The 56005-nt window shown below is 44.1% G+C and carries 66 protein-coding genes, 5 tRNA genes and 4 pseudogenes (2 of these 75 cut by a window edge); 15 read left to right on the top strand and 60 right to left on the bottom strand.

Annotated features, from left to right (window positions below; translation table 11 throughout):
* Positions 1-619 carry the 5' portion of an SDR family oxidoreductase gene (locus METLU_RS0120070; protein ID WP_027159797.1) on the bottom strand. It extends 77 nt beyond the left edge of the window, so only the first 619 of its 696 coding nucleotides appear in the window; its start codon is at positions 617-619; its stop codon lies beyond the left edge, outside the window.
* A gap of 65 nt (positions 620-684) precedes the next feature.
* Complete coding sequence (gene sodB / locus METLU_RS0120065; protein ID WP_027159796.1) at positions 685-1266, bottom strand: superoxide dismutase [Fe]; 582 nt, start codon at positions 1264-1266, stop codon at positions 685-687.
* Positions 1267-1515: 249 nt separating this feature from the next.
* Here sodB and METLU_RS27520 point away from each other — a divergent pair, with 249 nt between their 5' ends.
* From METLU_RS27520 to METLU_RS0120055, 3 genes are read left to right on the top strand one after another with little or no spacing between them, the layout of a single operon-like run.
* The gene (locus METLU_RS27520; RefSeq protein WP_081679148.1) at positions 1516-1752 is read left to right on the top strand and encodes a CDGSH iron-sulfur domain-containing protein; all 237 of its coding nucleotides are present in this window, start codon (positions 1516-1518) and stop codon (positions 1750-1752) included.
* Between the two features lie 10 nt (positions 1753-1762).
* Positions 1763-2239, top strand: coding sequence for a CYTH domain-containing protein (locus METLU_RS0120060; RefSeq protein ID WP_027159795.1), 477 nt, complete (start codon positions 1763-1765; stop codon positions 2237-2239).
* Between the two features lie 51 nt (positions 2240-2290).
* Positions 2291-2965 (top strand): tetratricopeptide repeat protein, encoded by a 675-nt coding sequence (locus tag METLU_RS0120055; RefSeq protein ID WP_027159794.1) that lies wholly within the window; start codon positions 2291-2293, stop codon positions 2963-2965.
* A 76-nt stretch (positions 2966-3041) separates the two neighbouring features.
* Here METLU_RS0120055 and METLU_RS0120050 read toward each other — a convergent pair.
* Together METLU_RS0120050 and METLU_RS25905 are read right to left on the bottom strand one after the other, a co-directional pair.
* Positions 3042-3305: pseudogene (locus METLU_RS0120050) on the bottom strand (IS1 family transposase); the annotation flags it as partial.
* A gap of 87 nt (positions 3306-3392) precedes the next feature.
* Positions 3393-4573 (bottom strand): annotated as a pseudogene (locus METLU_RS25905) (IS3 family transposase).
* Positions 4574-4662: 89 nt separating this feature from the next.
* On the opposite strand from METLU_RS25905, the pseudogene METLU_RS29225 reads away from it, so the two are divergent.
* Positions 4663-5820, top strand: a pseudogene (locus METLU_RS29225) (IS3 family transposase).
* On the opposite strand, the gene METLU_RS25895 reads toward METLU_RS29225, so the two are convergent.
* A complete protein-coding gene (locus METLU_RS25895) occupies positions 5817-6260 on the bottom strand; it encodes a hypothetical protein (protein ID WP_051300025.1) in 444 nt (147 codons plus the stop codon). The pseudogene METLU_RS29225 and the gene METLU_RS25895 sit on opposite strands and share 4 nt — an antisense overlap.
* 145 nt (positions 6261-6405) lie before the next feature.
* Here METLU_RS25895 and METLU_RS25890 point away from each other — a divergent pair.
* Positions 6406-7215, top strand: a pseudogene (locus METLU_RS25890) (IS256 family transposase); the annotation flags it as partial.
* A gap of 196 nt (positions 7216-7411) precedes the next feature.
* Positions 7412-7735, top strand: a complete 324-nt coding sequence (fdxA, locus tag METLU_RS27515; protein WP_081679146.1) for a ferredoxin FdxA — start codon at positions 7412-7414, stop codon at positions 7733-7735.
* A gap of 69 nt (positions 7736-7804) precedes the next feature.
* Here fdxA and rplQ read toward each other — a convergent pair whose 3' ends face one another.
* The 52 genes from rplQ to METLU_RS0119775 form a co-directional block, all read right to left on the bottom strand.
* Positions 7805-8185: a 50S ribosomal protein L17 gene (gene rplQ, locus METLU_RS0120015; protein ID WP_027159790.1), complete on the bottom strand. Its 381-nt coding sequence runs from the start codon at positions 8183-8185 to the stop codon at positions 7805-7807.
* Between the two features lie 22 nt (positions 8186-8207).
* On the bottom strand, positions 8208-9218 hold the full coding sequence (locus METLU_RS0120010) for a DNA-directed RNA polymerase subunit alpha (protein WP_027159789.1): 1011 nt from the start codon (positions 9216-9218) through the stop codon (positions 8208-8210).
* Positions 9219-9239: 21 nt separating this feature from the next.
* On the bottom strand, positions 9240-9860 hold the full coding sequence (rpsD, locus tag METLU_RS0120005; RefSeq protein ID WP_027159788.1) for a 30S ribosomal protein S4: 621 nt from the start codon (positions 9858-9860) through the stop codon (positions 9240-9242).
* Positions 9861-9879: 19 nt separating this feature from the next.
* The gene (gene rpsK / locus METLU_RS0120000) at positions 9880-10266 is read right to left on the bottom strand and encodes a 30S ribosomal protein S11 (RefSeq protein ID WP_027159787.1); all 387 of its coding nucleotides are present in this window, start codon (positions 10264-10266) and stop codon (positions 9880-9882) included.
* A 27-nt stretch (positions 10267-10293) separates the two neighbouring features.
* Positions 10294-10650, bottom strand: coding sequence for a 30S ribosomal protein S13 (gene rpsM, locus METLU_RS0119995; protein WP_027159786.1), 357 nt, complete (start codon positions 10648-10650; stop codon positions 10294-10296).
* A gap of 76 nt (positions 10651-10726) precedes the next feature.
* A complete protein-coding gene (rpmJ, locus tag METLU_RS27510; protein ID WP_081679145.1) occupies positions 10727-10840 on the bottom strand; it encodes a 50S ribosomal protein L36 in 114 nt (37 codons plus the stop codon).
* Between the two features lie 31 nt (positions 10841-10871).
* Positions 10872-12173, bottom strand: a complete 1302-nt coding sequence (gene secY, locus METLU_RS0119990; RefSeq protein ID WP_027159785.1) for a preprotein translocase subunit SecY — start codon at positions 12171-12173, stop codon at positions 10872-10874.
* Positions 12174-12194: 21 nt separating this feature from the next.
* Positions 12195-12629 carry a 50S ribosomal protein L15 gene (gene rplO, locus METLU_RS0119985; protein WP_027159784.1) on the bottom strand — a complete coding sequence of 145 codons (435 nt, stop codon included), beginning with the start codon at positions 12627-12629 and terminating at the stop codon, positions 12195-12197.
* Complete coding sequence (rpmD, locus tag METLU_RS27505) at positions 12629-12814, bottom strand: 50S ribosomal protein L30 (protein WP_027159783.1); 186 nt, start codon at positions 12812-12814, stop codon at positions 12629-12631. The genes rplO and rpmD overlap by 1 nt, the downstream gene beginning before the upstream one ends.
* Before the next feature lie 5 nt (positions 12815-12819).
* The gene (gene rpsE / locus METLU_RS0119975) at positions 12820-13326 is read right to left on the bottom strand and encodes a 30S ribosomal protein S5 (protein WP_036243323.1); all 507 of its coding nucleotides are present in this window, start codon (positions 13324-13326) and stop codon (positions 12820-12822) included.
* Between the two features lie 9 nt (positions 13327-13335).
* Positions 13336-13689: a 50S ribosomal protein L18 gene (gene rplR / locus METLU_RS0119970; protein WP_027159781.1), complete on the bottom strand. Its 354-nt coding sequence runs from the start codon at positions 13687-13689 to the stop codon at positions 13336-13338.
* A 9-nt stretch (positions 13690-13698) separates the two neighbouring features.
* On the bottom strand, positions 13699-14232 hold the full coding sequence (gene rplF / locus METLU_RS0119965; protein WP_027159780.1) for a 50S ribosomal protein L6: 534 nt from the start codon (positions 14230-14232) through the stop codon (positions 13699-13701).
* A gap of 14 nt (positions 14233-14246) precedes the next feature.
* Complete coding sequence (gene rpsH, locus METLU_RS0119960; RefSeq protein ID WP_027159779.1) at positions 14247-14642, bottom strand: 30S ribosomal protein S8; 396 nt, start codon at positions 14640-14642, stop codon at positions 14247-14249.
* Positions 14643-14672: 30 nt separating this feature from the next.
* Positions 14673-14978: a 30S ribosomal protein S14 gene (gene rpsN, locus METLU_RS27500; protein WP_081679144.1), complete on the bottom strand. Its 306-nt coding sequence runs from the start codon at positions 14976-14978 to the stop codon at positions 14673-14675.
* 14 nt (positions 14979-14992) lie between these two features.
* The gene (gene rplE / locus METLU_RS0119955) at positions 14993-15532 is read right to left on the bottom strand and encodes a 50S ribosomal protein L5 (protein ID WP_027159778.1); all 540 of its coding nucleotides are present in this window, start codon (positions 15530-15532) and stop codon (positions 14993-14995) included.
* A gap of 15 nt (positions 15533-15547) precedes the next feature.
* Positions 15548-15865: a 50S ribosomal protein L24 gene (rplX, locus tag METLU_RS0119950; RefSeq protein ID WP_027159777.1), complete on the bottom strand. Its 318-nt coding sequence runs from the start codon at positions 15863-15865 to the stop codon at positions 15548-15550.
* Between the two features lie 14 nt (positions 15866-15879).
* A complete protein-coding gene (gene rplN, locus METLU_RS0119945; RefSeq protein ID WP_020159215.1) occupies positions 15880-16248 on the bottom strand; it encodes a 50S ribosomal protein L14 in 369 nt (122 codons plus the stop codon).
* A gap of 40 nt (positions 16249-16288) precedes the next feature.
* On the bottom strand, positions 16289-16552 hold the full coding sequence (gene rpsQ, locus METLU_RS0119940) for a 30S ribosomal protein S17 (protein ID WP_027159776.1): 264 nt from the start codon (positions 16550-16552) through the stop codon (positions 16289-16291).
* Positions 16553-16554: 2 nt separating this feature from the next.
* On the bottom strand, positions 16555-16746 hold the full coding sequence (rpmC, locus tag METLU_RS0119935; protein WP_027159775.1) for a 50S ribosomal protein L29: 192 nt from the start codon (positions 16744-16746) through the stop codon (positions 16555-16557).
* Positions 16746-17159, bottom strand: coding sequence for a 50S ribosomal protein L16 (gene rplP / locus METLU_RS0119930; protein WP_027159774.1), 414 nt, complete (start codon positions 17157-17159; stop codon positions 16746-16748). The genes rpmC and rplP overlap by 1 nt, the downstream gene beginning before the upstream one ends.
* Before the next feature lie 16 nt (positions 17160-17175).
* On the bottom strand, positions 17176-17847 hold the full coding sequence (gene rpsC / locus METLU_RS0119925) for a 30S ribosomal protein S3 (protein WP_027159773.1): 672 nt from the start codon (positions 17845-17847) through the stop codon (positions 17176-17178).
* 9 nt (positions 17848-17856) lie between these two features.
* Positions 17857-18192 (bottom strand): 50S ribosomal protein L22, encoded by a 336-nt coding sequence (rplV, locus tag METLU_RS0119920; RefSeq protein ID WP_027159772.1) that lies wholly within the window; start codon positions 18190-18192, stop codon positions 17857-17859.
* Positions 18193-18198: 6 nt separating this feature from the next.
* Positions 18199-18471 (bottom strand): 30S ribosomal protein S19, encoded by a 273-nt coding sequence (gene rpsS, locus METLU_RS27495; protein WP_081679143.1) that lies wholly within the window; start codon positions 18469-18471, stop codon positions 18199-18201.
* A gap of 12 nt (positions 18472-18483) precedes the next feature.
* Positions 18484-19311: a 50S ribosomal protein L2 gene (gene rplB, locus METLU_RS0119915; protein ID WP_027159771.1), complete on the bottom strand. Its 828-nt coding sequence runs from the start codon at positions 19309-19311 to the stop codon at positions 18484-18486.
* 42 nt (positions 19312-19353) lie between these two features.
* The gene (rplW, locus tag METLU_RS0119910; RefSeq protein ID WP_027159770.1) at positions 19354-19653 is read right to left on the bottom strand and encodes a 50S ribosomal protein L23; all 300 of its coding nucleotides are present in this window, start codon (positions 19651-19653) and stop codon (positions 19354-19356) included.
* Positions 19650-20270 (bottom strand): 50S ribosomal protein L4, encoded by a 621-nt coding sequence (gene rplD / locus METLU_RS0119905; RefSeq protein WP_027159769.1) that lies wholly within the window; start codon positions 20268-20270, stop codon positions 19650-19652. The genes rplW and rplD overlap by 4 nt, the downstream gene beginning before the upstream one ends.
* 3 nt (positions 20271-20273) lie before the next feature.
* Positions 20274-20924 carry a 50S ribosomal protein L3 gene (gene rplC / locus METLU_RS0119900; RefSeq protein WP_027159768.1) on the bottom strand — a complete coding sequence of 217 codons (651 nt, stop codon included), beginning with the start codon at positions 20922-20924 and terminating at the stop codon, positions 20274-20276.
* 18 nt (positions 20925-20942) lie between these two features.
* Entirely contained in the window at positions 20943-21254 is a 312-nt protein-coding gene (gene rpsJ, locus METLU_RS0119895) for a 30S ribosomal protein S10 (RefSeq protein WP_027159767.1), read from the bottom strand.
* Between the two features lie 5 nt (positions 21255-21259).
* Positions 21260-22450, bottom strand: coding sequence for an elongation factor Tu (tuf, locus tag METLU_RS0119890; protein WP_027159766.1), 1191 nt, complete (start codon positions 22448-22450; stop codon positions 21260-21262).
* Between the two features lie 29 nt (positions 22451-22479).
* Entirely contained in the window at positions 22480-24576 is a 2097-nt protein-coding gene (gene fusA, locus METLU_RS0119885; RefSeq protein WP_027159765.1) for an elongation factor G, read from the bottom strand.
* Positions 24577-24604: 28 nt separating this feature from the next.
* The gene (gene rpsG, locus METLU_RS0119880) at positions 24605-25075 is read right to left on the bottom strand and encodes a 30S ribosomal protein S7 (RefSeq protein ID WP_027159764.1); all 471 of its coding nucleotides are present in this window, start codon (positions 25073-25075) and stop codon (positions 24605-24607) included.
* 19 nt (positions 25076-25094) lie between these two features.
* Positions 25095-25469, bottom strand: a complete 375-nt coding sequence (gene rpsL, locus METLU_RS0119875; RefSeq protein ID WP_027159763.1) for a 30S ribosomal protein S12 — start codon at positions 25467-25469, stop codon at positions 25095-25097.
* A gap of 184 nt (positions 25470-25653) precedes the next feature.
* Positions 25654-29847 (bottom strand): DNA-directed RNA polymerase subunit beta', encoded by a 4194-nt coding sequence (gene rpoC, locus METLU_RS0119870; protein WP_027159762.1) that lies wholly within the window; start codon positions 29845-29847, stop codon positions 25654-25656.
* 89 nt (positions 29848-29936) lie between these two features.
* Positions 29937-34013: a DNA-directed RNA polymerase subunit beta gene (rpoB, locus tag METLU_RS0119865; protein WP_027159761.1), complete on the bottom strand. Its 4077-nt coding sequence runs from the start codon at positions 34011-34013 to the stop codon at positions 29937-29939.
* 131 nt (positions 34014-34144) lie between these two features.
* Positions 34145-34513, bottom strand: a complete 369-nt coding sequence (rplL, locus tag METLU_RS0119860) for a 50S ribosomal protein L7/L12 (RefSeq protein WP_027159760.1) — start codon at positions 34511-34513, stop codon at positions 34145-34147.
* A 48-nt stretch (positions 34514-34561) separates the two neighbouring features.
* Positions 34562-35056: a 50S ribosomal protein L10 gene (gene rplJ, locus METLU_RS0119855; protein WP_027159759.1), complete on the bottom strand. Its 495-nt coding sequence runs from the start codon at positions 35054-35056 to the stop codon at positions 34562-34564.
* Between the two features lie 183 nt (positions 35057-35239).
* Positions 35240-35935 carry a 50S ribosomal protein L1 gene (rplA, locus tag METLU_RS0119850; protein WP_027159758.1) on the bottom strand — a complete coding sequence of 232 codons (696 nt, stop codon included), beginning with the start codon at positions 35933-35935 and terminating at the stop codon, positions 35240-35242.
* Positions 35935-36366 (bottom strand): 50S ribosomal protein L11, encoded by a 432-nt coding sequence (gene rplK, locus METLU_RS0119845; protein ID WP_027159757.1) that lies wholly within the window; start codon positions 36364-36366, stop codon positions 35935-35937. The genes rplA and rplK overlap by 1 nt, the downstream gene beginning before the upstream one ends.
* 104 nt (positions 36367-36470) lie before the next feature.
* A complete protein-coding gene (gene nusG, locus METLU_RS0119840; protein ID WP_027159756.1) occupies positions 36471-37004 on the bottom strand; it encodes a transcription termination/antitermination protein NusG in 534 nt (177 codons plus the stop codon).
* 2 nt (positions 37005-37006) lie between these two features.
* Entirely contained in the window at positions 37007-37384 is a 378-nt protein-coding gene (gene secE, locus METLU_RS0119835) for a preprotein translocase subunit SecE (RefSeq protein WP_027159755.1), read from the bottom strand.
* Positions 37385-37433: 49 nt separating this feature from the next.
* Positions 37434-37509: transfer RNA gene (locus METLU_RS0119830), tRNA-Trp, on the bottom strand.
* Positions 37510-37557: 48 nt separating this feature from the next.
* Positions 37558-38748, bottom strand: coding sequence for an elongation factor Tu (gene tuf, locus METLU_RS0119825; protein ID WP_027159754.1), 1191 nt, complete (start codon positions 38746-38748; stop codon positions 37558-37560).
* A 32-nt stretch (positions 38749-38780) separates the two neighbouring features.
* Positions 38781-38856 (bottom strand) — tRNA-Thr (locus METLU_RS0119820).
* 15 nt (positions 38857-38871) lie between these two features.
* Positions 38872-38945: transfer RNA gene (locus METLU_RS0119815), tRNA-Gly, on the bottom strand.
* 17 nt (positions 38946-38962) lie between these two features.
* Positions 38963-39047, bottom strand: a tRNA-Tyr gene (locus METLU_RS0119810).
* Between the two features lie 95 nt (positions 39048-39142).
* Entirely contained in the window at positions 39143-39709 is a 567-nt protein-coding gene (gene pth, locus METLU_RS0119805; protein ID WP_027159753.1) for an aminoacyl-tRNA hydrolase, read from the bottom strand.
* Between the two features lie 11 nt (positions 39710-39720).
* A complete protein-coding gene (locus tag METLU_RS0119800) occupies positions 39721-40332 on the bottom strand; it encodes a 50S ribosomal protein L25/general stress protein Ctc (RefSeq protein WP_027159752.1) in 612 nt (203 codons plus the stop codon).
* A gap of 45 nt (positions 40333-40377) precedes the next feature.
* Positions 40378-41331, bottom strand: coding sequence for a ribose-phosphate diphosphokinase (locus METLU_RS0119795; RefSeq protein ID WP_027159751.1), 954 nt, complete (start codon positions 41329-41331; stop codon positions 40378-40380).
* 40 nt (positions 41332-41371) lie between these two features.
* Positions 41372-41446 (bottom strand) — tRNA-Gln (locus METLU_RS0119790).
* A gap of 4 nt (positions 41447-41450) precedes the next feature.
* Positions 41451-42332 (bottom strand): 4-(cytidine 5'-diphospho)-2-C-methyl-D-erythritol kinase, encoded by an 882-nt coding sequence (ispE, locus tag METLU_RS0119785; protein ID WP_027159750.1) that lies wholly within the window; start codon positions 42330-42332, stop codon positions 41451-41453.
* Positions 42313-42906 carry a lipoprotein insertase outer membrane protein LolB gene (gene lolB / locus METLU_RS0119780; RefSeq protein WP_027159749.1) on the bottom strand — a complete coding sequence of 198 codons (594 nt, stop codon included), beginning with the start codon at positions 42904-42906 and terminating at the stop codon, positions 42313-42315. The genes ispE and lolB overlap by 20 nt, the downstream gene beginning before the upstream one ends.
* Before the next feature lie 2 nt (positions 42907-42908).
* Positions 42909-44654 carry a tetratricopeptide repeat protein gene (locus tag METLU_RS0119775; protein ID WP_027159748.1) on the bottom strand — a complete coding sequence of 582 codons (1746 nt, stop codon included), beginning with the start codon at positions 44652-44654 and terminating at the stop codon, positions 42909-42911.
* A 296-nt stretch (positions 44655-44950) separates the two neighbouring features.
* Between METLU_RS0119775 and hemA the strand changes: the two genes are divergently transcribed.
* The 5 genes from hemA to METLU_RS0119750 are packed head-to-tail and all read left to right on the top strand — an operon-like array spanning position 44951 to position 49386.
* Positions 44951-46210 (top strand): glutamyl-tRNA reductase, encoded by a 1260-nt coding sequence (gene hemA, locus METLU_RS0119770; RefSeq protein ID WP_027159747.1) that lies wholly within the window; start codon positions 44951-44953, stop codon positions 46208-46210.
* Positions 46207-47292 carry a peptide chain release factor 1 gene (gene prfA / locus METLU_RS0119765; RefSeq protein ID WP_027159746.1) on the top strand — a complete coding sequence of 362 codons (1086 nt, stop codon included), beginning with the start codon at positions 46207-46209 and terminating at the stop codon, positions 47290-47292. Before hemA ends, prfA begins: the two co-directional genes overlap by 4 nt.
* A 5-nt stretch (positions 47293-47297) precedes the next feature.
* Complete coding sequence (prmC, locus tag METLU_RS0119760; RefSeq protein WP_027159745.1) at positions 47298-48143, top strand: peptide chain release factor N(5)-glutamine methyltransferase; 846 nt, start codon at positions 47298-47300, stop codon at positions 48141-48143.
* A gap of 40 nt (positions 48144-48183) precedes the next feature.
* Positions 48184-48603: a M67 family metallopeptidase gene (locus METLU_RS0119755; protein WP_027159744.1), complete on the top strand. Its 420-nt coding sequence runs from the start codon at positions 48184-48186 to the stop codon at positions 48601-48603.
* A gap of 3 nt (positions 48604-48606) precedes the next feature.
* On the top strand, positions 48607-49386 hold the full coding sequence (locus METLU_RS0119750; RefSeq protein ID WP_027159743.1) for a hypothetical protein: 780 nt from the start codon (positions 48607-48609) through the stop codon (positions 49384-49386).
* Positions 49387-49451: 65 nt separating this feature from the next.
* Here the strand turns inward: METLU_RS0119750 and gatB are convergent, their stop codons facing one another.
* Genes gatB through gatC form a run of 3 tightly spaced genes read right to left on the bottom strand, consistent with a single transcriptional unit; the run spans position 49452 to position 52643 of the window.
* Complete coding sequence (gene gatB / locus METLU_RS0119745; protein WP_027159742.1) at positions 49452-50882, bottom strand: Asp-tRNA(Asn)/Glu-tRNA(Gln) amidotransferase subunit GatB; 1431 nt, start codon at positions 50880-50882, stop codon at positions 49452-49454.
* A gap of 11 nt (positions 50883-50893) precedes the next feature.
* Positions 50894-52345 (bottom strand): Asp-tRNA(Asn)/Glu-tRNA(Gln) amidotransferase subunit GatA, encoded by a 1452-nt coding sequence (gatA, locus tag METLU_RS0119740; RefSeq protein WP_027159741.1) that lies wholly within the window; start codon positions 52343-52345, stop codon positions 50894-50896.
* Positions 52346-52355: 10 nt separating this feature from the next.
* Entirely contained in the window at positions 52356-52643 is a 288-nt protein-coding gene (gatC, locus tag METLU_RS0119735; protein ID WP_027159740.1) for an Asp-tRNA(Asn)/Glu-tRNA(Gln) amidotransferase subunit GatC, read from the bottom strand.
* A gap of 126 nt (positions 52644-52769) precedes the next feature.
* Between gatC and METLU_RS0119730 the strand changes: the two genes are divergently transcribed.
* The 4 genes from METLU_RS0119730 to mrdA all read left to right on the top strand — a co-directional run.
* A complete protein-coding gene (locus METLU_RS0119730) occupies positions 52770-53816 on the top strand; it encodes a rod shape-determining protein (protein ID WP_027159739.1) in 1047 nt (348 codons plus the stop codon).
* A gap of 123 nt (positions 53817-53939) precedes the next feature.
* Entirely contained in the window at positions 53940-54845 is a 906-nt protein-coding gene (gene mreC / locus METLU_RS0119725) for a rod shape-determining protein MreC (protein ID WP_036243316.1), read from the top strand.
* Positions 54838-55320, top strand: coding sequence for a rod shape-determining protein MreD (gene mreD, locus METLU_RS0119720; RefSeq protein ID WP_027159737.1), 483 nt, complete (start codon positions 54838-54840; stop codon positions 55318-55320). The genes mreC and mreD overlap by 8 nt, the downstream gene beginning before the upstream one ends.
* 17 nt (positions 55321-55337) lie before the next feature.
* On the top strand, positions 55338-56005 hold the 5' portion of the coding sequence (gene mrdA / locus METLU_RS0119715) for a penicillin-binding protein 2 (protein WP_027159736.1). Its footprint extends 1177 nt past the window's final position; only the first 668 of its 1845 coding nucleotides appear in the window; it begins with the start codon at positions 55338-55340; its stop codon lies beyond the right edge, outside the window.

The raw sequence follows: 56005 nt of genomic DNA, 5'->3' as shown, positions 1-56005 counted from the left end.
GCATGCCTGACACACTTTCATCAGCCTCAATCAATGCATTGATGCCGCCCATATCCGTTTTAACCCAACCCGGATGTAAAATAAGCACACCGACAGTTTGTTCATTAAGATCAAGCGCTAAAGATTTCATTGCGGCATTGAGCGCGGCTTTGCTTGAACGATATAAAATACTACCACCATTAGTATTATCAGCGATACTGCCCATTAAACTACTGATGCTGACGATTAGTTTCTTCTCGCTACGCTTAATTTGCGGCAGAAAAGCTTCTGCCATTTTAACCGGGGCCTGGGCATTAACAATAAATGATTTCGTCCATGCCTGATAATTCAACTGGCCGAAAGCATGTTCTCGATCATCGGCATAGATACCTGCGTTATTGATCAGCACATCAATCGGTAAATCGGCTAACTTATGCGCCAGCACTTCAATTTGCTCTAAATCAGAAACATCTAAAGCTTCTATCTGAACATTAGCGCGATCACTGGCGAGATTGTTTAATTCAAACGCGTCTTCTGGATTTCGGCAACAAGCAATCACTGTCCAACCGATTTGTGCATATTGACGACAAAACGCCAGACCTAATCCACGATTAGCACCGGTAATTAAAACTGTAGCCATTTTATTGCCCCATAAAAAAACCTTCTGCATTTTTAAGATACAGAAGGTTTCTTTCAGTTCAGAAATTAAGCTGTGAAGTTTTTAGCCACAAAATCCCAATTAACCAATGACCAGAAGTGTTCTAAATAAGCTGGACGGGCATTACGATAGTCGATGTAGTAAGCGTGTTCCCAGACATCACAGGTCATCAGAGGTGTTTGTCCTGTAGTTAATGGGCAACCTGCGTTACTGGTGCTAACGAGAGCTAAACTGCCATCAGCGTTTTTTGCTAGCCAGGCCCAACCCGAACCAAATGTAGTTACGGCGCATTTTGTAAATTCTTCCTTAAATTTTTCAAATGAGCCAAAAGCAGCATTAATAGCATCGGCTAAAGCACCGGTAGGCTGACCGCCACCATTAGGCGTCATGCAATTCCAATAAAATGTATGGTTCCAAACTTGTGCCGCATTGTTGAAGATACCGCCAGAAGATTTGACGATGATTTCTTCTAAAGATAAACCTTCGAATTCAGTTCCTGAAATAAGGTTATTCAGATTAGTTACATAGGTTTGATGATGTTTTCCATAATGATACTCTAGCGTTTCTTCTGAAATATGAGGAGCCAGCGCATCTTTAGCATAAGGTAAAACAGGAAGTTCGAAAGCCATTTTATTCTCCTAATAAAATACGTTAAGAATTGTTGCTAATTTAACAGATTGCAACAGAATATAAATACCAAGTAATTTAATAAACTATTACTTTAGCACTGCTAGCCAATTAAATAAAGCGAGACTTATTTAACTCTTCTTTACCCTTATCATAATCATAAAATACGACATCGCTTCCGTAATTTTTGGAATTATGGTTAGAGTATTAAAGTTATCTTATAATTCATGTTTTTTATAAGAGAACGTGTCATGCCAACTAAAACTAATTTGCCCCTTCCTGCTCAAGTTGAAGCAGGCAAAAGCTATTCATGGTGCAGTTGCGGATTAAGTCAAACCATGCCTTTATGCGATGGTGCGCATAAAGGAGCTTCAGATAAAAAACCTGTTAGTTTTTTAGCCGAAGAGACCAAAACGGTCTATTTATGCGCCTGTACAGCATCACAAACCCCTCCTCACTGTGACGGCAGTCATTGTCAAATAGACTGATCTTTTTATTATGGCCATAGAAATAGAACATAAATTTTTACTTGCGAATAATGATTGGCGCAAGCAAATTAAGCGCTCTATTAGATACCGACAAGGCTATTTAAGTTCGGCAGAGGCAAATTCGATCAGGGTCCGAATCAGTGATGAACAAGCTTGGTTGAATATAAAAAGCGCAACCATCGGCACACATAGGCACGAATACGAGTATGAAATTCCGTTATCTGATGCAAATGAAATCATGAACGATCTTTGCAAAAAACCTTTAATCGAAAAAACACGTCATTTCGTCATTAATGATACAAACACTTGGGAAATAGATGAGTTTGAAGGAGAAAATGAGGGATTGATTGTTGCTGAAATTGAGTTATCGGAAGAGGGACAGTCCTTTTCAAAACCCGATTGGTTGGGAGAGGAAGTTACGCATGATTTGCGTTATTACAACAATAATCTTGCGATTCATCCTTATTCAGAATGGTGTAAAAACTAAATACTTCATACACATATTGAAATAAACGGCAATTTACTCTATATTTGCCGTATGAAAAAAACAACTTTTGTTGCATTATTACTACTGCTATCGACTCAATGTTTTGCAGACAACTTAAAAGTTTCTTTGCAAAACATTGAGACTGAATGGGCATCCATTTATTACAGCACCCCAAAATCAAAACAAAGTCAGGCTTATCAGCAACTCCTTGGTAAGATCATGACTTTATCAGAGCGACATCCGAATGATTCTGATCTTATTTTCTGGAAAGCTGTTGTAAAAGTCACACATGCCGATCACCAGGATGCGCTTACCGCACTTAAAACAATTAAGGAGGCTCGCGCTCTATTAATCAAAGCTATACAGATAAATCCAGAAACCATGAATGGATCTGCTTATGTTACCTTAGGTACACTTTATTATATGGTGCCTAAATGGCCTATAGCATTTGGTGATGACAGAACTGCTCAAGAAATGTTAGAAACAGCTCTTCAGATCAATCCTAATGGCATTGATACCAATTATTTCTACGGTGATTTTCTCCTAGCGCACGATAAAGCCGATGAAGCTATAAAATATTTCGAAAAGGCAGCTACCTCTCCGGCACGCGATGAACAACTTTATGCAGACAATCAGCTCAAAGCAGAAGCAAGCCTTGCTCTGAAAAACGCTAAAGAGCGAAAAGTCAACGGCACAAAAGGCTTGTCTCTGTCATTATTTAATTAGCAAGCACGAAACCAATGATTAAATAATTGACTGACTATTGACTTGAATCAGGGTGTAAGAATTTTTGTGGGCATTGTTAATAAAGTATAGTATCCAGCTCTCCATTCCATTTGAACATCAGAAGCATTACGGAATAGTTCAGCATGATCGTCTTGCTTTTGCTATAGCATTTTGACTTTCTGCGTAGCCGGGCAAGAAAATGCCTGAATAAGCTGTTATAGCCTTCCACGGTATAGGTTTCAGCCATTAATTGCGTATGAAGCTCTTTCGGGACAAATTGTTCATAAGGGCGCCAATAATCACTTATGACGTTGGTTGTTTGTAAGCGCTCTTTTAACAGCGTCTGTAACAGCTGATCGAAAGAGGAGAAGATAGTTGAGGTGGTCTAATAGAATTGATCAGTCCAGTTAAGAGATAATTGTAGTGGTCAAGTTTTTTCGGACACCTGAATAGGTTGTTTTTCTGTCATTTTTCGCTCATAGTCGTTGGGCGACAGATAGCCCAGCTTGGAGTGCAATCGCCGGCTGTTGTAAAAATTGACGATATAGTCGGTAACATCGCGTATGGCTTCTTCATGATTGGCATAGTCCTGCTGCCAAACCCGTTCCATTTTCAGGTTCAGAAAGAAACGCTCCATGACACTGTTATCCCAGCAATTACCTCGACGGCTCATGCTGCCTTGCAAGTCGTATCGAGCCAATAAGTCCCGGTAATCCTGGCTGGCATACTGGCTGCCCCGGTCAGAATGGACAATCAGACCCGGTGGCGGCTGGCGCTGACAGAGTGCCATCTGCAAGGCCGAACACACCAGTTCCGCCGGCATGTTGGGCGCCATGGCCCAGCCCACGATTTTGCGCGCATACAAGTCCAGTACGGCCGCCAGGTACAGCCAGCCGCTCCGTGTGCGAATATACGTGATGTCCGCCACCTAGGCCCGATTCGGTGCGGCCGGTTCAAACTGGCGATTGAGCACATTGTCGAACACGGGCAAATTATGCCGACTGTCGGTGGTATGGACAAACTTGCGCTTCCACACCGGCTTGAGCTGATGATCCCGCATCAAGCGGCGCACCCGGCAGCGGCCAATCCGGATACCTTGGGTCTTTAATGCGCCTTGTAGACGTCGACTGCCATAACAACGCCCATTCGCTTCGAACACGCTTTGTAACTGTACCGTCGTAGCGCAGACCGCTGCCGGCCGCCGGGCACGATATTGAGCGGCATAATAGCCGGAACGGCTGACGTCCAGGACCCGGCAGCTGTGCTGAACCGGAACGGCCTTCTGTTGCAACTGATGAACCAGCCGGTAGCTCACTTCAGTTCCCGGGCGAAGAAGGCCGAGGCTTTTTTTAAGATATCGTTGTCCAGTTTCAGTTGTCGGTTCTCAGCTTCCAGTTGGCGAATGCGTTGCTGCTCGGCGGTTAATGGCTGGCCGATACCCGTCTTGCCAGCCAGTTCCGCATCCACCTGTCTTAGCCAGCGCCTGACGGCCGTCTCGCTCAGATTCATATCCTGGCAAACCTGGCTGACGCTCAGGCCTTGATCTTTGATCAATTGCACGACTTTAAGCTTGAAGCAGGCATCGAATTTTCTACGTTTTTGAGTCATCATTTTCTCCGTTTAGGTAGGGTATTTTCCTCCTATAACGGTGTCCATCAAAATTAAACCACTACAAATGACCTTAACTGGAGTAAAAAATGACCACAAGAAAAAAGTATTCAAAAGAATTCAAGCTAGACGCCATCAGTCTGGTTCTGGAACAAGGCTACAGTCAAACCGAAGCTGCCCGAAACCTGTCTATCAATGCCAATATGCTAGGGCGCTGGATCAAGGAACATGATAACGAGGAAGGGCAGGCTTTTCGAGGCAACGGCAAGCTGACTGAGGAGCAGCAAGAAATTCGCCGGTTGAGGGAAGAAAACCGGCGTCTGAAAATGGAGAAAGAAGTTTTAAAAAAAGCGACGTTCTTCTTTGCCAAAGAAATGAAATGAAATATTCGTTCATTGCCCAACAGAAGAAGACCTGGCCGATTGACCTGATGTGTCGAACTTTGGGCGTCAAACGCAATGGCTACTACCGCTTCCAGAAACACCGGCGGAATAAGTCGGAAGACCAGGCGCATCAAGCGCTGCTGCAATGTGTCAAGGACATCGATGTGGCCAGCGATCACAGTTATGGCAGCCGGCGCATGCAACAGGCCCTGGATGGCTGCGGTTATTCTTTCGGTAGAGGCAAGACCAGAAGCCTGATGAAAGATGCCGATGTACAGGTGCGCTACCGCAAGAAATATAAAGTGACGACCAATAGCCAGCACTCCCAACCGGTGTTCAATAACTTACTGAATCGACCGTTTGAGGTGGATCAGCCCAATCGGGTTTATGCTTCGGACGTAACCTATATCTGGACCCAGGAAGGCTGGTTATACCTGGCCGTGGTACTGGATCTGTATTCAAGAAAGGTGGTCGGCTGGAGCATGAGTTCCCGCATGAAGGCGGAACTGGTGTGCGATGCCTTGACGATGGCGATCTGGCAACGCCGTCCTGATTCACCATTCAGATCGCGGCGCTCAATATGCGAGCAAAGCGTTTCGACACTTACTGGAGACCCATGGCTTCCAAGGCAGCATGAGCCGGAAAGGCAATTGTTGGGACAACTCCGTGGTGGAAAGCTTCTTTGGCAGCTTGAAGCAGGAGCGCGTGCAATGGCGAAATTATCAAACCCGGTATGAAGCGCAGCAGGATATTTTGAATTATATCGCGATGTTTTATAACCCTTACCGGCTGCATTCGTACCTGGGGTACAAAAGTCCCAATCAGTATGAAGCTGAGATGAGCCAATTACAGAAAGTTGCTTAACTGGTTTGGTCGATTTTTCTTGACCACCTCACTTCGCCCTGGAGCGTGATGCCAGTAGCTGGATGGCTGAAGTCTGATAAACCTTGCTGACCCGCCGGTACCGATTGGCGAAAAATGACGACCTTATCCGGCCCTTGCGTGGCTTTCCAATGTTTGACCCGGCGCTGCAGGGTGCGCAAGACCCGGAAGGGGAATTGACCGGCGTGTTCATCTTCCAGATATTCCCAAAGCGTTAAGCCCGTTAATTGCGGTTCTCGCTCTAGCAAGGGCACCAGTTCCTTTTCCCAAATGACCTCTAACGGATCTTCGCGCGTCCGCCAATGGCGTTCTCCCGGAATCGATTGACGCTCACCTTTTTCTATCCGGCGGCCGGAACGCTCAGAAATAGCGGCACAAGCGGCGGCTGTTTCCTGGCTCTGTCCTTGTTGACGTTTGCTCATATATAAACTCTCTTGATGTTGAGTAATACGTTTTCCAGGCAAGAGGTGGACTCCACATTAAGTTGAAATCCAGCCTTGTCCTACGTATCGGTCAACCGGTCAAGATAATTGTCGCCGACCGGACAGGGTAATTGTCGCCGAACACGAGATGTACGGCACCGAGGTGTCTTCCTGCTTGATTTCCTCTGTGACCGATGCCGTCAGCGATGAAGTGAAGACCTGGCACGCGGCCGCTCGATCCCATGATTGCATCCACGTCAAAGTCCTCGATACCGGTGCCGTGCGGGTTAAAGCGGTGTATCTGGCTATTGACATCAATCTGACCGGCGAAAAAGAGGTGCTCGTGCTATGGATTGCCCAGACCGAAGGAGCCAAGCTTTGGCTGCAAGTGGTCACCGAACTCAAGAATCGCGGCGTTCAGGACATCTTCATTGCCTGTGTCGACGGTTTGAAAGGCTTCCCCGAAGCGATCGAAGCAGTCTATCCTCAAGCGGTGGTGCAATTGTGTATCGTACACCTGGTGCGTAATAGCCTGAACTTCGTGAACTGGAAACGGCGGGCCGAGGTCGCCGCTGATCTGAAGGCGATCTATCAGGCTACGACGGTCGACGAGGCCCAACAGCGCCTTGCCGAATTCGAGGCCAAGTGGCATGAAGTCTATCCGCCGATTGCCCAAAGCTGGCGACGCCACTGGGACCGCATTATTCCGCTCTTTGATTACCCACCGAAAATCCGCCGGATCATCTATACCACCAATGCGATTGAGTCGGTGAACATGAGCCTGCGCAAAATCACCAAGAACCGCGGCTCATTCCCCAACGACGAGGCCTTGCTGAAATTGTTTTATTTGGCGCTAATGAACATCAGTAAGAAATGACCCATGCCATTGCGCGATTGGAAAGCCGCTTTGAATCAGTTTACCATTCAATTCGAGGATCGGATGCTTAGGCGATAACCTAAACCCCGTTTACACAAAATTCAGGATACCATCTTGAATCAATAAGCTTAAGGCAAATAAAACTCTACACCCACAATTACATTAATTAATAATGCCTCTCACCTAACTCAGTGTTTTATCAGCTATCACTTTCTGCTAAGATGCAAATTAAATTAATTATTAATTTTTCCCTACAACTTTCTTGGTAATAATTATGACTTTTGTAGTCACTGAAAACTGTATTAAATGTAAATTTACTGACTGTGTTGATGTATGCCCTGTAGATTGCTTTCGTGAAGGCCCTAATTTCCTCGTAATAGATCCAGATGAGTGCATCGATTGCACATTATGCGAACCCGAATGCCCGGCCAACGCTATCTTTGCCGAGGATGAATTACCGGCAGGACAAGAAATTTTCCTCCAACTCAATGCTGAACTGTCCAAACAATGGCCTGTTATAACCGAAGTAAAATCACCTCTATCCGATGCTGAAGAATGGAACGGTAAACCAAGTAAAATTGATTTACTGGAAAGATAGAAAAGATATCTCTTATCTTAAGACATAAAAAAAGCCGGTTTAACCGGCTTTTTTTATGTCTATAAAAGACTAGTCTTCTATAGTATTTATTTCAGGCCTATCAACAAGCTCGACATATGCCATAGGTGCATTATCACCAGGTCTAAATCCGCATTTCATAATGCGTAAATAGCCGCCCGCTCTATTTTGATAGCGAGGACCAAGTTCATTAAATAGTTTAGTTACAACTTCACGATCGCGTAATCTAGAGAATGCGAGACGTCTTTTAGCCACATTATCTACTTTAGATAATGTGATCAAAGGCTCAGCAAAACTTCTTAATTCTTTAGCTTTTGGTAAAGTAGTTTTAATAAGCTCATGTTTAAATAATGAGCCAGCCATGTTGCTAAATAGCGCCTTACGGTGACTGCTATTTATGTTGAATTTTCTACCGGATTTACGATGTCTCATTGCAAGAATGACCTAAAGTTAGTTAATTTACTGCGTGGTTTTGATCTGCCAGGTTCTCAGGGGGCCAGTTTTCCAAGCGCATACCCAGAGACAAACCTTTTAAGGCAAGAATGTCTTTTATTTCTGTTAAAGATTTTTTGCCGAGATTTGGAGTTTTTAATAATTCAACTTCAGTGCGCTGAATTAAATCACCAATATAAAAAATATTCTCAGCTTTCAAACAATTAGCAGAACGCACTGTCAATTCAAGGTCATCAACAGGACGAAGAAGAACAGGGTCAAAAATTTCTTCGACTTCTACCGGCTCTTCTGTAAGCTGATCATTTACCTTTTCAAAATCAACAAATACAGATAACTGATCATGAAGAATAGTCGCAGCGAGTTTAATGGTCTCTTCTGGATCAACAGTTCCATTTGTTTCCAGTTCGATAATTAGTTTATCTAAATTAGTTCGCTGTTCTACACGTGTACTCTCAACCTGGTAAGCCACTTTAACAATTGGGCTATACGAAGCATCAAGCTGCAAGGCGCCAACAACAGATCCGTGATCAGAATTTGATTTACGAACACTAACAGGCTCGTAACCTCTTCCTCTTCGCACTCTGATCTTCATGTTTAATACGCCAGTTTGTGTTAAATTGGCGATTACTAATTCAGGATTTATAATTTCAACGTCGTGAGGAATGTTAATATCAGCCGCCGTAACGCAACCTGCACCAGTTTTAGTAAGAGTTAACTCAACTTCATCTTTTGAATGAAGCACAACTGCCAACTTCTTGAGGTTTAGCAGAATATCAATTACATCTTCTTGAACACCTTCTATAGTTGTATACTCATGAAGAACACCTTCAATTTCAACATCTGTAACTGCACAGCCTGGAATTGTAGATAACAGTACACGCCTTAAAGCATTTCCAAGAGAATGTCCAAAACCACGCTCTAGCGGCTCAATAACAATTCTTGAATGATTAGGTGTTTTACTTACAACCTCAACTAATCGAGGCTTCAATAAGCCAGAAATAGAATTCTGCATTTATATTCCTCAGAACTACAATTATTTAGAGTAAAGTTCCACAACTAGCTGTTCATTAATATCACTTCCTAAATCTACACGATCAGGCAATGAATTAAATGTGCCAGACATAGCTTTTGAATTAACTTCAACCCAAGAAGGAAAACCATACTGTTCAGATACAGTCAATGCATCAATGATTCTTTGCTGTTTTTTTGCTTTTTCTCTGATTGCTAACACGTCACCAGGATTTACCTGATAAGATGGCACATTTATCAGAACACCATTGACCTGGATAGATTTATGGCAAACCAACTGACGAGCCTCTGCTCTAGTAGAAGCAAAGCCCATACGATAGACAACATTATCAAGTCTGGATTCCAGAAGGTTCAACAGGTTCTCGCCGGTTGCGCCTTTCTTCATATCGGCAGATTTGTAATAATTACGAAATTGTTTTTCTAAAATTCCATAGATTCTGCGCAGGCGCTGTTTTGCTCTCAACTGAAGGGCATAATCAGAGCTTCTTGTACGCTTTGTACCATGTTGACCAGGCCGCTGATCCAACTTACATTTATTTTCCAGGGACTTTCCTCTGCTTTTCAAAAACAGATCAGTACCTTCTCTTCGACTTAATTTACAGGTAGGTCCAAGATATCTTGCCATAATAAACTACTCCAGATTCTTATACGCGGCGTTTCTTAGGAGGACGGCAACCATTATGTGGAATTGGCGTCACATCTACAATATTATTAATTTTAAATCCTAGATTATTCAATGAACGAACCGCAGACTCACGGCCAGGACCAGGACCTTTAATCATAACATCAAGATTTTTCATACCGAACTCCTGTGCGACTGCACCTGCTTTTTCAGCTGCTACCTGAGCTGCAAAAGGGGTACTTTTCCTTGAGCCACGGAATCCAGATCCACCTGAAGTTGCCCAAGATAGCGCGTTGCCTTTTCTATCAGTGATAGTTATGATTGTGTTATTGAAAGAAGCATGCACATGCGCAATACCATCTGCCACTTCTTTTTTTATACGTTTTCTAGAACGATTTGGACTAGCCATTACTTAGAACCTCTATAAAGGAATATCTTATTTTTTAATAGGTTTACGCGGTCCTTTTCGAGTACGAGCATTCGTTCTCGTTCTCTGCCCTCTTAAAGGCAAACCTCTACGATGTCTTATTCCGCGATAGCAACCTAGATCCATCAAACGTTTGATATTCATAGAAACTTCACGACGCAGATCACCTTCCACTGTCATCTTTGAAACCACATTACGAATAGCTTCTAATTGCTCTTCAGTCAGTTCTTTTATTTTTATGGAAGGCGTTATACCTACCTCAACGCAAATTTCACTTGCAGTTTGACGACCAATACCATAAATCGAAGTTAAAGCGATTACCGCATGTTTATGATCTGGTACATTTATCCCGGCAATACGTGCCATCTAGATACTCCCCTGAGTATTACTCTAAAGTTAAGCGCCGAATTATAGCATTGCAGTAATTATAGCGCAACAAATTTTAGCCTTGGCGCTGTTTGTGTCTACCATCTACACAGATAACCCTGACAACGCCATTTCTTTTTACCACTTTACATTTTCTACAAATTGTTTTTACAGAAGCTCTAACTTTCACCGCTAACTCCGAAGTTGTTTTTACACAAAAATTATTTTTTCAGGTTGGCTTTCTTCATCAAACCTTCATATTGCTGAGACATAATATGCGTTTGCATTTGTGAAATGAAATCCATTACGACCACAACAATAATTAATAAAGAAGTACCACCAAAATAGAACGGAACATTCCAATATACTATCAAAAATTCAGGCAATAAGCACACCAGAGTGATATAGAAAGCACCGATTAAAGTCAATCGTGTCATAACCTTATCGATATACGAACTGGTCTGTAAACCAGGTCTTATACCAGGCAGAAATGCTCCGGATTTTTTTAAGTTCTCAGCCGTTTCTTTTGAGTTAAATACTAGCGCAGTGTAAAAGAAACAGAAGAAAACAATAGCTGCCGCATAAAGCATAACATAAATAGGCTGCCCCGGTGACAACATGGTCGCAACATCTTGAAGCCAAGTAAATCCATCAGCATTACCAAACCATCCGGCTATAGTTGCTGGAAATAAGATGATGCTCGAAGCGAAGATGGGGGGTATAACACCAGCCATATTGAGCTTCAATGGCAAAAAACTACTTTGTCCACCATACATCTTACGCCCTTGTTGCCTTTTAGGATAATTAATGAGGATCCTTCTCTGCCCTCTTTCAACAAAAACAACAAGCGCTGTTACTGAAAGCGACAACAAGAATAATAAAATAATGAATCCCGCATTCATTTCCCCGGTTCTTGCCAATTCCAATGTCCCACCGATTGCTTTAGGCAGCCCAGAAACGATACCTGCAAAAATAATAAGAGAAATGCCATTACCAATTCCTCGCTCAGTTACCTGCTCACCCAGCCACATCAAGAAAATAGTCCCGGTAACCAACGTAATTGTTGTAATTACAATAAAACCAACACCAGGATTCAAAACGACCGAAAGCCCACCTGCAGATTGATTTTGCAACGCCAGCGATATACCTATCGCTTGAAAAGTTGCTAAAACAACTGTGCCATATCTTGTATATTGAGATATTTTACGCCTACCGGATTCGCCTTCTTTCTTTATCTGCTCCATAGCAGGTATGACAACAGTCATCAATTGCATAATGATTGATGCTGAAATATAAGGCATTATACCAAGAGCAAAAAGGCTTAGGCGCATCAATGCGCCACCAGAGAACATGTTAAACATATCCAAAATCGACCCACTTTGCTGTTCAAACATCACAGCAAGGGCCTTTGGATCTATCCCGGGAACTGGAATATGCGCTCCAACTCTGTAAACAAAAAAAGCCCCTAAAACAAAAAGAAGTCTTGCTTTCAGCTCTGAGAATCCACCAACTTTGCCAGCCATTTGAGCTCTTGAAGTACTCACTTAAACCTCTACTTTGCCGCCAGCAGCTTCGATAGATTCCTTAGCACCACCTGTTACCTTGAGACCTTTAACTGTAACTGCTTTATTTACTTCGCCAGATTTAATTATCTTTGCCTTTTTCGTAAACGCTGGCACGATATTCTCTTCAATCAATACCTTTAAATCAACTGTATCAGCATTTAAAGTACTCAATTCACTCAAACGAACTTCTGCTGAAAATTTATTGACTCTGGAAGTAAATCCAATTTTTGGTAAACGACGTTGAAGTGGCATCTGTCCACCTTCAAATCCTACTTTATGAAAGCCTCCACTGCGGGCTTTTTGCCCTTTATGACCTCTTCCACATGTTTTCCCGAGTGTACACCCAATTCCACGCCCCACTCGTTTAGATTTTTTACGCGATCCTTCACTTGCCTGGATGGTATTTAAAAACATTACACTTCCTCGACTTTTAACATGTACGATATCTTGTTTATCATACCTCGGTTTTCTGCTGTATTCAGCACTTCAACCGTTTGGTTAATTTTGCGCAAACCCAAGCCTTTTAGACAAGCTTGATGACGCGGTAACCGTCCAAATTTGCTTTTTATCATCGTTACACTTAACTTAGTACCAGCCATCGCAATTACCCAATAATTTGTTCAACTGATAAGCCGCGCTTTGCAGCTATTTGGTTGGCATTGTGCATTCCTGTAAGCCCATCAATAGTCGCTCTAACTACGTTAATAGGATTACTCGTACCAATACATTTAGCCAATACGTTATGTACGCCTACAACTTCAAATACAGCTCTCATAGCGCCACCAGCAATAATACCAGTACCTTCAGAGGCTGGCTGCATGTAAACTTTTGCCGCTCCAGTTGAAGACATAATAGGATACTGCAAAGTATCACCTTTTAACGAAACCTTACGCATGTTTTTTCGTGCTTGCTCAAGAGACTTTTGTATTGCTATAGGTACTTCACGCGCTTTACTGACGCCGTAACCTACACGCCCTTCACCATCACCAACAACAGTTAATGCAGTGAAACCAAAAACCCTACCGCCTTTTACCACTTTTGCAACACGTCTTACAGAAACCAATTTTTCTTGCAATCCGTCTGTACTACCTTGAGAAGGTGCTGTAGCCATTCTATACCCCTAAAATTTTAATCCGGCTTCACGTGCAGCATCAGCTAATGCTTTAACACGACCATGGTATTTAAATCCTGAACGATCAAAAGCAACTTCTGTGATTCCAGCAGCAATAGCTTTCTGAGCAATATATTTCCCTACTTCAGTAGCAGCTTCGATATTCCCTGTATTTTTTAGAGCTAATCTAATTTCTGACTGAGTAGTTGAAGCGCTAGCCAATGTAGTTGTTCCATCTCCACTTATAACTTGAGCATATATGTGCTGTGAAGTTTTATGAATGGACAAACGGGTTGTATTTAATTTCTTAATCTTGCTACGCAATTTTAATGCGCGCTTTAAACGAGACTGTTTCTTTTCCATCACGCTACCTTACTTCTTCTTAGCTTCTTTTCTAACAACATGCTCTTCAGTATATCTAACACCTTTGCCTTTATAAGGTTCAGGTGGGCGATATGCTCTGATTTTTGCCGCTACCTGACCAACTTGCTGTTTATCACTTCCCTTAACTACAATTTCAGTTTGAGTAGGTGTTTCAACCGTAATGCCTGCAGGTACTTCAAAGTCTACTGGATGAGAAAAACCAAGTGCTAGATTGAGGATATTCCCTTTTGCTTGTGCCCTGTAACCTACACCAATCAATGTAAGTTTCTTTTCGAATCCTGCAGATACACCTGTAACCATGTTGTTTACGATTGCCCTAGCAGTTCCAGCTTGAGCAGTAGCTAATTTATTATCTTTATCCCATTGCATTTGAATTACATTATCTGCAATATGTATGCTTATTGATGGGTTAAAATCGTATGATAATTGACCTTTACTTCCTTTTACGGTCATATTATTACCATCTAGTTTTATATCTACACCGCTAGGGATAGTAACTGGAGCTTTAGCAATTCTTGACATAAACTGGCCTACAATTAACAAACAGTGCAAATAACTTCGCCGCCATGTCCAATCGCACGAGCCGCTCTATCTGTCATAACACCGTTTGATGTTGAAACAATAGCAATACCTAACCCGCCGAGAACTTTCGGCAATTCGTCTTTAGATTTATAAATGCGTAAACCAGGCTTACTAATTCTTTTTAAGCTTTCAATTACTGGCGCACCTTTATAATATTTCAACTCGATAGTCATCTCTGTATGACTGCCGTTTGTTTCAGTGCTAAAGTCTGTAATATAACCTTCTTCTTTCAACACTTTTGCAATTGATACTTTTAATTTTGACGAAGGTTGTTTAATGGTTCTTTTACCAGCAGATTGCCCATTTCTAATGCGGGTCAACATATCTGCTACTGGGTCTGTCATACTCATTTTCTATTTCTCCAACTTAACTAACAGATATTACCAACTCGCCTTCACAACACCGGGAACATCACCCCGCATGGTTGCTTCTCTTAACTTATTTCGGCTAAGACCGAACTTGCGATAATACCCATGAGGACGTCCAGTTAAATTACAACGGTTACGTACTCTCGTTACGCTGGAATCTCTTGGTAATTTTTGAAGTTGCAAATGAGCAGACTCTTTATCTTCGTATGAAGCGTTTGGATCTCTGATAATTTCTTTCAAAGATTTACGTTTAGCATCATACTTTTGCACTAATTTCTTACGCTTGTCTTCACGCGCAATCATTGACTTTTTTGCCATGTTAAAATCGCCCTTTAGTTCTTAAATGGAAAATTAAAAAGCTTTAACAAAGCCAAACCTTCTTCATTAGTTTGAGCTGTTGTTGTGATAGTAATATCCATACCACGCAAAGCGTCTATCTTATCATAATCAATTTCAGGAAAAATGATCTGCTCTTTGACGCCCATTGAATAATTACCACGCCCATCAAAGCTTTTAGGGCTTAATCCACGAAAATCTCGAATTCGAGGAATAGATATAGTGATTAAACGATCTAAAAATTCGTACATTCTATCGCTACGTAAAGTCACTTTACAACCGATAGGCATATCATCACGAATTTTAAAACCAGCAATTGATTTTCTTGCCAAGGTAATAACCGGTTTTTGACCGGAGATCTTTTCCATATCGCTAACAGCAGATTGCAGGATCTTTTTATCCGCAACGGCACCGCCAACCCCCATATTGAGTGTTATTTTTGTCAGACGCGGAGCTTGCATTACGGATTTATAGCCGAACTGCTCTATTAGTGCCGGAAGGATTCTTTCTTTGTATTCGGTTTCTAGTCTAGCCATGATTTTATCTACACCTTACACATCAACAACTTCGTTTGTTGACTTAAAATATCTGACTTTCTTTCCATCTTCTAGAAACTTAAAGCCGACACGATCTGCTTTTTTAGTTTCAGGATTATATAGTCCGACATTGGAAATATTGATAGGCATATCCTTGACTATAATTCCACCTGAAATACCTGCATTTGGATTAGGTCTTTGGTTTTTTTTGACCTGATTGATTCCTTCAATCAAAACTTTATTGTCTTTTAAAACCTTTAAAACTCTACCGCTCTTACCTTTATCCTTACCAGTGCGAACGATAACTTCATCACCTTGTTTAATTTTTTGCATTTTTCAACCCTACCTTATAATACTTCAGGAGCAAGTGAGATAATTTTCATGAATTTCTCACCTCTTAGCTCACGTGTTACAGGGCCAAAAATACGTGTACCAAGTGGCTGTAAATTGTTATTCAGAATAACTGCCGCATTTCCATCGAATCTAATTACCGATCCATCTGGACGACGCACACCTTTACGGGTTCTAACGACTAAAGCATTATAAACTTCGCCTTTTTTTACTCTTCCACGAGGAATAGCATCTTTAATACTGACTTTGATAATGTCACCAATGCCAGCATAACGTCTATGCGAACCCCCTAATACTTTGATACACATGACCCTTTTTGCGCCACTGTTGTCGGCGACGTCAAGGTTAGTTTGCATCTGAATCATGATTTATTCCCAATTATCTGAATATTAAATAGCTTGCGTACTATTTGTTAGCACTTTCTAAGACTTCGACTAATCTAAAAGTTTTATTCTTAGACATAGGTCTGCATGATGTAATTGATACTACATCGCCTTCCTGACAAATATTTTGTTCATCGTGAGCCATCATTTTAGTTGATCGTTTAACATATTTACCATATACAGGATGCTTAACGATCCGCTCAACTAAAACCGTAATAGTTTTATCCATTTTATTACTAACAACCCGACCGGTGATTGTCCGTAACTTGGTTGCATTTTCGCTCATATTCATGCGCTCGCCATTTCATTTAATATAGTTTGAATACGTGCCACATCGCGTCTAACCTTTTTCACTTGATCAGGCTTTGACAACTGACCTGTTCCTTTTTGCATTCTAAGGTTAAATTGCTCACGCGACAGATCGAGCAACATAGCTCCTAACTCGTCTTTTGATTTTTGGCGTAGTTCACTTGCTTTCATTACATTATCGTCCGAACAGTAAAAGTTGTTTTTAAAGGTAACTTAGCTGCAGCTAAAGCAAAAGCTTCCCGAGCCAACTCTTCAGAAACACCCTGTATCTCGTACAACATTGTTCCTGGTCTGACTTGAGCAACCCAGTATTCTACACTACCTTTACCTTTTCCCATACGAACTTCTAAAGGTTTTTTAGTAATGGGCTTATCAGGAAAAATTCTTATCCAGATTTTACCACCACGTTTAACATGCCTTGTAATCGTTCTACGAGCTGATTCAATTTGCCGGGCTGTAAGTCTACCACGACTAATTGACTTAAGACCATATTCACCAAAACTTACCGACGATCCACGTACGGCAGTACCGTTATTTCTGCCTTTAAATTGTTTACGGAATTTTGTTCTTTTAGGTTGAAGCATTTCTTTATCCCTTCAACTATTTTTTAGATTCTGAATTAATAGAAGCAATATGCGCATCCATATCAAATACTTCACCTTTAAAAATCCACACTTTAATGCCGATAATTCCATAGGTAGTATTTGCTTCCGCAGTAGCATAATCAATATCTGCTCTTAAGGTATGCAAAGGTACTCGCCCCTCTCTATACCATTCGCTTCTGGCAATTTCAGCACCATTTAAACGACCACCAACATTAATTTTTATACCTTCAGCACCTAAACGCATAGTATTGGTTACCGCACGCTTCATTGCTCTACGATACATGATGCGTTTTTCTAATTGCTGAGCAATACTTTCTGCTACTAATTGCGCGTCTAATTCAGGTTTTCTAATCTCTTCAACATTAAGTTGAACAGGAATACCTATCATCTGAGATATCTCTTGTCTCAGAACATCAATATCCTCTCCCTTTTTACCAATAACAATGCCTGGACGTGCAGTGTGAACGGTAATATGAGCATTATTTGCGGGACGATTAATTTGAATTCGACTTACAGAAGCATGAGCTAGTTTTTTCTTGATAAAGTCCCGAACCGTTAGATCTTGATGCAGGAAAACAGAATAGTCCTGGCTATTTGCGTACCATCTTGAATTCCAATCTTTAACAATACCAAGGCGTATGCCTGTTGGATGTACTTTTTGACCCATTTTTAGCCTCTACTCGTTCTCTGCGACTTTAATCGTAATATGGCAGGTTCTTTTAAGGATATGATTTGCACGTCCTTTAGCTCTTGCCTTAAATCTTTTCATTGTCGGCCCTTCATTTACATAAACGGTAGACACTCTTAATTCATCAATATCTGCACTCTCATTATGCTCTGCATTAGCTATGGCAGACTCCAAAACTTTTTTGACAATCGCCGCACCTTTTTTTGAACTGAACTTTAAAGTATTCAGAGCTTTTTCAACCGGCATACCGCGAATTTGATCACCTACTAAGCGAGCTTTTTGCGCAGATAAAGGCGCATTACTTAATCTTGCTGAAATTTCCATCACAACCTACCTAGATTTCTTATCAGCCACATGGCCTTTGTAAGTACGAGTTGGCGCAAACTCACCTAATTTATGTCCGACCATATTCTCTGAAATGAGAACTGGAATGTGCAGCCGCCCATTATGGATTGCAATAGTTAAGCCCAGCATATCTGGAATAATCATTGATCTTCTTGACCATGTTTTAATCGGTTTCCGATTATTGCTACTTACAGCATCTTCAACTTTTTTAAGTAGATGATGATCAATAAAAGGACCTTTTTTAATTGAACGCGGCACGCTAATTCCTCTCTATTTCTGCTTACGTCGTCTGACAATCATATTATCAGTACGTTTGTTTTTTCTCGTTTTATATCCCTTGGTTGGCATACCCCAAGGAGATACCGGATGTCTACCACCAGAGGTACGACCTTCACCACCACCATGCGGATGGTCTACAGGGTTCATGGCAACACCACGAACAGTAGGACGAACTCCTCGCCATCTGGAAGCACCTGCTTTTCCAAGTGAAGCTAAGTTATGTTCGGAATTCGATACTTCACCAATTACAGCCCGACAATCAGCCATAACTTTACGCATTTCGCCTGAACGCAATCTAATTGTTGCATGAATGCCATCTCTAGCCACTAACTGGACTGATGTTCCGGCACTTCTAGCTATTTGAGCACCTTTACCAGGCTTTAATTCCACACAGTGGACTGTTGTACCCATTGGTATATTTCTCAATGGCATACAGTTTCCCGGCTTAACAGCAGCAGTCTCAGAAGAAAGTATTTCCTGCCCAACTTCAAGGCCTTTAGGCGCGATAATGTATCTACGCTCGCCATCCTTAAACAAAACTAGAGCAATATTTGCTGTTCTGTTTGGATCATACTCTAGACGCTCAACAACAGCAGGAATATCTGTTTTATTCCTTTTAAAATCAATAATACGGTAGTGTTGTTTATGACCACCACCTACATGACGTGTTGTTATACGCCCTTTATTATTACGACCGCCACTTTTGCTATTTTTACTCAGCAAAGGCGCAAATGGTTTGCCTTTATGTAATTCGTCGTTCTTAATACGCACTACAAACCGTGAACCCGGTGACGTCGGTTTTGACTTTACAATCGCCATGCTTTCTACCGTTTCCTATTGATCTTCATTACTTTAATTAAATTAAGCAGCAGAGAAATCTATATCATGACCTGGCTTAAGCTTAACATAAGCTTTTTTCCAATCAGACCTCTGTCCTAATGAACGGCCAAATCTTTTCTGTTTGCCTTTAACGTTTAAAACTTGAACTGAGTCAACTTCAACATTAAACATAATTTCTACTGCATCTTTGACTTGCTTTTTAGTTGCAACTTTTTGCACTTTAAAAACAAATCTTTTATTTTTTTCAGCGGCAATAGTGCTTTTCTCAGATATTACTGGAGCCTGAAGCACACTTGCCAGATGGTATTTATTTAAACTCATGCTAAGCGCTCCTCTATTTGTTTCAACGCAGCTGGCGTGGCAATAACCTTATCAGCCGAAACCAATAGAACGGGGCTCAAATTAATCGATTCGACCACTTCAACATAAGGAATGTTTCTAGATGCCAGCGCCAAATTTTCATCCACGCTATCAACAACAATCAAAATTCGTTTAGCGTCAACATTTTTCAGCTTTTCTGCCAACTCTTTGGTTTTTGTAGTTTTAGGTAAGATGTCATTACTAACAACCAAACGATCTTGTCTTAATAGTTCAGACAAAATAGATCGGATCCCAACTCTAAACATTTTCTTGTTGAGCTTCTGCTCGTAAGATCTAGGCCTTGCTGCAAAAGTAACACCACCTGTTCGCCAAATAGGGCTACGCATTGTACCAGATCTAGCACGACCTGTCCCTTTTTGTCGCCATGGTTTTGTACCACCACCACTGACATCGGAACGTGTTTTCTGTGCTTTAGTACCAGCACGGGCTCCCGCCAAATATCTGGTTACTAACTGATGAACCAATGTTTCATTAAAAGACTGTCCAAAAACCGCTTCCGCTACTTCTACTTTTCCGGCAGAGTCTTTTTCGTTTATAGCAGGTATTTGCATACTCATGGCTTAACCTTTATTTCGCATTTTCATTGCGGGTGTAATAACTACATCGCCACCCTTAGCACCAGGCACAGCGCCTTTTACCAAGATTAAATTTCTTGCTGTATCAATTGAATGAATAGTCAGGTTCTGAACTGTAACTTTTTCAGCTCCCATATGACCCTCCATTTTTTTACCTTTAAATACACGGCCAGGCGTTTGATTCATACCTATAGAACCCAACACCCTATGTGAGCGCGAGTTACCATGGGTAGCATCTTGCATACTAAAATTATGACGTTTTACGCCACCAGCAAAGCCTTTACCGATGCTTTTGCCCTGAACATCAACAATTTGACCTTCAGAAAATATATCCAACGATAATTCGGAACCGGCAGATAAGCCTTCGCCTTCACCATCTTCGAGTCTAAATTCCCAAAGACCTCGACCCGCTGTCACATTAGCCGCTGCATAATGACCAGCCATTGCTTTATTGACTCTTGAAGATTTTTTATCGCCCGCCGATACTTGAATCGACCGATAACCATCTACCTCAGGACTTTTAACCTGAGTGACTCTGTTTGAGTCAATCTGGATAACAGTAACAGGTACTGATGAACCATCTTCACAAAAAACTCTGGTCATACCACATTTACGACCTATAAGACCTATTGACATCTGCCAATTCCTCTACTTTTAATTCAACTTTATTTGAACGTCAACGCCAGCTGCAAGATCCAGTTTCATCAGTGCATCCACTGTTTTTTCAGTTGGCTCAACGATATCCAGTAATCTTTTGTATGTTCTTAATTCATACTGGTCTCTTGCATCTTTATTTACATGCGGAGAGATCAAAATCGTAAAACGCTCTTTTTTAGTAGGCAAAGGAATAGGACCCTTTATTTGGGCACCTGTTCTCTTTGCAGTTTCTACTATCTCACTAGCCGATTGATCTATCAATTTATGATCGAATGATTTCAAACGGATTCTGATAGTTTGGTTAGACATATATATTACTCAATAATTGATGAAACAACGCCTGCACCGACGGTACGACCGCCTTCGCGAATGGCAAAACGCAAGCCTTCTTCCATTGCGATCGGTGAAATCAGCTTGACTTCTACGGCAATATTATCGCCAGGCATGACCATTTCCACACCTTCCGGCAAAGTTACCGCACCAGTCACGTCGGTAGTTCTGAAATAAAACTGAGGACGGTAACCATTAAAGAATGGCGTATGACGACCACCTTCATCCTTCGACAAGACGTAGATTTCTGATTTAAAGTACGAATGTGGCTTGATAGTGCCTTTATGCGCCAATACTTGACCGCGCTCAACTTCGTCTCTTTTGGTACCTCTCAACAGCACGCCAACGTTATCACCCGCCTGCCCTTGATCCAGCAGTTTGCGGAACATCTCAACACCGGTACAAGTAGTGACTACAGTAGGCCGAATACCGACAATCTCAACTTCCTGGCCAACTTTGATAATACCGCGCTCAACACGACCGGTTACTACCGTACCACGGCCTGAGATTGAGAACACATCTTCGATTGGCATCAGGAATGCCCCATCAACTGCTCTTTCGGGCTCAGGAATGTAGCTATCCAACGCTTCTACCAGCCTGACCACAGACGGCACACCAATATCGCTGGTGTCACCCTCCAACGCTTTTAACGCTGAACCGACAATAATTGGCGTTTCGTCTCCGGGGAATTCATACATATCCAACAATTCCCGAATTTCCATTTCAACCAGTTCGATCAATTCCGCGTCATCGACCATATCCGCTTTATTCAGAAAGACCACGATGTAAGGCACACCAACCTGTCTGGACAACAGAATGTGCTCTCTTGTTTGCGGCATTGGACCGTCCGCAGCCGAACAAACCAGAATAGCGCCATCCATCTGCGCTGCACCGGTAATCATGTTTTTTACATAGTCAGCATGGCCTGGGCAGTCCACGTGCGCATAGTGACGTGTTGCTGATTCATATTCTACGTGCGAAGTGGCGATAGTAATACCGCGCGCTCTTTCTTCAGGTGCATTATCAATTTGATCAAAGGCTTTGGCTTCCCCACCTTGCAGTTCAGCCATTACTTTAGTCAATGCGGCTGTCAGTGTCGTTTTGCCATGGTCAACGTGACCGATGGTGCCTACGTTTACGTGTGGCTTACTACGTGTAAATTTTTCTTTAGCCATGAGTTAATACCTTTATGTTATATTCAATTTTATGAAGATTTTTTAATAATCGCTTCCGCAATATTTGCAGGCGCTTCATTGTATTTTTCAAACTGCATACTGTATGTAGCCCGCCCCTGCGTTGCTGAACGCAAATCAGTTGCATATCCAAACATTTCTGCTAATGGCACTTCGCAACTAACTGTTTTACCTGATGGAGTATCTTCCATGCCTTGGATCACCCCTCGACGTCTATTGATATCACCGACAACGTCACCCATATACTCTTCAGGGGTAACAACCTCAACTTTCATTATCGGCTCAAGCAACACAGGATTTGCTTTTCGCGCCCCTTCTCTAAAACACATTGAACCAGCAATTTTGAAAGCTATTTCGTTCGAATCGACATCATGATACGAACCATCAAATAAAGACACCTTTACATCAACAACAGGGAAACCAGCAAGAACGCCACTTTTCAACTGTTCTTGTACACCCTTATCTACCGCAGGAATGTATTCCTTAGGAACAACTCCACCAACAATTTCGTTAACGAATTCATAGCCTGAACCAATTTCTTTTGGCTCAATACGCAACCAGACATGGCCATACTGCCCTCTACCGCCTGATTGCCTTACAAATTTGCCTTCCTGTTCTACAGTGCTACGGATTGTTTCCCGATATGCAACCTGAGGAGCGCCTACATTAGCTTCGACATTAAATTCCCTCTTCATTCGATCAACAATAATCTCCAGGTGGAGTTCGCCCATGCCTGAGATAATTGTTTGCCCCGACTCTTCATCAGTATGCACTCGAAACGATGGATCCTCTTGAGCTAATTTGCCTAGCGCAACACCCATCTTTTCCTGATCGGCTTTTGTTTTGGGCTCTACCGCAACCGAGATCACTGGATCTGGAAACTCCATGCGCTCAAGAACAATTTTTTCCTTTAGATCGCATAGAGTATCGCCTGTGGTAACATCTTTCAGACCGATGGCCGCAGCTATATCACCTGCACAGACTTCCTTTACTTCTTCACGGCTATTGGCATGCATTTGCACAATGCGTCCAATTCGTTCTTTTTTCATTTTAACTGAGTTATAAACACTATCTCCGGAATTCAATACACCGGAATAAACCCTGAAAAAAGTCAATGCCCCAACAAATGGGTCGGCCGCTATTTTAAAAGCTAATGCGGCAAAAGGTGCATCATCACTGGCTGGGCGATCTGCCTCAGTTATTTCATCTTCAAGCAATCCTTTTATTGCCTGAACATCTGTTGGCGCTGGCATGTATTCAACAACTGCATCTAACATGGCCTGCACACCTTTATTTTTAAAGGCAGAACCACAAAATGCTGGCACAACCTGATTGGCTATAGTTTGTACACGTATGCCTTGTTTAATTTGTTCGTTTGTTAAAACACCTTCTTCAAGGTATTTTTCCATTAATTCTTCGTTAGCTTCTGCAGCTGCTTCAATCATATGCTCTCTCCACTCTTCACAGAGCTCCTGCATATCAGCTGGGATATCCTTTTCCTGAAAGGTCATACCCATATTGGCTTCGTCCCAATATATTGCTTTCATTTTGACGAGATCAACAACCCCTTCAAAAGCATCTTCAGCTCCGATTGGCAATTGCATAGGCACGGGATTGCTGCCTAAGCGATTTTTGATTTGCTCGATTACTCGTAGAAAATCAGCGCCTGAACGGTCCATCTTATTAACAAAGGCCAACCGAGGCACATTATACTTATTAGCTTGACGCCAAACTGTCTCAGACTGCGGCTCAACACCACCTACAGCACAAAAAACAGCACATGCCCCATCTAAAACACGCAAGGATCGCTCTACTTCAATAGTAAAGTCAACGTGGCCTGGTGTATCAATAATATTAATTCGGTGCTGTGGAAACTGATTTTCCATACCGCTCCAGAAGCAGGTTGTAGCAGCAGAAGTGATTGTTATACCCCGCTCCTGCTCCTGTTCCATCCAATCCATGGTAGCAGCACCGTCATGTACTTCACCTATCTTGTGAGATACACCGGTATAGTACAGCACACGCTCCGTAGTCGTTGTTTTACCAGCATCTATATGAGCCATAATGCCGATATTACGATAACGATCTATAGGTGTCTTGCGCGCCACAACTATACAACCTTAACTAGTTTGCTTATTACCAGCGATAATGAGAGAAAGCTTTGTTTGCTTCTGCCATTCTGTGCGTGTCTTCACGTTTCTTAGCTGCCGCCCCTCTGCTTTCAAAGGCATCCAACAATTCGCCAGCAAGCTTGGCAGACATGCTTCTTTCATTTCTTTTACGGGACGCATCAATTAGCCAACGCATAGCCAAAGCCATACGTCTTGATGGACGCACTTCAACAGGCACTTGGTATGTAGCGCCACCAACACGACGAGATTTAACCTCAACCCGAGGCTGTACATTTTCAAGCGCTTTTGACAGCACCTCTAATGGCTCGGAATGCCCTTTGCTTTCGATCACATCCAAAGCACCATAGACAATCCCTTCTGCAACTGATTTCTTGCCACTCTCCATAATCATATTCATGAATTTAGTCAGCATAACACTGCTAAATCTTGGATCTGGAATAATCTCTCTTTTCGTAGCGACTCTTCTTCTAGACATTTATCTCACCAACCAACGTTTATTTTTTAGGCCGTTTAGTGCCATATTTGGAGCGACCACACTTTCTATTGGTCACACCAGAAGTATCCAAACTACCACGAACAACATGATATCTAACACCGGGCAAATCCTTAACACGACCGCCTCTTATCAAGACCACTGAGTGCTCCTGAAGATTATGTCCCTCACCTCCGATGTAACTGCTAACTTCAGATCCGTTAGTCAGTCTAACCCTAGCCACTTTACGCAACGCCGAGTTTGGTTTTTTAGGGGTTGTGGTATAAACACGCGTGCACACTCCTCTACGCTGAGGACATGCTTCCAATGCAGGAACATTGCTTTTTTCTACTTTTTTAGCGCGCGGCTTACGAACCAATTGGTTGATCGTGGCCATATCTTTGTTTACTCCGATATACAATTAACTGTCAGACAATAAAAATAACCGTCGAACATAAAAAATGTCGACGGTTAATTAACATTTCGACCTGACTCAAGCAGTTAGCTCATGTGAGCAGAATATAATACTTGCTAATATAAGGCAGGTCAAGCTCATTTTACTAATGATTTTTACTACATTATTAAATATTTAAAGCTTGTTTAAGAGCCTCTTCCACATCCCCAGCATCTACCATAGAAGCTGCTTCGCTTTCGACTACCTCGTGCTGAGCAAGCCTATTTTTTCTATTTTCATGATAAGCAAGACCCGTTCCTGCTGGAATTAATCTTCCAACAATGACATTTTCCTTTAAGCCTTGAAGGTTATCACTCAGTCCGCGAACAGCCGCATCAGTCAAGACACGAGTTGTTTCTTGGAAAGAAGCCGCGGAAATAAAGGATTCTGTAGCTAATGAAGCTTTAGTAATACCTAGTAATACCGATTCATAGCTAGCTGGAATTTTTCCTTCAGCTTCCATTTTATCATTCACTTCTCTTAGAACAGCACGCTCAACTTGATCACCTTTCAAGAATTCGGTATCACCTGATGCCGTTATCTCTACCTTTCTAAGCATTTGCCTAATAATAGCTTCAATATGTTTATCGTTAATTTTCACACCTTGTAAGCGATAGACATCCTGAATTTCCTTGACCAGGTAGTTGGCCAACTCTTCAATGCCTCTTAATCTCAAGATGTCATGAGGCGTTAATTCACCTTCAGCAATTGTCTCACCTTTTTCAACATATTCACCTTCGAAAACTGTGATGTGGCGCCATTTTGGTATTAGAGTTTCATACTGCTCACCAGCGGCATCAGTAATAATGACACGCTGCTTGCCTTTTGTTTCCTTCCCAAACGAGATAGTGCCACTAGTCTCTGCAAGAATTGCCGGGTCTTTCGTTTTACGCGCCTCAAACAAGTCGGCCACACGAGGCAAACCACCGGTAATATCTCTAGTTTTACTGGATTCCTGTGGAATCCTAGCTAAAACGTCACCAACTTTTACTTCGCCGCCATCTTTGATACCGACGATTGCTCCTGCAGGCAAGAAATATTGCGCTGGAATTTCAGTACCTGGCAAAAAGATCGCATTTCCATTTTCATCCAGCAACTTCACCATTGGACGTAATTCTTTACCAGCACCACCTCTTTGTTTAGGATCTGTAACTACAAGCGAACTCAGACCGGTTACTTCATCAGATTGTTTTTGTACGGTCACACCATCAACGAAATCGATTAAGCCTACAACACCATCAACTTCGGTAATGACTGGATGCGTATGAGGATCCCACGTAACAATTATGTCACCAGCATTTATTCTGCTACCTTCTTGTATTGAAAGGACCGCACCATAAGGAATTTTATATCGCTCTCTTTCACGGCCATAATCATCAACAACACCCACTTCGCCCGATCTCGATACAGCGACCAAATTGCCTTCTCGGTTAACCACTGATTTCAAATTGCTTAGGCGAACCGTACCAGCTGATTTAACCTGAACATTACTGATGGCTGCAGATCTAGATGCTGCCCCACCGATATGGAAAGTACGCATGGTCAACTGAGTTCCAGGCTCACCAATCGACTGCGCGGCAATAACCCCCACCGCCTCTCCAATATTGACCAAATGACCACGACCTAAGTCGCGCCCATAACAAGCTGCACAAACTCCGTACCTGTTTTCACAAGTAATAATTGACCGCACCAGAACCTGATCAATACTATGATCTTCGAGAATAGAAACCCAGTGTTCATCCAATAATGTACCTTTAGGCACCACGACTTTGTCGCCGCTGGCATCCATAACATCATTGACGACAACTCGACCTAACACCCGCTCTGATAATGGCTCAACAACATCACCCCCTTCAATAATAGGAGTCATGATCAATCCATCAGAAGTGCCACAATCATCACCGGTAATAACTAGATCCTGAGCCACATCCACTAATCTGCGTGTTAAATATCCTGAGTTTGCAGTTTTTAGCGCCGTATCAGCCAGACCTTTACGAGCACCATGAGTAGAAATAAAGTACTGCAATACGTCCAGACCTTCTCTGAAGTTGGCCGTAATAGGAGTTTCAATAATTGACCCATCGGGTTTAGCCATCAATCCACGCATACCTGCTAGCTGCCTAATCTGTGCAGCAGAACCTCTAGCGCCGGACTCCGCCATCATAAAGATGGAATTGAATGATTTTTGTTTTACAGTCTTACCTTCAGCATCGATAACGGATTCTTCACCTAATCCATCCATCATTACCTTAGCAACTTGATCATTAGCGCGAGACCAAATATCAACAACCTTGTTGTAGCGCTCACCGTCGGTTACTAAGCCGGAAGAATACTGGCTTTGAATTTCATTTACTTCAGAATCAGCAATTTTAATAATATCGACTTTTTTAGCCGGTATCGCCATATCCTCAATACCAAAGGATACGCCTGAGATCGTTGCATACCTAAAACCCAAATACATGAGCTGGTCAGCGAGCACAACCGTGTCTTTATTACCTAAAAAACGGTAACTATAGTTGACCAGTCGTGATATGTTTTTCTTCGTCATATCACAATTAACCAACTCATAAGGCATACGATCCGGGACTATTTCCCAGATTAAAGCGCGACCTACAGTTGTCTCAACACGGCGAGTTTTTTCTTCAACTTCGCCTTTCTCATTTTCGACCTTCTCTGTGATGCGTAATTGAATTTTAGACTGTAATTCAACTGTTTTTGCTAGCAGAGCCTTATGAATTTCACCGACACTCCCAAATATGCTGCCATCACCTTTTGCATTGATTTTTTCACGGCTAATATAGTACAAACCCAACACCACGTCCTGAGACGGGTTAATGACCGGCTCGCCGTTAGCTGGTGACAATATGTTATTTGTCGCCATCATTAATGTTCGAGCTTCCAACTGAGCTTCCACCGACAAGGGGATATGCACGGCCATTTGGTCGCCGTCAAAGTCAGCATTAAAGGCGCTACAGACTAGGGGATGCAACTGTATTGCCTTACCTTCAATCAAAATAGGTTCAAACGCCTGAATCCCAAGCCTGTGTAGTGTAGGGGCGCGATTCAATAGAATCGGATGTTCACGAATAACTTCTTCAAGAATATCCCAAACTTCCGTACCTTCTCGCTCAACCATTTTCTTAGCGGCTTTAATGGTTGTAGCAAGGCCTCTGAACTGTAATTTGCTGAATATGAATGGTTTGAATAACTCCAATGCCATCTTTTTCGGCAATCCACATTGGTGCAATCTTAGCGTTGGCCCAACGACAATTACTGAACGTCCTGAGTAATCAACACGTTTACCCAGCAAGTTTTGACGAAAACGTCCCTGCTTGCCTTTAATCATATCTGCCAATGATTTAAGAGGTCTTCTGTTCGTACCAGTAATAGCACGACCGCGACGACCATTATCTAATAAAGCATCAACAGATTCTTGTAACATCCGTTTTTCGTTACGAACGATAATATCCGGCGCGTTTAAGTCTAATAATCGGTTTAAACGATTGTTTCTATTAATAACACGGCGATATAAGTCATTTAAATCTGACGTAGCGAAACGACCACCATCTAGAGGCACCAAAGGACGCAATTCCGGTGGCAATACAGGCAGTACCTGCATAATCATCCATTCAGGACGGTTGCTTGAGCTTAATAATGCGTCTATTACTTTAAGGCGTTTAGAGTATTTTTTGATTTTCGTCTCAGAATTTGTCGAGTTAATTTCTTCGCGAAGAATATTAACTTCTTCCTTCAAATCAATTGCCTTTAACAAATCATAGATTGCTTCAGCACCCATTTTAGCGACAAAATCATCACCGTGCAGTTCAACAGCATCCAGATACTCGTCATCGGTGAGCAATTGCCCTTTCTCTAAAGGCGTCATGCCTGGATCTAAAACAACAAAGGATTCAAAATACAACACGCGCTCAATTTCGCGCAAAGTCATATCTAATAACAACGCTATTCTGGACGGCAGCGATTTTAAAAACCAGATATGTGCAACCGGGCTAGCTAAATCGATATGCCCCATTCTTTCACGACGAACTTTTGACAGCGTAACCTCAACACCACATTTTTCGCAAATAACGCCGCGATGCTTAAGTCTTTTATATTTTCCGCATAAACATTCATAGTCACTGACAGGACCAAAAATTTTTGCGCAAAATAAACCGTCCCGCTCGGGTTTAAACGTACGATAATTGATCGTTTCCGGCTTTTTTACTTCGCCATACGACCAGGAGCGGATCATATCCGGCGACGCTAAACCAATACGAATCGCATCAAAATCATCGGTACGGCCTTGACGCTTTAAGAAATTCATTAAATCTTTCAAGAGTATGTCCTCTTTAAATACTTTCTGGTGTATTCCAGAATAGGCTATCAGTTATTCTCAAATAAGGCGGAGGAAAATTAATCTCGTTCTAATTCTATATTGACAGCCAATGAGCGGATTTCTTTAATTAAAACATTAAATGATTCCGGCATGCCGGCTTCCATTTTATGATCACCGTCGACAATATTCTTATACATTCGAGTCCGACCAGTCACATCATCAGATTTAACTGTTAGCATTTCCTGTAATGTATAAGCCGCACCATAAGCCTCAAGCGCCCAGACTTCCATCTCACCGAAACGTTGACCACCGAATTGCGCTTTTCCTCCCAATGGCTGCTGAGTAACAAGACTGTAAGGTCCTGTTGACCGCGCATGCATTTTGTCATCGACCAAATGGTTCAGTTTCAACATATACATATAACCTACTGTCACTTTCCGTTCAAATGGCTCACCAGTCAAACCATCGTAAAGTATGGTTTGACCATCTTCTGGAAGATCAGCAAGTCTCAGCATAGTACGAATTTCTTCTTCAGTCGCGCCGTCAAATACAGGTGTTGCCATAGGCACACCATCAACTAGATTGGCTGCCATTTCCAGAATTTCTTGATCGGTAAACGAATCCAGATCTTCCTTACGACCGCTACTATTATAAATTTTATCCAGATAGCCTCTGATTTCGGCAATTTTTGCTTTAGCTTCAAGCATTTTACCTATCTTGATACCCAAACCTTTAGCCGCCCATCCCAAATGTGTTTCAAGCACCTGCCCTACGTTCATTCGCGATGGTACACCTAATGGGTTAAGAACGATATCAACCGGGTTACCATCAGCTGTATATGGCATATCTTCAACTGGTCTAATCATGGAAATAACCCCTTTATTTCCGTGCCGACCCGCCATTTTGTCGCCGGGTTGAATTCGTCTTTTAACCGCCAAGTAAACTTTAACCATTTTCAAAACACCAGGCGCCAAATCATCACCCATAGTGATTTTTTTACGCTTGATTTCGAATTTCTCGTCAAAATCCTTTCTTTGCTGCTCGACTTGCTCCGCAACGGCTTCCAGTTGAAGATTAATATCTTCATCCTTCATTCTGATCTTTAACCAATCCGAGTGTTTCATACCATCCAGATAGGCTTGGATTATTTCCGTACCTGCTTTTAACTGAGCTGGACCTGATTGAGCAACCTTGCCGATTAATAATTTAGCTACACGGGCGAATATATCGCCTTCCAGAATCTTGAGCTGATCATCAAGATCTTTTCTATAGCGTTTGATTTCGGCTTCTTCAATATCAAGAGCCCGCTTGTCTTTTTTCACACCATCCCGAGTGAATACCTGGACATCAATAACTGTTCCTTCAATGCTGCCTGGAACGCGCAATGATGTATCTTTTACGTCAGCCGCTTTCTCGCCAAAGATTGCGCGTAACAATTTTTCTTCCGGTGTTAACTGGGTTTCTCCTTTTGGAGTTACTTTGCCCACCAAAATATCACCGCCTTTTACTTCAGCGCCCACATAAACAATTCCAGACTCATCAAGTTTTGATAAGGCTTCTTCACTAACATTCGGAATATCCGCGGTAATTTCTTCAGGACTGTGTTTCGTGTCCCGTGCTACGCAGGTTTTCTCTTCAATATGGATCGTAGTAAAGCGATCTTCTCTAACAACACGCTCAGAAACCAAAATTGAATCTTCAAAGTTGTATCCATTCCATGGCATAAAGGCGACTAGCATATTCTGCCCTAAAGCCAATTCACCAAGATCTGTAGACGGACCATCGGCCAAAATATCTCCTGAATTAACGATGTCGCCCGGTTTCACCAACGGCTTTTGATTAATACAAGTGTTCTGGTTTGATCGAGTATACTTAGTTAGATTATAAATATCGACGCCTGGAGCTCCCGTTTCTGTTTCCGTATCATTTACACGAACCACAATTCGGGCAGCATCAACTGCTTCAATACGGCCGCCTCGTGCAGCTACTACAGTTACACCGGAATCTTTGGCAACAGTTCTTTCCATGCCAGTACCCACTAATGGCTTTTCAGCTCTTAGCGTAGGAACAGCCTGACGCTGCATGTTAGACCCCATCAATGCACGGTTAGCGTCATCGTGCTCAAGGAATGGAATAATAGAGGCTGCAACAGATACAATCTGTTTTGACGATACATCCATATACTGCACTGTATCTGACATCGCCAAAGTAAACTCATCTTTGTGTCGGCAAGACACCAGACCCTCTACCAGTTTTCCAGTTTCATCGACTGCAACACTAGCCTGAGCAATAACAAACTCACCTTCTTCAATAGCTGACAGATAATCAACCTGATCAGTTACTCTGCCGTCGATAACTTTTCTATAGGGTGTTTCTAGAAAACCGTAATTATTGGTTCTCGCATAAACCGACAATGAGTTAATCAAACCAATGTTCGGGCCTTCTGGTGTTTCAATAGGGCAGACGCGACCATAGTGTGTAGTGTGTACGTCACGAACCTCAAAACCAGCACGCTCTCTTGCCAATCCACCGGGACCTAAGGCAGACACGCGGCGTTTATGAGTCACTTGCGATAACGGATTGTTCTGATCCATAAACTGTGACAACTGGCTGGAGCCGAAAAATTCTTTTACTGCCGCCGAAACCGGTTTCGCGTTAATAATTTCCTGCGGCATTAATCCTTCAGAATCGGCTAATGTTAAGCGCTCTTTTACAGCTCTCTCGACTCTAACCAATCCGACACGAAACTGGTTTTCGATCATTTCACCAACAGAACGTACACGTCTGTTGCCTAAATGATCGATATCATCGACATTACCGTTACCATTACGAATATCGATTAGTTCCTTTAGTACATCAATAATGTCTTCTTTAGTTAACGTACCCGGACCTGTTGTTTCTTCCCGACCTAAACGCCGATTAAATTTCATACGGCCAACAGTAGATAAATCGTATCTTTCATCTGTGAAAAACAGATTCTGGAACAAGTTTTCCGCTGCTTCTTTGGTTGGCGGCTCGCCAGGGCGCATCATCCGGTATATTTCTACTAATGCTTCCAATGTGTTGGTGGTCACATCCAATCTCATAGCATTGGAAATATACGGACCTTTATCCAAATCATTTACAAACAGGGTATTAATCTCAGTAATACCACTTTCAATGATTCTATCTATTGATTCTGCTGTCAGTTCGTCATTAACATTGGCAACCAACTCACCAGTTGACTCATCGATCAGGTTTTGCCCCAGTATCTTTCCTACCAGATACTCTTTAGGAACTTCAACCTCTGCCAAGCCAGCTTTATTCATTTCGCGAATATGTTTCGCGGTAATACGGCGCCCTTCCTCAACTAAAACCTGTCCATTGTGCTTAATATCAAACGCAGCAATTTCGCCCCGCATTCTTTCAGGTACGATATGGAATAAGCATTTTCCAGTTCTGAAAGTGAATTTATTGGTCTCGTAGAAGATACTGATCATTTCTTCATTATCGAAACCTAAACCTCTAAGCAGTATGGTAGCAGGAATTTTTCTGCGTCTATCAATCCGAACATAGACACAATCTTTGTGGTCGAATTCAAAATCTAACCAGGAGCCGCGGTAAGGGATGACACGAGCATTAAATAATAGTTTTCCTGACGAATGTGTTTTTCCTTTGTCATGATCAAAGAAAACGCCTGGCGAACGATGTAATTGCGAGACAATAACCCGCTCCGTACCATTAATTACAAATGTTCCATTCTCTGTCATCAAAGGCAACTCGCCCATGTAGACTTCTTGTTCCCGGATATCTTTCACAACCTTGGCGTTAGCTGGGGCATCTTTATCGTAGATAACCAAGCGCACTAACACTCTTAAGGGTGCAGCATAAGTTGCCCCTCGTTGTTGACACTCTCTTACATCAAAAGTGGGCTCTCCCAATCTATATCGCACATATTCCAGCACCGCATATCCAGAATGGCTTTCGATAGGAAATACACTGGAAAATGCTGCATGCAAACCAATATCGGCACGCTTTTCAGGAACTAAGCCTGATTGCAAAAAGCTTGCATAGGAATTGATTTGAGTTGCAAGAAGATAGGGAACCTCAAGTACCTCAGTACCTTTCCCAAAGTTATTTCGAATACGCTTTTTTTCGGTAAAAGAGTAGGACATATCGCTTCCAAACCTTTTCGTCATGAATAATTCTCTACTGTGCATTTATTGCAAACAGTAAAAGGCCGGTGACAAAATTGCCACCAGCCATACTTAAAAGGCGTGAGCCTTGTATTTTTTGAGTCAAAATCTTATTTGATTTCGACAGTAGCGCCCGCTTCTTCAAGCTGTTTTTTGAAATCATCCGCTTCGGCTTTAGAAACACCTTCTTTCAAGGTTGTTGGAACGCCTTCTACAGCGTCTTTTGCTTCTTTCAGACCTAAGCCGGTAATACCACGCACTGCTTTAATTACAGCAACTTTGTTATCACCGAAACCAGTCATGATCACGTCAAATTCGGTTTGCTCTTCTACAGCCGCAACTGCTGCAGCTGGCGCAGCAACTGCTGCAACTGCTGCTGTTACGCCGAATTTCTCTTCCATCGCTGAAATTAAATCAACGATTTCCATAATAGTCATGTTGGAAACTGCATCCAAGATATCTTCGTGTGAAACTGCCATTTAGTATTCCTCTAAAACAATATTTTTTAAACTGGTCTTAAAATAAGCTTACGCTGCTTCTTTCTGGTCTCTGACCGCAGCCAAAGTACGAACAAGTTTCCCGACCGGTGCTTTCATTACAGACATTAGCATTGCAATAGCTTGATCACGTGTCGGCATACTTGCCAAACGCGCCAGTTCGGATGCTCCATAAGCTTGACCATTGATGGCCACGACTTTGGCGATTAACTTATCGTGAGTTTTGGCGAAATCATTAATCAGACGCGCAGCGCATCCCGGATCTTCCATTGAAAATGCAATCAACAAAGGACCTACCAAGCCCTCCTGCATACATTCAAATTCAGTTCCGGCTACAGCTCGTCTCGCCAGCGTATTCTTTACCACACGCAGATAAACACCTGTTTCTCGCGCAGTTTTACGCAGTTCGGTCAATTCCGTAACTGTTAAGCCGCGATATTCTGCTGCTATTGCAGAATGAGCTTTAGCAGCAATTTCAGCAACTTCTTCTACGACAGCTTTTTTGCTATCTAAATTTAGTGCCACAGCTTACCTCCGGTAAGTTCTGGAAAAAATATCCAGAATTAATAAAACGCATCTAAACGATGCCCCTTACGGTCCCTTTCCCCAGTGTTTAGGTTCCAGCTTCCGTCTGCGCAGGAAATATTAAGTTTTACAACCCCTGCGGTCTTTGACGGTTACCGATAAAACGGCAACCCAAAGTTTCTTTTACATATTAATACTGCTTTGGTCCAGCCATAAACCAGGCCCCATGGTTGAAGATAAGGTAATCTTCTTAATATACACACCTTTGGCCGCTGTCGGTTTCGCTTTTTTCAAATCGGATATCAACGCTTCCAAATTGCCTTGAATTGCATCAGCATCAAAGGACACTTTACCTAGAGTACAGTGAATAATACCTGACTTATCTGTACGGTAACGCACTTGGCCTGATTTAGCATTTTTTACCGCAGTAGCCACATCTGGAGTTACAGTGCCAACTTTAGGGTTAGGCATTAAGCCCCTTGGGCCTAAAATTTGGCCTAATTGACCTACAACACGCATAGCATCGGGAGAGGCAATGACCACATCGAAGTTCATTTCTCCTTTTTTAACCAACTCGCCCAAATCATCCATTCCGACAATATCAGCACCGGCTTCTCTTGCAGCATCAGCATTCGGGCCTTGAGCGAATACTGCAACTCTTACAGTTTTACCAGTCCCATTCGGCAGAACAGTTGCACCACGGACATTCTGATCCGATTTACGCGGATCAACTCCCAAGTTAACACTGACATCAACAGCTTCATTAAATTTAGCTGTGCCCAACTCTTTCAATAACTGCACGGCTTCAATGATGGAATATTGCTTAGTTCTATCAACTTTCGATTTGATGAGTTTCGCTTTTTTTGACAACTTAGCCATTATAATCCCTCCACGTTCAGGCCCATGCTACGCGCACTACCAGCAATTGTTTTCACTGCTGCTTCCAAATTCGCTGCATTTAAATCTTCCATTTTCGTTTTAGCAATTTCTTCCAATTGCGCACGGGTTACTGTGCCAACCTTTTTTGTATTCGGATTACTGCTTCCACTTTTTATACCGGTTGCTTTCTTCAGAAGAATTGAAGCAGGAGGTGTTTTTGTAATAAAAGTAAAACTACGGTCACTATAAACAGTAATAACAACAGGCAAAGGCAGACCTTTTTCTGTATCTTGAGTCTTAGCATTAAATGCTTTACAAAACTCCATGATATTGACACCGCGCTGCCCCAAAGCAGGACCAACCGGCGGACTCGGATTTGCCTCACCCGCTTTTACTTGTAACTTAATATAAGCCGTTATTTTTTTTGCCATTTCTTACTCCAATACGGGTTCAAGCGCTTTCCAGCTCCCCTAGACGCAAAAATCCCTGCCTTATTCAGACAGAGATTTCGTAGATACTAACCGCTGATTAGCAATTAGGTTTTTTCAACTTGCCCAAAGTCAAGCTCAACAGAAGTTGAACGACCAAAAATGAGCACCGATATTTTTAATTTACTTTTTTCGTAATTAACTTCTTCAACTACACCATTAAAATCTTTAAATGGTCCATCTATTACTCTAATTACTTCACCGACCTCAAACAGAATTTTCGGACGTGGCTTATTTACACCTTCTTCAACTCTATTGAGAATAGACATTGCTTCTCTTTCTGAGATAGGTGCAGGGCGATCTGAAGTTCCACCTATGAAACCCAATACCCTAGGAACATCTCGCACCAAATGCCAAGTCTCATCGGTCAGCTCCATCTGAACAAGAACATATCCTGGGAAAAATTTTCTTTCGCTTTTGCGTTGCTGCCCCATACGCATTTCAACTACTTCTTCGGTAGGAACTAAAATTTTTCCGAAATACTGCTCTAAACCTTCTCTTTTAATCCGATCCTCTAATGCTTGCTTAACTTTGTTCTCAAAGTTTGAGTATGCATGCACAACATACCAGCGAAGTGCCATTTCTACCCTCCTTGACCAGTTAAAAGACGTACGCCCCAAAACAGAAACATATCCAGCAACCATAAAATCAGACCCACAATAAATACCATTGCAAACACTAACAAGGTAGTACGCATTGTTTCTTCGCGCGTAGGCCAAACAACTTTTCTGACTTCCTGCTTGGATTCTAGCACAAACCCCCAAACGTTTCGTCCCATGTCAGTTGTCAACATAATACCTAATACTATTATGACGATGCCTACTAAACCTAGAACCCGATATAAGAGCTGAACATCTGAAAAATAATAGAATGCAGCCACTCCAGCAGCCACAAAGACAACGGATAAGACCTGCTTTACAACATCAAGGACTGACGTCGTTGCTTCTGCCTGAGTATTCATGTGTTACTTAATTATGGAAATGGATAATATTGATATGTTTCAATCTGAATGGCAGGCCAGGAGGGTCTCGAACCCCCAACCCGCGGTTTTGGAGACCGCTACTCTACCAATTGAGCTACTGACCTATTCAGATAAACTTTAAACAAACTATTATACTATACTAATTTGAACTATTATTCAAGTATTGATGAAACAACGCCTGCACCGACGGTACGACCGCCTTCGCGAATGGCAAAACGCAAGCCTTCTTCCATTGCGATCGGTGAAATCAGCTTGACTTCTACGGCAATATTATCGCCAGGCATGACCATTTCCACACCTTCCGGCAAAGTTACCGCACCAGTCACGTCGGTAGTTCTGAAATAAAACTGAGGACGGTAACCATTAAAGAATGGCGTATGACGACCACCTTCATCCTTCGACAAGACGTAGATTTCTGATTTAAAGTACGAATGTGGCTTGATAGTGCCTTTATGCGCCAATACTTGACCGCGCTCAACTTCGTCTCTTTTGGTACCTCTCAACAGCACGCCAACGTTATCACCCGCCTGCCCTTGATCCAGCAGTTTGCGGAACATCTCAACACCGGTACAAGTAGTGACTACAGTAGGCCGAATACCGACAATCTCAACTTCCTGGCCAACTTTGATAATACCGCGCTCAACACGACCGGTTACTACCGTACCACGGCCTGAGATTGAGAACACATCTTCGATTGGCATCAGGAATGCCCCATCAACTGCTCTTTCGGGCTCAGGAATGTAGCTATCCAACGCTTCTACCAGCCTGACCACAGACGGCACACCAATATCGCTGGTGTCACCCTCCAACGCTTTTAACGCTGAACCGACAATAATTGGCGTTTCGTCTCCGGGGAATTCATACATATCCAACAATTCCCGAATTTCCATTTCAACCAGTTCGATCAATTCCGCGTCATCGACCATATCCGCTTTATTCAGAAAGACCACGATGTAAGGCACACCAACCTGTCTGGACAACAGAATGTGCTCTCTTGTTTGCGGCATTGGACCGTCCGCAGCCGAACAAACCAGAATAGCGCCATCCATCTGCGCTGCACCGGTAATCATGTTTTTTACATAGTCAGCATGGCCTGGGCAGTCCACGTGCGCATAGTGACGTGTTGCTGATTCATATTCTACGTGCGAAGTGGCGATAGTAATACCGCGCGCTCTTTCTTCAGGTGCATTATCAATTTGATCAAAGGCTTTGGCTTCCCCACCTTGCAGTTCAGCCATTACTTTAGTCAATGCGGCTGTCAGTGTCGTTTTGCCATGGTCAACGTGACCGATGGTGCCTACGTTTACGTGTGGCTTACTACGTGTAAATTTTTCTTTAGCCATTTTAATACGCCTTTAACAATCAATATTACAACTGGAGCCCATAACCGGATTTGAACCGGTGACCTCTTCCTTACCAAGGAAGTGCTCTACCTACTGAGCTATATGGGCCTAATACAGAAAATTTGGAGCGGGTGATGGGAATCGAACCCACGTGATCAGCTTGGAAGGCTGGAGTTCTACCATTGAACTACACCCGCAGATTTCTTTTAGTTGATGGTGGAGGGGGGAGGATTCGAACCTCCGAAGGTAGAACCGGCAGATTTACAGTCTGATCCCTTTGGCCGCTCGGGAACCCCTCCGATATCGGATAATTCGACTATTATCTTGAAATGATAATGCCTTGTCAACTTTTTTATTTAATATTTGCTATTTAACACCCATACTTCAAGTATCATTATGAGTGTAATTTATTCATCACAGTCGCCATGTCACCAGCCACCAACCTGTCTATACAAGCAACTCCCGAATCAATGGCTGAATTAATTAATTCCCATTCATCCTTTGAGGGAGACGTCAGCACATAGTCAGCAACGGCCTTCCCTGCAACTGGACGACCAACACCTATTCTTAGTCTGTAAAACTCTCTTGAGCCCAGGTGAGCAATAATATCTTTTAAACCATTATGCCCCGCATGCCCACCACCATTTTTCAGCTTGATGATACCAGCATCAAAATCCAATTCATCATGAACAACCAATATCTCTTCCGGCATTAATTTATAATAACGCACAATCTTACCGACAGATTGCCCACTACGATTCATAAATGTTTCAGGCTTTAATAGCATCACCATTCCAGCGGAGGCATTACAGCCAGAGAGCATACCCTGAAATCTGGACTCACTCACCCAATCACAGCTAAACTTAGACGCCAGCGCATCCAAAAACAAAAACCCGGCATTATGCCGGGTTTTTTCATATTGTCGCCCAGGATTGCCAAGACCAACTATAAGTTTAATCACGTACCGCGCTTTTAAGCCTCTTCCGAAGACGATTCTTCTACACTGGTCCTTGAGGCCATCATTGATACAACTGGCAAATCATGCTCAGGCCCTTGAGCCAAGGCCACAATTTCCACACCAGACGGCAAAATCAGATCAGAAAGATGAACTGATTCACCAATATCCAAACCAGCTAAATTTACTTCAATATATTCTGGCAGAGCCGAAGGCAAGCAAGAGACCTCAACATCAACCAGGGAGTGAGTGGCAACACCACCCTTTTTACCGCCAACAGACGTATCTTCATTGATAAAATGCAAAGGCACATGCACCTTAAGCAACTCAGACATGCTTACACGCTGAAAATCCAAGTGCAAAACCTGAACTCTGGCAGGATGACGCTGAACACCCTTCAAAATAGCTTTTTCTGTTTTTCCATCAACAGTAATATCAAGAACATGAGAATAAACCGCTTCGTGCGCCAAATGCTTAACAACTTCATTGTGACTCAACACTAGCATTTGAGACTCACCATGCCCACCGTATATCACCGCAGGGACCTTACCTTGACGACGCACGCTTCTTGCTGCGTTTTTACCTGATTGCCCACGACTTTCGGCAACAAACTCAAATACGTTAGACATCTTTCCTCTCAACTCCGTGCCTTCAAGCACATACATTAAATTATATCAATCGACATAAAGCGAACTAACCGACTCACCCACCGCTATACGTCTTATAGTCTCAGCCAGCATTTCAGCAACACTTAATTGCCTTATCTTGCCCAAGCTAATTGCCTCTTGACTTAATGGTATAGTATCGGTAACAACCAACTCATCAAGCTCTGAACCATAGAGATTTTGCATGGCCTTACCTGAAAGCACAGCATGTGTACAATAGGCGACCACCTTTATTGCCCCATGCTTTTTTAGCGCATCCGCCGCATGACACAGAGTTCCCGCAGTATCAACTAGATCATCAATTAATACACAGGTACGCCCATTCACATCACCAATAATATGCATAACCTCTGCAACATTGGCCTTCGGCCTGCGTTTATCGATGATTGCAAGATCAGCATCATCCAACCGCTTGGCGAGGGCACGCGCCCTAACTACACCACCTACATCCGGCGAAACAACAATCAGATCTTTATATTTCTGCCGCCACACATCACCAAGAAGAATTGGTGACGAATACACATTATCAACCGGTATGTCAAAAAAACCCTGAATCTGATCAGCATGCAAATCGACAGTTAGCACTCTGCTAGCGCCCGCTTGCTCGATCATTCTGGCAACCAACTTGGCGGTAATAGGCACCCGAGCTGATCGCGATCTTCTATCCTGCCTAGCATAACCATAATATGGCATAACAGCAGTAATCCGTGATGCCGATGCCCTCTTGAGTGCATCAATCATCACGAGCAATTCCATTAAGTTTTCATTTGTAGGCGAACAGGTTGGCTGAATGACAAAAACATCCTTACCCCGTACGTTTTCTTCTATCTCTACCGCGACCTCACCGTCACTAAATCTACCGACGGTCGCCATACCGAGGCGCATATTGAGCTTTCTTACTATACCTTCAGACAAAGCCAGGTTAGCATTTCCAGAAAACACCATCATAGAGGTGTCACTCATTCAAGCACTCCCAAACTGAATTTAACTTAGTGGAGGTAAATGGCTGGGCCGCAAGGATTCGAACCTTGGTATGCGGGGATCAAAACCCCGTGCCTTACCGCTTGGCGACGGCCCAATAATCAAGATATATACTTACCAAACTTCAGCTTTGAAAACAGTGGTGATTCATTGACCCCTTTGGCCAGATAGACCTGCCACTTATTTTTAAGTGACTTATAAGCATCAACCGCAGCACTTTTCGAATCAAACTGCGCAAAAACACAAGCACCTGTCCCGGTCAGCCTTGCCTCAGAAAAACCAGACAAATCAACCAAAGCATCTTTAACAGACTGGTAACGCTCACGAACCACATCAAGACAGTCGTTCTGATGCTGACCCGCTATAAAGTCGCTTATTTTGATTGATTTGCTATTTCTTGTCAAATCTTTTGCCAAAAATATTTCTCTTGTATTTACATGACAATCAGGCTTGATAATAACAACCCATTGCTCTGGAATATCTATTCTCTCAAGCTTTTCACCAACACCTTCTGCCCAAGAAGAGTATCCGCACACAAATATCGGCACATCAGCACCCAAGGCCAGACCGAACTTCATCAATTTTTCAGTTGTTAATCGCAAATCCCATAACTCATTCAGTACGACCAAAGTAGTTGCAGCATCTGAACTTCCTCCGCCTAATCCACCACCCATAGGCAGATTTTTTTCTACCTCAATGCACACCCCATGACTACATCCTGTTTCTGTCTTCAGCAGATTTGCCGCTTTAATGGTTAAATCTTCTGCTTCAGGAACACCGGAAATAGTTCTATACAAACTGACTCGCCCATCATTAACTGGATGAAAGGTTATCCAATCGCATAAATCCACAAATTGAAATACAGTTTGTAGCAAATGATAACCATCTTCCCTTTGACCAATAATGCGTAACATTAAATTTAATTTTGCTGGTGCAGGCCATTTTTCCATCCATGCAGACTGCCTATTTTGCTTTTGCGTCATTTAAATTCCAATGATCTACGATTAACTTTAATTTGACCTGATCATTCATTACTGTGATTTTACGTGGCATAGTTTCATCTTTTGCACGTTGCATTTCTTTGTATTCGCTATGCCACCCAGCCTGCTCAAAACCACTGCTGGTTTCCTCAAACCTTTGGGAAGGTTCGGGCAATCCCACTACCCAATAACGAAGCGAATGAACAGGCACAAACATACCCAGTTGTTGATTAATGAACTCTTCCGGACGCTCAGAAGATTCTATTTTCCCATCTCCACGATCCAAGATAACAAAATCTCCCACCAACCGAATCAACATACCCCCCTGCCCCAATGGTCCGGATAGTTTTATTTTTTCTTCGCCTGGCTCATGCTCCCAACTTATGTTTGCGGACCAAGAATCGTTATGACCGGACACGGCCAAACGCCCATCAAATGCCCATTGTTTCAATTCATAAAGATGCAATCTTTCCGCCCTCGAATAATACCCACTAGGCTCAATAGGAACAACGGAACAGGCTGACAATAATAAGGACAGACAACTATAAATAAACAGCTTTGCTTTAAAACGTGACACAACTATTCCGCACTATTCAGTACTCTCCGTTGAAAATCCAATAAATCTTCATCTTCCGGCGCATCTTTAAGAGCTTTGGCAAATACTTTTCTTGCCTCAGCCTTTCTATTTAAAGCCCATAAGACTTCGGCGAGATGCGCCCCTATCTCGCCTGCCTGTTGTTTAGCATAAGCCTTCTGAAGATAAAGCAATGCCTGCTCGGTATTTCCCAGCTTAAATTGTAGCCATCCATAACTATCCATAATGACCGCCTCATCTGGCTGTAATTTGATTGCCTTCTCCAGATATTTTTCGGCTTCAGCATAACGGTTGGTTTTTTCTACCAAAGTATATCCTAAGGCATTTAACGCCTCGGCATTGTCAGGATCCTGGGCCAATATTTTTTTTAGATCTGCTTCCAATATATCCAGTTTGTTGAGATGCTCAGCCATCAATGCCCGGGTATATAACAATTCTTTCTGCTCAGGCATACCGGCCAATGCCTCTGTCAATAGATTAAATGCTTGTTCATACTGCTTTTGTTGACTATACAACTCAGCCTGAATCAGGATGAGCCGTAGCTTCTGTTTTGGAAACTGACTCTGCAAAGTGCTGAGCCGGGAACTCGCTTCATCAAATTGATTATCTTTTGCAAGCAATGAAATCGCTGAAATCGCTGCATCAAATGCAAACGGCCCGTCCTTTACCTCATCAAACCAAGCCAGAGCCTTTTTTGTATTCTTGCGCTTTTCTTCTATTTTACCCAAGTAAAAGCTGGCTTGAGATTGCCATGCAGGTTGCTCCAGCAGTTTTTTTAAAATATCTTCGGCCTTATTATCTCTACTTAATTGCAAATGCACCAATGCCAAGGCGAACTGACTTTCAGCATCGCTCGGATTAGCGGAAATTATACCCTGATAAACCTCGCCGGCCTCTTCATATCTTTCCGCTTTTATCAAAACCTGAGCCAGCAATCTTTTTATTTTGTCATTTTCCGGATATTTGACAGATGCCTTCTGCAGCAAGGTAACCGCTGTGTTTAAATCCCCTGAAAGCACCGAGATCTGGGCTTGAAAAATCTGCGCCTTATCCCAATCAGGCTGCGCATTCAAAGCCTGCTGTATCTTCATTTTAGCCAGATCACTGTTTTTCATCTGCATGGCTAACAATGATTGTACAAAATAAACTACAGCCTGATCTTGATGATGCAAAGACAATGCATCCAGCACTTCATACAGAAAAGCAACCTTATTCTCCTTTTCCAGCACAGTTGCCAATTCCAGCATGGAGTTTTCGAAACCGGCAGGATCAATTGTCAGCAATTTATCTACATGCTCAATGGCAACTTGCTTATCACCAGTTCTCAACGCGGATAATGCGGCAATTTTTCTGGCCGTCATATTATTAGGATCCTGAGCCAGCCATAAGGAAACGGCCTCGCTAGCCTTATTACTGTCTTTCATGTACATAGCAATTTTTGCTGCTCTTTCAGCAAATCGCGGATCCTTGACCCGCTTGGCGGCTTCCATATAGCCTTCCAATGCAATCTCATACTGCCCCCTTTGTCCGGCAAGCTCTGCCGTCAACAGCATATACAATACATCAGGATCGATCTCCGTTTTTGTATCGCTAGACTGAACTTCTCCCTTTGTTTGGGATATTTTGACAGACTCAACAGGCTCTTCCTGCGAATTTGGCTTGTCTGGCGAGCCAGCACAGCCATTAAGCAAGACCAGAGTTAGCACTGAAAACAATCTAAAAATCACCACGCAATCGTCCTATTTATTACTCAACACATATAAGCTATAGATTATCAGAAAAATCAGTCGATTCGGATAGCTGATTTATTCCATTTGGATAAAGTCGTTATATTTCTTAGAATAAGCCCCCATAATATACTTTGAATTTACCTAAAAGCCATCTGCTCTCAGTAAACATGTATAGCTGTGGACGCGTTGACTACAGCAAAGTTCCTGATCACCTAAGTCGACATCAGGATAAAAAACACTGTATAAAAATATTATTATAGTGCTCTAAAATACATAAACTCTTAACCATCGATACCATGACACTTCTTGCAGTAGGGATTAATTATAATACCGCGCCGGTTTCCATCCGTGAGCGTCTGGCATTCCCTGCCGAAATTCTGGAATCATCGCTACAGGAATTATGGCATCTGAAAGAAATCAGCGAAGCCGCGATTCTTTCAACCTGTAACCGTACCGAGTTTTACTGTGAATCCACCACGGCGAACAAGCAGATTCTGATTGACTGGGTCGCCGAAAGCAGAAATATCAAACCGGCAGAGTTTACGCCTTACCTTTATTGCCATACCGACAGTCAATTGATTCGCCATATGTTTCGGGTCGCATGCGGACTGGATTCAATGATTCTAGGCGAACCCCAAATTCTCGGACAAATGAAAACGGCCTATCAGGCAGCCTACGAAGCTGGAACTTTAGGCAAGCAGTTAGGCAAACTTTTTCAATACACGTTTTCAGCAGCCAAAAAAGTCCGCACCGATACTGCTATAGGCTCCAGCCCGGTATCGGTCGCTTTTGCAGCAGTCCAACTGGCACAGCAAATCTTTGACAAACTCAGCGAGCAGACTGCCTTGCTGATCGGCGCAGGAGAAACTATCGAATTGGCAGCTCGTCATCTGTCGCAACAGGGCATAGGTCGCATTATCGTCGCCAATCGCACATACGATAAAGCCCACACCTTGGCGTCGCAGTTCAACGGCTATGCCATCGCCTTATCCGAATTGCCCATGCATCTGGCCGAAGCCGACATCGTTATCTCATCGACAGCCAGTCAATTGCCGATTCTTGGCAAAGGTCGTGTTGAAAGTGCCATTAAAAAACGTAAACACAAACCGATATTCATGGTAGATCTGGCCGTGCCGCGCGATATCGAAGCTGAAGTCGAACAGCTCAGAGATGTGTATCTTTATACGATTGACGACCTGCAAAATACTATCGACCAGAACATGAATTCGCGCCGTCAGGCCGCGGAACAGGCAGAAGAAATTATCGATACGCAGGTTGGCCATTTCCTGGCCTGGTTACGCTCTCAAGGCGCACAATCAACTATCCGGGATTATCGTTATCAAGCGGAAGAAATGCGCAATGAAGCTTTGCAAAAAGCACTGGCATTATTAAAGAACGGCGCCTCGCCTGAAGAAGCCCTGACCAGGCTCGCTCACAGCCTTACCAATAAACTGATACATACGCCCAGTATACAAATTAGAGAAGCCGGTGAGAACGAGAGGCATGATCTGATTGCCGCAGCCCGCGAAATTTTTAAATTAAAACAACCCCAATGAAACCATCCATACAACATAAACTCGAAAATTTGAGCGAACGCTACGACGAGATCGCGGCGTTGCTTTCCGAACCCGAAGTTCAAGGCAATCAAAATAAATTTCGTTCACTGAGCCAGGAGTACGCCCAAATCAATCCGATCGTGGACTGCTACAAGCGCTATCAAAAAGCGCTAGAAGCGCTAGCCTCTGCTAAGGAAATGGCCAACGACAGCGACTTGGAATTGCGTGAAATGGCCAGGGAAGAAGTTACCGAAGCGGAAAATCAAATAGAAAATCTGGAACATGAGTTGCAAATTCTGTTGCTCCCCAAAGATCCTAACGATAACCGCAATATTTTTCTGGAAGTCCGGGCTGGGACTGGCGGCGATGAAGCGGCCATTTTCTCGGGCGATCTGGCTCGCATGTATCAGCGCTACGCTGAAAGAAAAGGCTGGAGGACCGAAATCATCAGTGAGAGTCCCGGCGACCACGGCGGTTACAAGGAAATCATTCTGCGCGTTTCCGGGCAGGACGTTTATTCCCAATTAAAATTCGAATCTGGCGCGCACCGCGTACAGCGAGTGCCTGAAACCGAATCGCAAGGCCGCATCCACACTTCCGCCTGCACTATCGCCGTGATGCCCGAAGTCGAGGAAATTGATGCCTTTGACATCAACCCGGCCGACCTACGGGTCGACACGTTTCGCGCCTCAGGCGCCGGCGGCCAGCATGTTAACCGTACCGAGTCGGCTATACGCATTACACATATTCCCTCCGGCGTCGTGGTCGAATGCCAGGACGAACGTTCGCAGCACAAAAACCGCGCCCGAGCCATGTCGTTGCTGCAATCGCGTTTATTAGCCGCCGAACAAGAAAAACACCATGCCGAGCAGGCGGCAACGCGTAAACTGCAGGTCGGCAGCGGCGACCGTTCCGAACGCATCCGAACCTATAACTATCCGCAAGGCCGACTAACTGACCATAGGATCAATTTGACGCTCTATAAACTTGACGACATCATGGCGGGCAGTCTAGAACAAGTCATTCAGCCGCTGATCAGCGAACACCAGGCGGAACTGCTGACTCAACTGGGCGAAGACTAAGCCGAATGCACCACAGCATTAAATCCGTGCTGGCAGAATCAGCCGACGCACTGGCATCCATCTCCGACTCCCCCTTGCTGGATGCCGAGGTTTTATTATGCCTGGTTCTACACAAAGGACGCTCCTATCTGCGCGCCTGGCCCGATAACTTACTGGAGCCTGAACAACTGGAACAATTCTGGGCATTGGTTGAAGAACGGCAAAAAGGCGTGCCTGTTGCCTATCTTACTGGTTATCGGGAGTTCTGGTCGCGTGATTTCCATGTCACGCCGGACGTGCTGATTCCGCGCCCGGATACCGAACTGCTCATTGAACTCGGCTTGAAACTGATACCGGCCAATGAACCCGTCAAGCTTATAGATTTAGGCACCGGCTCCGGCATTATCGCCATCACGTTGGCCGCCGAGCGTCCTCTCGCTCAAGTCATAGCCACCGACTTCAGCCCATTAGCACTGGAAATAGCAAAGCATAATGCCCGGCATCATCACATCACCAACATCCGCTTTTACCAGAGCAACTGGTTTGACGATGTGCCCGACGCTCAATTCGATTTGGTAATCAGCAATCCACCCTATATTGCCGAAGACGATAGCCATCTACAGGAAGGCGACGTCCGGTTTGAACCGCAAACCGCCTTGGTCGCCGCCCAGCAAGGCCTTAGAGACATACAGATCATAGCGGACACCACGCGTAGCCGCCTGAAATCAAAGGGGCATTTACTCATCGAACATGGCTACGACCAGCAGCATCAGGTACAAACAATCTTTAAAAACCTGCGCTATGATAAAGTGAGAACTTATCAGGATTTATCAGGACAGCCGCGTGTCACATACGGCCAGTGGAATCAATAGAAACCCGTCGATTTTAACTTTTACTTTCTTACCTTAAATTATGACCCAAGAAGAAATTCATATTTCGCGGAAAATTACTAATCAGTTATTGCATCTCGCGCAACAATCTCCCGACCAGGAAGTCTGCGGTCTTATTGGCGGTAAAAACGGCCTGCCGACTCGTTGCTATCCGATAAACAACATCGCAGAAAAGCCCGGGCAGCGCTTTCAGCTAGATCCATCGCAACAAATCGCCGCCATGGCCAATATGCGTGATCAAGGTGAAGAGCTTTTCGCCATTTATCATTCGCACCCGACCGCGCCGGCCGAACCGTCTGCCATCGATCTGGAATTGGCCGCTTACCCGGACGCGCTATACCTGATCATTTCATTGAACACGAAAGGCATTCTAGAAATGCGCGGCTTCAGGATAGAACAAAAAACCGCCCGAGAGATCGCGTTGGCGTTGAGCGAAGACTAGAACTTGCTCAAAGCCATACGCATTCTGATTTTGCTGCTGATATTGGCAACAGTGGCTTTTTATGCCAAGACTCAAAAGCTGAAATCCAGATCATGGTCCACGCCGATGGATGTCGTCATTTACCGTATCAATGGCGATAATAACAGCCCCATCGTCAACGATTACATCAATGAACTCGATGACAGCGTCTTTACGCCGGTAGACCAGTTTATTGAAAAACAAAGTCAAAAATACAACCTCATTACCAGCCACCCTACCCGGACACATCTGGGGCCGGTCATTTCGGCTCAGCCGCCTGAATCGCCGCCGCCCAACTCAAACTATGCGACGATTATCTGGTGGGGACTTAAATTTCGTTACTGGGCCTATAAAAACACACCGGATTCGGATTCCAATCTGCACCGCATCCGGGTCTTTGTTCATTATCATGAAGCGACTAAAGGCCGGCATCTACAGCATTCACTGGGTCTGGATAAAGGCCTGCTGGCGGTCGTGCATGCGTTTGCCTCAATTGATCAGGACCAGCAGAATAATATCGTCATTGCCCATGAATTACTGCATACGGTTGGAGCCACAGACAAATACGCGGCAGACAATGAACCGATTTTCCCGATAGGCTATGCCGATCCTACGCGGTCCCCTTTGTATCCGCAGAACAAGGCTGAAATTATGACTGCCCGCATTCCGCTGTCAGCCACCTCATCGCGGATGGCTGATAGTCTGGACCAATGTATTATAGGCGAACAGACCGCCAGAGAGATTAACTGGCTTCCGGCCGATTGAACCAGTACCGGAAAAACCGGGCACGACTGTTTAGTACAGGTGCCCGACACGCCATACGGTCAAGCTTATTTCAACTTATCCTTCAGCATTTTATTGACTTCGCCGGGATTGGCCTTGCCCTGCATTTCTTTCATGACCTGCCCGACAAAAAAACCAAATACCTTGTCTTTACCGCTACGGTATTGCTCAACCTGACCCGGATTATCAGCGATGATTTTATCGATGATGGCTTCTATCGCGCCGGTATCGGTAATCTGCTTTAAGCCCTTGGCTTCGATAATCTCATCGGCTGAAGCCGTGCCCTGCCACATCTCCTCAAACACCTGCTTGGCGATTTTTCCCGAAATGGTATCGTCGCTGATGCGTGCCAGCAACCCAGCCAGGCGTTCGTGACTGACCGGCGAATCGCTAATTTCCAATCCGGACCGGTTAAGCGCGGCCAAGAGATCGCCCGTTACCCAGTTGGCGCAGATTCTTGCTTCGCAAGCCGATTCTTTCACGACAATCTCGAAATAATCGGCCAGCGGACGAGAAGAAGTCAGGATTGCAGTGCTTTCTTCATCCAATCCGTACTGCTCCTTGAAGCGCTGCTTTTTCGCATCCGGCAATTCGGGCATTGTAGTCTTTACTTGCGCTTTAAATGCCTCATCGACAACCACGGGCAACAGATCGGGATCGGGAAAATACCGGTAATCGTTGGCTTCTTCCTTGCTGCGCATGGAGCGGGTTTGGTCCTTGGCGGCATCGTAAAGCCGCGTTTCCTGAACTACCGCGCCGCCGCTCTCGATCAGGTCGATCTGGCGCTCAATTTCATAATTGATGGCCTTCTCGACGAATTTGAACGAGTTGATGTTTTTGATTTCGGCGCGCGTACCGAAAGCTTGCTGGCCTTTTGGGCGCACTGACACGTTGGCGTCACAGCGGAATGAGCCTTCCTGCATGTTGCCGTCGCAAATGCCCAAGTAGCGCACCAGCTCATGCAGCTTTCTCATGTAAGCGACTGCTTCTTTCGCCGAACGCATATCCGGCTCGGACACGATTTCCAACAGCGGCGTGCCGGCACGGTTTAAGTCGATGCCGGTCAAGCCATGAAAATCCTCATGCAGCGATTTGCCGGCATCTTCCTCAAGATGCGCGCGCGTCACGCCTATGCGCTTTTTGACGCCGTCCACGTCAATATCAAGATGACCAAGACCTACGATAGGCAATTCAAACTGGCTGATTTGATAGCCTTTGGGTAGATCTGGATAAAAATAGTTTTTCCTGGCGAAAATCGAATACGGCGCAATCTCCGCCTCAATAGCCAGACCAAACAGTACGGCCATACGCACGGCTTCTTCGTTCAGGACCGGCAAGACGCCCGGCAGACCCAGATCGACCGCACAAGCCTGCGTATTCGGCTCTGCTCCATAAGCGGTCGAGGCGCCGGAAAAAATTTTAGATTTCGTGGCGAGTTGGGTATGAATTTCCAACCCGATCACTGCTTCCCATTCCATGATTTGCTCCTTTACTCAAAACCTTTAGGACTTTGTTGATGCCAGTCGGTAATCTGCTGATATTGATGGGCAATATTCAACAGCCGGTCTTCGGCGAAGTAATTGCCGATGATCTGCAGGCCCACCGGTTTGCCGCCGACGATACCAGCCGGTACGGACATGGCCGGCAGTCCGGCAAGATTGATGGCGATGGTATAGATATCGGATAAATACATCTCTATCGGGTTGCCGATTTTCTCGCCTATGCCGAAAGCGGTAGACGGTGCTACCGGTCCCATAATCACATCGACTTCCGACAAGGCCTTTTTAAAGTCCTCGCTGATCAGGCGGCGAACTTTTTGCGCCTTGATATAGTAGGCATCATAATAACCGGCCGATAAGGCATACGTTCCCATCAGAATCCGGCGCTTGACCTCCTTGCCGAACCCTTCGCCGCGCGAGCGGACATAGAGATCCGTCAGATCTACCGGATTAGCGCAGCGGTAGCCATAACGCACGCCATCAAAGCGGGACAGATTGGCCGAACACTCGGCCGGCGCAATGACGTAGTAAGCCGGAATGGCCAGTTTCAGATTAGGCATCGAAACTTCCTTGATGTGCGCGCCCAGTTTCCGATATTCATTAACGGCCGATTCAATAACGGCGGCAACGTCGCTGTTGAGGCCGTCGCCGAAGAACTCTTTCGGCAGCCCGATTTTGAGCCCTTCAATAGGATTATTCAGCCCAGCCCTATAATCAGGCACCGGCAGATCGACACTGGTTGAATCTCTCTCATCGAATCCCGCCATTACCTGCAGCATAATCGCCGCATCCTCGGCGCTATGTGCCATAGGCCCGCCCTGATCCAGGCTGGAAGCATAAGCGATCATGCCATAGCGCGATACGCGTCCGTAAGTCGGTTTCAAACCGGTGATGCCGCAGTGTGCTGCTGGCTGGCGGATTGAGCCGCCAGTATCCGTTCCGGTCGCGCAGACGGTCAATCCGGCCGCTACGGCTGCGGCCGAACCGCCTGATGAGCCACCCGGAATGGCATTGAGATCCCAGGGATTTCTAACGGCACCGTAATAACTGGTTTCGTTTGACGAGCCCATGGCGAATTCATCCATATTGAGCTTGCCCAGCATCACGGCTCCGGCCTGGTTAAATTTATCCACGACCGTGGCGTTATAAGGCGCGATAAAGTTGTCGAGCATTTTGGAACCGCAGGTGGTTTTCACGCCCTGCGTGCAAAAAATGTCTTTCTGCGCAACCGGTATGCCAGTCAACAGCGTGGCATCGCCTTCGGCAATCCTGTCATCGGCCGCCTTGGCTTCCTGTAAGGCTAGATCTTCGGTGACCGTAACATAACAGTTAAGCGAACTGTGCCGCTTGATTCTGTCCAAAAACGCCTGAGTCAGCTCGACGCTTGAAAATTCGCCTGAGCGCAGGCCCCTGGCTAGCTCTGCAATTGATTTATTGTGCATGATTATTCCCTTATTCAATGACTTTCGGCACTAGATATAGTCCAGCTTCGACTTGTGGCGCAATAGCCTGGAACTGCTCGCGATTGTCCTGCTCCGTAACGATATCGGGCCTTAATCTTTGCACCTGATCCATCGGATGAGCCATTGGTATGACGCCATCGGTATTCAGTTCGCTCATCTGCGTCATTAAATCCAGCATGCCGGATAAATCCCTTGCATAAGAATCAATGTCTGGCTCATCAATTCCCAAGCGCGCCAAATGCGCAATTTTTTTCACATCATCGGTCGTTAAAGACACTATCAACTCCTCAAAATTTCAGAGATTTTGTATTATTATAAATATAATACTTTATATCTTGCTCAAATACCCGCTTGATTGATAAAGTAGTACAATTTTATTCCCCTCAAAGGACACAGGTAAAAAATGTTCTTCAAAAGAATTCGCGGCCTTTTTTCTAATGACCTCTCGATTGACTTGGGAACCGCCAATACATTGATTTATATTCCCGGCCAAGGGATTGTCCTTAATGAACCATCAGTTGTCGCCATCAAAGAAGACAAAGTCCGTGGTTCTAAAACCATCGCGGCGGTTGGCGCTGACGCAAAGCGCATGCTGGGCCGTACACCTGGCAACATCACGGCTATCCGCCCGTTGAAGGACGGTGTAATCGCTGATTTTGCCGTTACGGAAAGAATGCTCAGATTTTTTATCGAAAAGGTCCATCAAAGCAAACTGTTGCGTCCTAGTCCGCGCATTTTAATCTGTGTACCTTGCGGGTCAACCCAGGTTGAACGTCGTGCCATTCGTGAATCTGCCGCCATGGCCGGCGCGCGCGAAGTCTATCTGATAGAAGAACCCATGTCGGCCGCTATCGGCGCTGGGCTTCCGGTCGATGAAGCGTCAGGATCGATGGTTCTGGATATCGGTGGCGGCACCTCCGAAGTGGCCGTCATATCCATAAACGGCATCGTTTATTCCAACTCGGTCCGTATCGGTGGCGATCGTTTTGACGAAGCCATCATCAACTATGTACGTAGAAACTACGGCACGTTAATCGGTGAATCGACGGCCGAAAGAATAAAATTTGAAATCGGCACGGCTTACCCCGGCAGCGAAGTCAGGGAAATAGAAGTAAAGGGGCGCAATCTGGCGGAAGGCGTGCCGCGCAGTTTTGCCTTGAACAGCAATGAAATCCTGGAAGCATTGCAGGAACCGCTGTCTGGCATTGTCGGTGCTGTCAAAGTGGCCCTGGAACAAACTCCGCCCGAACTGGGAGCCGATGTTGCCAACCGCGGCATTTATTTAACCGGCGGAGGTGCCTTGTTAAAAGACATTGATCGCCTGATAGCCGAAGAGACAGGCTTGCCTGTGTTTATTGCCGATGATCCGTTGACTTGTGTTGCCAGAGGCGGCGGCATGGTTCTGGAAATGCTGGATAAAAAAGGAGTCTCAACCTTTTCATTAGAATAATGATGCTTAGCCTTTGATTGCTTATTCTGGCAGAAACCGGGACTACCAGCCCGGTCGCTTCATTTTTAACTAACTGATAAGATGACTGCAAGGATGCAGGAGGTAGAGCACCGCTAGGAGCAATTGCCGAGGAAATCCGCCATCAAACTTTTATTTGCCACCGGTCCATCGATTAATACCCGCCTGCTAGTGGCAGTAATCGCCTCTATCGCCTTACTAGCGACGGAACAGACCAGCATCCGGTTGGATCCGCTTCGCGCTGCGTTATCGTTTTTTATCGACCCTATAAAATATCTGGTCGATTTACCTACAGTTCTGATCGAGCAAACTTCCAACTCTATTAGTTCGTACACCGCCCTACAGAAAGAAAACGAGAGATTGCGAGAAGAGCAGCTCATCCAGCAGACCCGACTGCTCAAGTTTGCAGCCCTGGAAAAAGAAAATATCCGCCTGCGCGCACTACTGGAAAATTCGTTCAAACTCGGTGAACAGGTGCTGATCGCTGAATTATTGTCAATAAATACAGGCCCCTATGAACACATCGTACAGGTCAACAAAGGTACACGCTTTGGCGTGCATCCCCAACAGCCCGTACTTGATGCCAACGGTGTCGTCGGTCAGGTTATCCGGAGCCTGCCGCTCAGCTCAGAAATCATGTTGATTACCGATCCGAATCATGCCATTCCGGTTCAGGTTAATCGAAACGGATTACTAACGATTGCGGTAGGCAGTGGACAAATGAACCGGCTTAATCTGCCATTTTTGCCAAACAATGCCGACATTCAACCTGGCGATTTACTGATCACATCGGGTTTAGGCGGTACTTTTCCGCAGGGCTACCCTGTTGCGGTTGTGGATGAATTTACGCCGGAACCTAATAAACCTTTCGCCAGCATTACTGCAACCCCTAAAGCCATGCTGAACCGGAACAGGGAACTGATGATTGTCTGGAGCAATACCACACCTATTCCGTTGACCTCACAACACACAGCGAACGACAAAAAAACCGAGACACCTGCCCATGAATAACTACTATGGCTTTGGCCGAATTATTTTGACCATAGTCTTGGCGATGTGCTTAAGAATTGCACCCATGCATGGCGTTATGGCTGCCATTAATCCCGACTGGGTGTTGCTGTCTCTTATCTATTGGGCACTCGCCGTGCCGGAGCGGGTCGGCATATTCCATGCCTGGACTTTCGGCTTGCTTACCGATGTGTTAATGGGCAAGTTATTTGGCCAATATGCGCTGGCTTATTCGTTAGTCATCTATCTTTGCCTCAAGCTCCATAAACGACTGCGCCAGTTTCCTTTGATTCAACAAGGGCTGTTTATTTTTTTCTGCCTGCTGCTATCCCAGTTGCTGCTGTTCTGGATAAAAAATCTCCAGCACCCTTCCCAGCTTCATCCATCCTTCTGGCTGCCTGTTATTACCGGCACATTATGCTGGCCTTTGGTTTATACGACGCTACGCTTCATTCGCCTGTCACGACGCGCTAAATAGAACAATTCGCCGCCGTTATGTCCCGTACATATACTATTAAAGATAATTCAGTAGAGAATCGCCTGTTTCTCAACCGCATTATCGTCGCATTCGTTATCATCTTATTATTGACTTCCGGCCTGATCGTTCGCCTGGTCTATCTGCAGATTGTCGGTCACGAACATTACTCAAGTCTGGCAAAGGACAATAGCATCAAAATCAAGCCGCTGGTGCCGACTCGAGGCATGATTTATGATCGGCATGGAAAAATTCTGGCCGAAAATATGCCGTCTTACAGCCTTGAGCTGATCCCTGAACAAATCAGCGACCTCGATGACACCTTGCGGCGTTTACAAAAATTGCTCAACATCTCCGATGAAAAAATCCAGCAATATCAAAAACAGCGTAAACGGGAAAAACGCTTCACCAGCACGCCGCTATTGATGAACATGAATGAGGAAGAACTCGCCAAATTTGCCGTCGCCCGACCTTTTTTCCCCGGCGTCGACATTCAGGTTCATCTTGCCCGGCATTATCCTTATGCCGATCTGGCCTCGCATGTCGTCGGCTATGTGGGACGCATCAACGAGACCGAACTCAAATCATTGCCGACAGCCGAATATCAGGGCTCGAGCCATATTGGCAAAATAGGCGTAGAAAGCAGCTATGAAACACAACTGCATGGCAAAACGGGCTATGCGGAAAT

The sequence above is a fragment of the Methylobacter luteus IMV-B-3098 genome, from assembly GCF_000427625.1.
GTDB classification, from domain to species: Bacteria; Pseudomonadota; Gammaproteobacteria; order Methylococcales; family Methylomonadaceae; genus Methylobacter; species Methylobacter luteus.
This window is presented reverse-complemented; position numbering and strand designations above follow the sequence as displayed.

Coding starts and splice junctions, on each gene's coding strand:
- sodB (WP_027159796.1), bottom strand. CDS start 1,266: ATGGCTTTCGAACTTCCTGTTTTACCTTATGCTAAAGATGCGCTGGCT.
- METLU_RS27520 (WP_081679148.1), top strand. CDS start 1,516: ATGCCAACTAAAACTAATTTGCCCCTTCCTGCTCAAGTTGAAGCAGGC.
- METLU_RS0120060 (WP_027159795.1), top strand. CDS start 1,763: ATGGCCATAGAAATAGAACATAAATTTTTACTTGCGAATAATGATTGG.
- METLU_RS0120055 (WP_027159794.1), top strand. CDS start 2,291: ATGAAAAAAACAACTTTTGTTGCATTATTACTACTGCTATCGACTCAA.
- METLU_RS25895 (WP_051300025.1), bottom strand. CDS start 6,260: ATGAGCAAACGTCAACAAGGACAGAGCCAGGAAACAGCCGCCGCTTGT.
- fdxA (WP_081679146.1), top strand. CDS start 7,412: ATGACTTTTGTAGTCACTGAAAACTGTATTAAATGTAAATTTACTGAC.
- rplQ (WP_027159790.1), bottom strand. CDS start 8,185: ATGAGACATCGTAAATCCGGTAGAAAATTCAACATAAATAGCAGTCAC.
- METLU_RS0120010 (WP_027159789.1), bottom strand. CDS start 9,218: ATGCAGAATTCTATTTCTGGCTTATTGAAGCCTCGATTAGTTGAGGTT.
- rpsD (WP_027159788.1), bottom strand. CDS start 9,860: ATGGCAAGATATCTTGGACCTACCTGTAAATTAAGTCGAAGAGAAGGT.
- rpsK (WP_027159787.1), bottom strand. CDS start 10,266: ATGGCTAGTCCAAATCGTTCTAGAAAACGTATAAAAAAAGAAGTGGCA.
- rpsM (WP_027159786.1), bottom strand. CDS start 10,650: ATGGCACGTATTGCCGGGATAAATGTACCAGATCATAAACATGCGGTA.
- secY (WP_027159785.1), bottom strand. CDS start 12,173: ATGGCTGGCAAAGTTGGTGGATTCTCAGAGCTGAAAGCAAGACTTCTT.
- rplO (WP_027159784.1), bottom strand. CDS start 12,629: ATGTTTTTAAATACCATCCAGGCAAGTGAAGGATCGCGTAAAAAATCT.
- rpmD (WP_027159783.1), bottom strand. CDS start 12,814: ATGGCTGGTACTAAGTTAAGTGTAACGATGATAAAAAGCAAATTTGGA.
- rpsE (WP_036243323.1), bottom strand. CDS start 13,326: ATGGCTACAGCACCTTCTCAAGGTAGTACAGACGGATTGCAAGAAAAA.
- rplR (WP_027159781.1), bottom strand. CDS start 13,689: ATGGAAAAGAAACAGTCTCGTTTAAAGCGCGCATTAAAATTGCGTAGC.
- rplF (WP_027159780.1), bottom strand. CDS start 14,232: ATGTCAAGAATTGCTAAAGCTCCAGTTACTATCCCTAGCGGTGTAGAT.
- rpsH (WP_027159779.1), bottom strand. CDS start 14,642: ATGAGTATGACAGACCCAGTAGCAGATATGTTGACCCGCATTAGAAAT.
- rpsN (WP_081679144.1), bottom strand. CDS start 14,978: ATGGCAAAAAAGTCAATGATTGCGCGTGAAGACAAGCGTAAGAAATTA.
- rplE (WP_027159778.1), bottom strand. CDS start 15,532: ATGGCTAGACTAGAAACCGAATACAAAGAAAGAATCCTTCCGGCACTA.
- rplX (WP_027159777.1), bottom strand. CDS start 15,865: ATGCAAAAAATTAAACAAGGTGATGAAGTTATCGTTCGCACTGGTAAG.
- rplN (WP_020159215.1), bottom strand. CDS start 16,248: ATGATTCAGATGCAAACTAACCTTGACGTCGCCGACAACAGTGGCGCA.
- rpsQ (WP_027159776.1), bottom strand. CDS start 16,552: ATGAGCGAAAATGCAACCAAGTTACGGACAATCACCGGTCGGGTTGTT.
- rpmC (WP_027159775.1), bottom strand. CDS start 16,746: ATGAAAGCAAGTGAACTACGCCAAAAATCAAAAGACGAGTTAGGAGCT.
- rplP (WP_027159774.1), bottom strand. CDS start 17,159: ATGCTTCAACCTAAAAGAACAAAATTCCGTAAACAATTTAAAGGCAGA.
- rpsC (WP_027159773.1), bottom strand. CDS start 17,847: ATGGGTCAAAAAGTACATCCAACAGGCATACGCCTTGGTATTGTTAAA.
- rplV (WP_027159772.1), bottom strand. CDS start 18,192: ATGGAAATTTCAGCAAGATTAAGTAATGCGCCTTTATCTGCGCAAAAA.
- rplB (WP_027159771.1), bottom strand. CDS start 19,311: ATGGCGATTGTAAAGTCAAAACCGACGTCACCGGGTTCACGGTTTGTA.
- rplW (WP_027159770.1), bottom strand. CDS start 19,653: ATGAGTTTAAATAAATACCATCTGGCAAGTGTGCTTCAGGCTCCAGTA.
- rplD (WP_027159769.1), bottom strand. CDS start 20,270: ATGAGTATGCAAATACCTGCTATAAACGAAAAAGACTCTGCCGGAAAA.
- rplC (WP_027159768.1), bottom strand. CDS start 20,924: ATGTCAATAGGTCTTATAGGTCGTAAATGTGGTATGACCAGAGTTTTT.
- rpsJ (WP_027159767.1), bottom strand. CDS start 21,254: ATGTCTAACCAAACTATCAGAATCCGTTTGAAATCATTCGATCATAAA.
- tuf (WP_027159766.1), bottom strand. CDS start 22,450: ATGGCTAAAGAAAAATTTACACGTAGTAAGCCACACGTAAACGTAGGC.
- rpsG (WP_027159764.1), bottom strand. CDS start 25,075: ATGTCTAGAAGAAGAGTCGCTACGAAAAGAGAGATTATTCCAGATCCA.
- rpsL (WP_027159763.1), bottom strand. CDS start 25,469: ATGGCCACGATCAACCAATTGGTTCGTAAGCCGCGCGCTAAAAAAGTA.
- rpoC (WP_027159762.1), bottom strand. CDS start 29,847: ATGAATTTCTTAAAGCGTCAAGGCCGTACCGATGATTTTGATGCGATT.
- rpoB (WP_027159761.1), bottom strand. CDS start 34,013: ATGTCCTACTCTTTTACCGAAAAAAAGCGTATTCGAAATAACTTTGGG.
- rplL (WP_027159760.1), bottom strand. CDS start 34,513: ATGGCAGTTTCACACGAAGATATCTTGGATGCAGTTTCCAACATGACT.
- rplA (WP_027159758.1), bottom strand. CDS start 35,935: ATGGCTAAGTTGTCAAAAAAAGCGAAACTCATCAAATCGAAAGTTGAT.
- rplK (WP_027159757.1), bottom strand. CDS start 36,366: ATGGCAAAAAAAATAACGGCTTATATTAAGTTACAAGTAAAAGCGGGT.
- nusG (WP_027159756.1), bottom strand. CDS start 37,004: ATGGCACTTCGCTGGTATGTTGTGCATGCATACTCAAACTTTGAGAAC.
- secE (WP_027159755.1), bottom strand. CDS start 37,384: ATGAATACTCAGGCAGAAGCAACGACGTCAGTCCTTGATGTTGTAAAG.
- tuf (WP_027159754.1), bottom strand. CDS start 38,748: ATGGCTAAAGAAAAATTTACACGTAGTAAGCCACACGTAAACGTAGGC.
- METLU_RS0119800 (WP_027159752.1), bottom strand. CDS start 40,332: ATGTCTAACGTATTTGAGTTTGTTGCCGAAAGTCGTGGGCAATCAGGT.
- METLU_RS0119795 (WP_027159751.1), bottom strand. CDS start 41,331: ATGAGTGACACCTCTATGATGGTGTTTTCTGGAAATGCTAACCTGGCT.
- ispE (WP_027159750.1), bottom strand. CDS start 42,332: ATGACGCAAAAGCAAAATAGGCAGTCTGCATGGATGGAAAAATGGCCT.
- hemA (WP_027159747.1), top strand. CDS start 44,951: ATGACACTTCTTGCAGTAGGGATTAATTATAATACCGCGCCGGTTTCC.
- prfA (WP_027159746.1), top strand. CDS start 46,207: ATGAAACCATCCATACAACATAAACTCGAAAATTTGAGCGAACGCTAC.
- prmC (WP_027159745.1), top strand. CDS start 47,298: ATGCACCACAGCATTAAATCCGTGCTGGCAGAATCAGCCGACGCACTG.
- METLU_RS0119755 (WP_027159744.1), top strand. CDS start 48,184: ATGACCCAAGAAGAAATTCATATTTCGCGGAAAATTACTAATCAGTTA.
- gatB (WP_027159742.1), bottom strand. CDS start 50,882: ATGGAATGGGAAGCAGTGATCGGGTTGGAAATTCATACCCAACTCGCC.
- gatA (WP_027159741.1), bottom strand. CDS start 52,345: ATGCACAATAAATCAATTGCAGAGCTAGCCAGGGGCCTGCGCTCAGGC.
- METLU_RS0119730 (WP_027159739.1), top strand. CDS start 52,770: ATGTTCTTCAAAAGAATTCGCGGCCTTTTTTCTAATGACCTCTCGATT.
- mreD (WP_027159737.1), top strand. CDS start 54,838: ATGAATAACTACTATGGCTTTGGCCGAATTATTTTGACCATAGTCTTG.